This window comes from Rosistilla ulvae (assembly GCF_007741475.1).
GTDB lineage: Bacteria > Planctomycetota > Planctomycetia > Pirellulales > Pirellulaceae > Rosistilla > Rosistilla ulvae.
Genome location: NZ_CP036261.1, coordinates 115,344 through 173,014, shown reverse-complemented (window position 1 = coordinate 173,014; position 57,671 = coordinate 115,344). Strand labels below are relative to the sequence as shown.

Annotated in this window: 46 protein-coding genes (2 of these 46 cut by a window edge); 28 read left to right on the top strand and 18 right to left on the bottom strand. The window is 58.3% G+C overall.

Annotated elements, in window-relative coordinates; translation table 11 throughout:
* Positions 1-175: the 3' portion of a M20 family metallopeptidase gene (locus EC9_RS00670; protein WP_218934486.1), read on the top strand. 1,010 nt of this gene lie to the left of the window's left edge; 175 of the gene's 1,185 nt are visible here — the last part of the coding sequence; the start codon falls outside the window, past its left edge; the stop codon is at positions 173-175.
* Between the two features lie 21 nt (positions 176-196).
* Here EC9_RS00670 and EC9_RS00665 read toward each other — a convergent pair whose 3' ends face one another.
* Together EC9_RS00665 and EC9_RS00660 are read right to left on the bottom strand one after the other, a co-directional pair.
* A complete protein-coding gene (locus tag EC9_RS00665) occupies positions 197-1,387 on the bottom strand; it encodes a potassium channel protein (RefSeq protein WP_145341485.1) in 1,191 nt (396 codons plus the stop codon).
* 144 nt (positions 1,388-1,531) lie between these two features.
* Positions 1,532-3,415 (bottom strand): sulfatase-like hydrolase/transferase, encoded by a 1,884-nt coding sequence (locus tag EC9_RS00660; RefSeq protein ID WP_145341483.1) that lies wholly within the window; start codon positions 3,413-3,415, stop codon positions 1,532-1,534.
* Positions 3,416-3,644: 229 nt separating this feature from the next.
* On the opposite strand from EC9_RS00660, the gene EC9_RS00655 reads away from it, so the two are divergent.
* Entirely contained in the window at positions 3,645-5,054 is a 1,410-nt protein-coding gene (locus EC9_RS00655) for an arylsulfatase (protein WP_145341481.1), read from the top strand.
* A gap of 196 nt (positions 5,055-5,250) precedes the next feature.
* Positions 5,251-6,609: a hypothetical protein gene (locus tag EC9_RS00650; protein WP_145341479.1), complete on the top strand. Its 1,359-nt coding sequence runs from the start codon at positions 5,251-5,253 to the stop codon at positions 6,607-6,609.
* Here EC9_RS00650 and EC9_RS00645 read toward each other — a convergent pair.
* On the bottom strand, positions 6,606-8,789 hold the full coding sequence (locus EC9_RS00645; RefSeq protein WP_246106108.1) for an FdhF/YdeP family oxidoreductase: 2,184 nt from the start codon (positions 8,787-8,789) through the stop codon (positions 6,606-6,608). The two genes, EC9_RS00650 and EC9_RS00645, sit on opposite strands and share 4 nt — an antisense overlap.
* Positions 8,790-9,079: 290 nt before the next feature.
* Here EC9_RS00645 and EC9_RS00640 point away from each other — a divergent pair, with 290 nt between their 5' ends.
* The 4 genes from EC9_RS00640 to EC9_RS00625 all read left to right on the top strand — a co-directional run bounded on the left by EC9_RS00640 (position 9,080) and on the right by EC9_RS00625 (position 19,035).
* Positions 9,080-12,634, top strand: coding sequence for a PSD1 and planctomycete cytochrome C domain-containing protein (locus EC9_RS00640; RefSeq protein WP_145341477.1), 3,555 nt, complete (start codon positions 9,080-9,082; stop codon positions 12,632-12,634).
* Positions 12,631-14,106 (top strand): DUF1501 domain-containing protein, encoded by a 1,476-nt coding sequence (locus EC9_RS00635; protein ID WP_145341475.1) that lies wholly within the window; start codon positions 12,631-12,633, stop codon positions 14,104-14,106. The genes EC9_RS00640 and EC9_RS00635 overlap by 4 nt, the downstream gene beginning before the upstream one ends.
* 509 nt (positions 14,107-14,615) lie before the next feature.
* Positions 14,616-17,504 (top strand): PSD1 and planctomycete cytochrome C domain-containing protein, encoded by a 2,889-nt coding sequence (locus tag EC9_RS00630; RefSeq protein WP_145341473.1) that lies wholly within the window; start codon positions 14,616-14,618, stop codon positions 17,502-17,504.
* A gap of 91 nt (positions 17,505-17,595) precedes the next feature.
* Positions 17,596-19,035: a DUF1501 domain-containing protein gene (locus tag EC9_RS00625; RefSeq protein ID WP_145341471.1), complete on the top strand. Its 1,440-nt coding sequence runs from the start codon at positions 17,596-17,598 to the stop codon at positions 19,033-19,035.
* Between the two features lie 22 nt (positions 19,036-19,057).
* On the opposite strand, the gene EC9_RS00620 is transcribed toward EC9_RS00625, so the two are convergent.
* Positions 19,058-19,321 (bottom strand): DUF2442 domain-containing protein, encoded by a 264-nt coding sequence (locus EC9_RS00620; protein ID WP_145341469.1) that lies wholly within the window; start codon positions 19,319-19,321, stop codon positions 19,058-19,060.
* A 123-nt stretch (positions 19,322-19,444) separates the two neighbouring features.
* Complete coding sequence (locus EC9_RS00615; protein ID WP_145341467.1) at positions 19,445-20,440, bottom strand: bile acid:sodium symporter family protein; 996 nt, start codon at positions 20,438-20,440, stop codon at positions 19,445-19,447.
* 133 nt (positions 20,441-20,573) lie between these two features.
* On the opposite strand from EC9_RS00615, the gene EC9_RS00610 reads away from it, so the two are divergent.
* The 5 genes from EC9_RS00610 to EC9_RS26835 all read left to right on the top strand — a co-directional run bounded on the left by EC9_RS00610 (position 20,574) and on the right by EC9_RS26835 (position 26,201).
* On the top strand, positions 20,574-21,338 hold the full coding sequence (locus EC9_RS00610; protein ID WP_145341465.1) for a 3-keto-disaccharide hydrolase: 765 nt from the start codon (positions 20,574-20,576) through the stop codon (positions 21,336-21,338).
* Positions 21,339-21,500: 162 nt separating this feature from the next.
* Positions 21,501-22,211 (top strand): hypothetical protein, encoded by a 711-nt coding sequence (locus EC9_RS00605; protein WP_145341463.1) that lies wholly within the window; start codon positions 21,501-21,503, stop codon positions 22,209-22,211.
* A 357-nt stretch (positions 22,212-22,568) separates the two neighbouring features.
* Positions 22,569-25,136 carry an ATP-dependent Clp protease ATP-binding subunit gene (locus tag EC9_RS00600; RefSeq protein WP_145341461.1) on the top strand — a complete coding sequence of 856 codons (2,568 nt, stop codon included), beginning with the start codon at positions 22,569-22,571 and terminating at the stop codon, positions 25,134-25,136.
* Positions 25,137-25,276: 140 nt separating this feature from the next.
* Positions 25,277-25,720: a hypothetical protein gene (locus tag EC9_RS00595; protein ID WP_145341459.1), complete on the top strand. Its 444-nt coding sequence runs from the start codon at positions 25,277-25,279 to the stop codon at positions 25,718-25,720.
* Positions 25,692-26,201, top strand: coding sequence for a hypothetical protein (locus tag EC9_RS26835; protein WP_246105897.1), 510 nt, complete (start codon positions 25,692-25,694; stop codon positions 26,199-26,201). Before EC9_RS00595 ends, EC9_RS26835 begins: the two co-directional genes overlap by 29 nt.
* A gap of 135 nt (positions 26,202-26,336) precedes the next feature.
* On the opposite strand, the gene lexA is transcribed toward EC9_RS26835, so the two are convergent.
* Together lexA and EC9_RS00580 are read right to left on the bottom strand one after the other, a co-directional pair.
* Positions 26,337-26,939: a transcriptional repressor LexA gene (gene lexA, locus EC9_RS00585; RefSeq protein ID WP_145341457.1), complete on the bottom strand. Its 603-nt coding sequence runs from the start codon at positions 26,937-26,939 to the stop codon at positions 26,337-26,339.
* Between the two features lie 198 nt (positions 26,940-27,137).
* A complete protein-coding gene (locus EC9_RS00580; RefSeq protein ID WP_145341455.1) occupies positions 27,138-28,121 on the bottom strand; it encodes a DUF368 domain-containing protein in 984 nt (327 codons plus the stop codon).
* Positions 28,122-28,224: 103 nt separating this feature from the next.
* Here EC9_RS00580 and EC9_RS00575 point away from each other — a divergent pair, with 103 nt between their 5' ends.
* Positions 28,225-28,986: an undecaprenyl-diphosphate phosphatase gene (locus EC9_RS00575; protein ID WP_145117289.1), complete on the top strand. Its 762-nt coding sequence runs from the start codon at positions 28,225-28,227 to the stop codon at positions 28,984-28,986.
* Positions 28,987-29,022: 36 nt separating this feature from the next.
* Here the strand turns inward: EC9_RS00575 and EC9_RS00570 are convergent, their stop codons facing one another.
* Positions 29,023-29,631, bottom strand: coding sequence for an HNH endonuclease (locus EC9_RS00570; RefSeq protein ID WP_145102339.1), 609 nt, complete (start codon positions 29,629-29,631; stop codon positions 29,023-29,025).
* A gap of 370 nt (positions 29,632-30,001) precedes the next feature.
* Between EC9_RS00570 and EC9_RS00565 the strand changes: the two genes are divergently transcribed.
* Both EC9_RS00565 and EC9_RS00560 read left to right on the top strand, forming a co-directional pair.
* Positions 30,002-30,547, top strand: coding sequence for a DUF456 domain-containing protein (locus tag EC9_RS00565; RefSeq protein WP_145117288.1), 546 nt, complete (start codon positions 30,002-30,004; stop codon positions 30,545-30,547).
* A gap of 136 nt (positions 30,548-30,683) precedes the next feature.
* Complete coding sequence (locus EC9_RS00560; protein ID WP_145341453.1) at positions 30,684-30,992, top strand: hypothetical protein; 309 nt, start codon at positions 30,684-30,686, stop codon at positions 30,990-30,992.
* A 95-nt stretch (positions 30,993-31,087) separates the two neighbouring features.
* On the opposite strand, the gene EC9_RS00555 is transcribed toward EC9_RS00560, so the two are convergent.
* A complete protein-coding gene (locus tag EC9_RS00555) occupies positions 31,088-32,155 on the bottom strand; it encodes a hypothetical protein (RefSeq protein WP_145281782.1) in 1,068 nt (355 codons plus the stop codon).
* A gap of 344 nt (positions 32,156-32,499) precedes the next feature.
* Positions 32,500-33,075 (bottom strand): tRNA-(ms[2]io[6]A)-hydroxylase, encoded by a 576-nt coding sequence (miaE, locus tag EC9_RS00550; protein ID WP_145117285.1) that lies wholly within the window; start codon positions 33,073-33,075, stop codon positions 32,500-32,502.
* Between the two features lie 258 nt (positions 33,076-33,333).
* On the opposite strand from miaE, the gene ftsY reads away from it, so the two are divergent.
* The 3 genes from ftsY (at position 33,334) to EC9_RS00535 (ending at position 37,734) form a co-directional block, all read left to right on the top strand.
* Complete coding sequence (ftsY, locus tag EC9_RS00545; RefSeq protein ID WP_145341451.1) at positions 33,334-34,314, top strand: signal recognition particle-docking protein FtsY; 981 nt, start codon at positions 33,334-33,336, stop codon at positions 34,312-34,314.
* A 332-nt stretch (positions 34,315-34,646) separates the two neighbouring features.
* Positions 34,647-36,023 (top strand): porin, encoded by a 1,377-nt coding sequence (locus tag EC9_RS00540; RefSeq protein ID WP_145341449.1) that lies wholly within the window; start codon positions 34,647-34,649, stop codon positions 36,021-36,023.
* Between the two features lie 466 nt (positions 36,024-36,489).
* Complete coding sequence (locus EC9_RS00535; protein WP_145341447.1) at positions 36,490-37,734, top strand: outer membrane beta-barrel protein; 1,245 nt, start codon at positions 36,490-36,492, stop codon at positions 37,732-37,734.
* A 122-nt stretch (positions 37,735-37,856) separates the two neighbouring features.
* Here the strand turns inward: EC9_RS00535 and EC9_RS00530 are convergent, their stop codons facing one another.
* The 4 genes from EC9_RS00530 to EC9_RS00515 form a co-directional block, all read right to left on the bottom strand.
* A complete protein-coding gene (locus EC9_RS00530; RefSeq protein ID WP_145341445.1) occupies positions 37,857-38,918 on the bottom strand; it encodes an Mrp/NBP35 family ATP-binding protein in 1,062 nt (353 codons plus the stop codon).
* A gap of 120 nt (positions 38,919-39,038) precedes the next feature.
* Complete coding sequence (locus EC9_RS00525; RefSeq protein ID WP_145341443.1) at positions 39,039-39,515, bottom strand: hypothetical protein; 477 nt, start codon at positions 39,513-39,515, stop codon at positions 39,039-39,041.
* Between the two features lie 4 nt (positions 39,516-39,519).
* Positions 39,520-40,890: a helix-turn-helix domain-containing protein gene (locus EC9_RS00520; RefSeq protein WP_145341441.1), complete on the bottom strand. Its 1,371-nt coding sequence runs from the start codon at positions 40,888-40,890 to the stop codon at positions 39,520-39,522.
* Between the two features lie 61 nt (positions 40,891-40,951).
* Entirely contained in the window at positions 40,952-41,275 is a 324-nt protein-coding gene (locus EC9_RS00515; protein WP_145117278.1) for a calmodulin-binding protein, read from the bottom strand.
* Between the two features lie 235 nt (positions 41,276-41,510).
* Between EC9_RS00515 and EC9_RS00510 the strand changes: the two genes are divergently transcribed.
* The gene (locus EC9_RS00510) at positions 41,511-41,852 is read left to right on the top strand and encodes a carboxymuconolactone decarboxylase family protein (protein WP_218934485.1); all 342 of its coding nucleotides are present in this window, start codon (positions 41,511-41,513) and stop codon (positions 41,850-41,852) included.
* A gap of 72 nt (positions 41,853-41,924) precedes the next feature.
* On the opposite strand, the gene EC9_RS00505 is transcribed toward EC9_RS00510, so the two are convergent.
* A complete protein-coding gene (locus EC9_RS00505) occupies positions 41,925-42,953 on the bottom strand; it encodes an Rpn family recombination-promoting nuclease/putative transposase (RefSeq protein ID WP_145341439.1) in 1,029 nt (342 codons plus the stop codon).
* Positions 42,954-43,075: 122 nt separating this feature from the next.
* Between EC9_RS00505 and EC9_RS00500 the strand changes: the two genes are divergently transcribed.
* Complete coding sequence (locus EC9_RS00500; protein ID WP_145341437.1) at positions 43,076-43,714, top strand: molybdenum cofactor guanylyltransferase; 639 nt, start codon at positions 43,076-43,078, stop codon at positions 43,712-43,714.
* Positions 43,671-44,876: a molybdopterin molybdotransferase MoeA gene (locus EC9_RS00495; protein ID WP_145341434.1), complete on the top strand. Its 1,206-nt coding sequence runs from the start codon at positions 43,671-43,673 to the stop codon at positions 44,874-44,876. Before EC9_RS00500 ends, EC9_RS00495 begins: the two co-directional genes overlap by 44 nt.
* Before the next feature lie 64 nt (positions 44,877-44,940).
* Here the strand turns inward: EC9_RS00495 and EC9_RS00490 are convergent, their stop codons facing one another.
* Positions 44,941-45,852 (bottom strand): cation diffusion facilitator family transporter, encoded by a 912-nt coding sequence (locus EC9_RS00490; protein WP_218934484.1) that lies wholly within the window; start codon positions 45,850-45,852, stop codon positions 44,941-44,943.
* A 254-nt stretch (positions 45,853-46,106) separates the two neighbouring features.
* Here EC9_RS00490 and gcvT point away from each other — a divergent pair, with 254 nt between their 5' ends.
* The 4 genes from gcvT (at position 46,107) to EC9_RS00470 (ending at position 49,538) form a co-directional block, all read left to right on the top strand.
* The gene (gene gcvT / locus EC9_RS00485; protein ID WP_145341432.1) at positions 46,107-47,225 is read left to right on the top strand and encodes a glycine cleavage system aminomethyltransferase GcvT; all 1,119 of its coding nucleotides are present in this window, start codon (positions 46,107-46,109) and stop codon (positions 47,223-47,225) included.
* Between the two features lie 40 nt (positions 47,226-47,265).
* Positions 47,266-47,649 (top strand): glycine cleavage system protein GcvH, encoded by a 384-nt coding sequence (gene gcvH, locus EC9_RS00480; RefSeq protein ID WP_145341430.1) that lies wholly within the window; start codon positions 47,266-47,268, stop codon positions 47,647-47,649.
* A gap of 27 nt (positions 47,650-47,676) precedes the next feature.
* Positions 47,677-48,429, top strand: coding sequence for a lipoate--protein ligase family protein (locus EC9_RS00475; RefSeq protein ID WP_145341428.1), 753 nt, complete (start codon positions 47,677-47,679; stop codon positions 48,427-48,429).
* 419 nt (positions 48,430-48,848) lie between these two features.
* On the top strand, positions 48,849-49,538 hold the full coding sequence (locus EC9_RS00470) for an FHA domain-containing protein (RefSeq protein WP_145341426.1): 690 nt from the start codon (positions 48,849-48,851) through the stop codon (positions 49,536-49,538).
* A 114-nt stretch (positions 49,539-49,652) separates the two neighbouring features.
* On the opposite strand, the gene EC9_RS00465 is transcribed toward EC9_RS00470, so the two are convergent.
* Positions 49,653-49,832: a hypothetical protein gene (locus EC9_RS00465; RefSeq protein ID WP_145341424.1), complete on the bottom strand. Its 180-nt coding sequence runs from the start codon at positions 49,830-49,832 to the stop codon at positions 49,653-49,655.
* A 252-nt stretch (positions 49,833-50,084) separates the two neighbouring features.
* Here EC9_RS00465 and EC9_RS00460 point away from each other — a divergent pair, with 252 nt between their 5' ends.
* A complete protein-coding gene (locus EC9_RS00460) occupies positions 50,085-52,454 on the top strand; it encodes an alpha/beta fold hydrolase (RefSeq protein WP_145341422.1) in 2,370 nt (789 codons plus the stop codon).
* Between the two features lie 198 nt (positions 52,455-52,652).
* On the top strand, positions 52,653-53,990 hold the full coding sequence (locus EC9_RS00455; protein WP_145341420.1) for a methyl-accepting chemotaxis protein: 1,338 nt from the start codon (positions 52,653-52,655) through the stop codon (positions 53,988-53,990).
* A 155-nt stretch (positions 53,991-54,145) separates the two neighbouring features.
* On the opposite strand, the gene EC9_RS00450 is transcribed toward EC9_RS00455, so the two are convergent.
* Positions 54,146-56,518 (bottom strand): TolC family protein, encoded by a 2,373-nt coding sequence (locus EC9_RS00450; RefSeq protein ID WP_145341418.1) that lies wholly within the window; start codon positions 56,516-56,518, stop codon positions 54,146-54,148.
* A 392-nt stretch (positions 56,519-56,910) separates the two neighbouring features.
* Between EC9_RS00450 and EC9_RS00445 the strand changes: the two genes are divergently transcribed.
* Positions 56,911-57,671, top strand: partial view of an efflux RND transporter periplasmic adaptor subunit gene (locus EC9_RS00445; protein ID WP_218934483.1) — the 5' end (the start) only. Its footprint extends 1,660 nt past the window's final position; the window shows 761 of its 2,421 coding nt (coding positions 1-761); the start codon lies at positions 56,911-56,913; the stop codon falls past the right edge of the window.

Genomic DNA, 57,671 nt, shown 5'->3' with positions numbered 1-57,671 from the left:
GGCGATCGGAGTTCCCTTTGGAACGCACGCCCCGCGCGTCGCGGCCCTCGAAATTCCAACGGTTGTCTTCGGCCCCGGCTCGATCGCCCAAGCCCACACCAAAGACGAATGGATCGAGATCCAACAACTCGACGAAGCTGTCGAGATCTTCGTCCGCTTGCTGACGGCAACTTAGTCGCTGGCAAATCGCCCCGCGCTACACCGATTCGGTTGCGGGGCTGTCGGTTTTCGCTGCCGCTTCGGCGTCATCCCGATCGGCGTCGTCGCCCACATCGGCTTCCGAACCGATCGCGTTCGCCTCGACTTCCCGCTTCCGAATCGTTCGCTCCAAGCGGCCGATCTTGCGGCGCAACTGCTTCGCCTCCCCCTCCAACTCTTCCAACTGCAGCTGCAACTTCGCGACCGTCTTCTCGGGCGTTTGCAGCGTCAGACGCTGGAACAGATCCAACAGGATCAACGCCCGCAAGGCTCGCATCGCGGTGCCGCGCAGCCGGTAGGTGCGGACGACTTGGTTCAGCTGGGAGAGCCGAATCAACTTCGACGCCCCCGTCGCTCGCAACAGCCGCAGCGACCGCATGAACGACAGCAGCGGCAACAGGATGATCGCCAATTCGATCCAGTGCTCTTTCAGATATGTCAGCTTCTTCTCGGCAACCGACGCCATCAAGATGAACTCGGCGGCAAAGCTGAACCAGATCACGCCGGTGCTGACGTGCAGCGTGATCCGCAGCCAGCGATAGTCGGCCACCTGAGCCTTTAAAAACAACTCGACGACCAACACCGGCAGGATCATCAGCGCGATCCAGATCATCGGCATACTGAACGTTCGCTCCAATCGCCGCCGCAGACGATCGTCGGATCGCCGCCAGCCCCAACCGGGCAGCCACAACCGCTGCCCCATCTCCAAACTTTGCGCACACATCCGCAGCGAAGGGCAGAGGCAATACAACAGCGAGTAGAAATGGAACCGGCGAGTTTCCCGCGTCCACGGTCGCGTCCGCCAATGATAGACCGACTCGGCAATCACCAGCGGCCAGATCAGCCCCATCAAGAACAAGGTCGCCAGTTCGATCGGTTCCCACGACAACCCCGAGGCAACAGGCGTCGACGTCATTGCCAACGCGGCGACCTCCGGATCGATCGCTTCGGACGCTTGATCGGCTTCCGTTTCCGCCGCCGGATTGCTGGCCAGCGACTCGCGAAGATTGGGGACGTCGATGAAGATCACCACCGACACCGCTTGGCAGACCAGGAACAGCAACGATGCCCAAAACAGCACCGGCGCGGCCCGAGTCGCTAGCCAAATCGGAGGTTCTTCTTTCGTGCGGTGCGTCATTGCCCTGCGTGGATTGTCGATATAAAACGCGGCGACTTGCAACGCCGCCATCGCCGCGCGGCGTGCCTGCCGCGCGAGCCGTTACTAATGTAAGGCCCGACAGCGATCCTATCAGGGCGCTTCGAATCGATTCGAACGGGCAGACCAAACGGAAAACGCATGCCCTGACCTGCAAAAAACCAGCAAAACAACGGTTTATCGCGAAGCAGCGTTCGCCTTAAAGTCGTCCCGGATTTTTGTTAATACCCGCTCCGGATAACCACCGTAACGCTTGTCCGGCGACGCGATCTCGCCGACCGGCATCTTGTCGATCTCCGCTTTGGCGAAAGCTGCCTTTTCGTCCAGCTTGTCGATCGCGTTGAGCGCAGCGATCGCAGCAAAGACGTTGGTCTCCGGCTTCGACGGCGCGACATCAATCAAACACTCGATCCCTTGGCGTTGCAGTTCCTTGTCGCCAAACTTGCCCAACGCATAACCGGCAGCGACGCGAACGTACGGCGAATCGTCGCCGAGCGCCGCGAGCAACGCCTGCTTGGAAGCGTTCACCGCATCGCCACCGCGATTCAAAATTCCGACAGCTCCCCAGTAGCGAACCGCGCTGTCGCTGTCGGTCAGCAGCGACTTCAGCTGGCCCAGGTCTTCGGCGTTGCGACGGGTGGCGATGTCCGCCGCGGCAAAGATCTTTTCGAACGGGTACTTTGTCTCGTCGCGAGCCATCTCGTACGGCGTCGATCCTTCGCTGCGACTGTGGATCTCACCCTCGGGCAAAAAGCCCACGTCGCGGATGTCGTGGCACCATTGATAAAGCGCATCGCGTAGCTCGCCAAGCTTCTGCTGATGCGATGGCGAATCGGCCAAGTTGTTGACTTCGTCGGGATCGGCTTCCAGATCGTAAAGCTCCTCGGCCGGCTTGAGATTCCAAAAGTGCGACTGAGCCGCGTTGCAAAGCCCTGCATCAAAAGCCCGCTTCCACGCAGCGGTCGATGGCGTTTGGAAGTTGTACGAAACAAACTGGCCGTAGATGAAGTGCGGGTTGAAATTGCGGATGTATTGATATCGGCCGTCGGTGACGGTGCGGATGAAGTCGTAGCGTTCATCCATCCGGTCGCGGAAGCCGTACATATACTTTGGAGCTTCGGTTTCATATTCCCCGGCGATCGCCTGACCTTGCATCCACTCCGGCGGTTGGACGCCCGCCAGACTCAACAGCGTCGGCGCGAGATCGACAAATCCGACCAACCGATCGCTGACACCGCCGGTCTGATATTCCTTGGGAGCCAGGTGCCGCCATTTTTCGGGAAAGTAGACAACAAGAGGAACCGACAGGCCGGAGTTGTAGGTCCAGCGTTTGCCACGCGGCATCCCCGAACCGTGATCGCCGTAGTAGAAGACGATCGTCGAATCGGTCAATCCTTGCTCGTCGAGTTCCCGCAACAGCTTGCCCGCCGTGGCGTCCGCTTTGGTGACCACATCGTAATACTGCGCCCAGTCGCGGCGAGTGTCTTCGTTGTCGGGATGATAAGCGGGAACGCGAACCTTCGCCGGATCGTGGAGCTGTTTGTGCGGCCGCGTGCGGATTTTGCTCTCGTGACTGCACGTCTCATTGAAGATCGCAAAAAACGGTTGCTTCGGATCGCGATTCTTGTAGTGAGCCTTGCGCGACGAATCGGCCCAGCCGGTCGGTCCTGCCGAACGGACGTTGTAGTCCTGTTTGTTATTGTTCGTGCAATAGTAGCCGGCCTCGGAAAGCATCGCCGGATACAACGGAATCGAATCGGGCAACGGAACCATGCTGCGCATGTGCTGTCCGCCATTCGAAGGAGGATACAGACCGGTGATCAGCGTCGTTCGAGCCGGAGCGCAAACGGGAGCTGTCGACCAAGCCAATTTGTACCGCATCCCCTTTTTCGCCAACGCATCGACGTTGGGTGTCGTGGCGAATTCGTCGCCGTAACATCCCATCTCCGGACCATGATCCTCGCTGGTGATCCACAAAATGTTGGGCCGTTGGTCAGCCGAACCGACAGCAGCCCCACAAGCGGTGATTGCGCAAAGCAGAAGGGGAACAAAACGTTTCATGGGAAGTCCGCCATGGGATATTATGTGAAGCTGGCAACCGCTGACTAAACAACAGCGGCACCTTGAGATCCAATCCCTCATAGCGTAATACAAGCGTCACCGCGATGCACGCGTTGCCAGACGCCCCGTCGAGTTTGTTTGGCTCGGCGAGGATCGTTCCATTAGAATCGGCCGACAAAGAATCGCCCCCTCGTGCCGAATCGATTTGCCAAAGAGAAAGAAGCTCCTCATGAACCACCCTCCGACGACATCCACCCGCCCCACCACCGCACCTCGCCCGCGCGCAGGCCGGCTGGCATTCGCCTGCACTCTTTTGGCGATCTTGATCGGTCAAACGATTCAAGCGGCGTCGGTTCGTGCGGATCAAGATGCCCAGCCAAACCTGATCTATATCATGGTCGACGATCTCGGCTACGGTGACCTCGGCTGCTTTGGGCAAGAAACGATCAAGACGCCGAACATCGATCGTTTGGCCTCCGAAGGGATGAAGCTGACCAGCCACTACTCGGGCAACACAGTCTGCCGCCCCTCGCGACTGAGCCTCTGGACGGGGATGCACGCCGGGCACACGGCGATCGATTCCAACGCACCCTATGTGCTCAAGGAATCGGACGTGACCGTCGCCGAACTACTGCAGCAAGCGGGCTACACGACCGGCGGCATCGGAAAGTGGGCGTTGGGGAACACCGAGAATTCGGGACATCCAAACCGCCAAGGGTTCGATTTCTGGATGGGATATCTGGACCAAGGCGAAGCTCACAACTACTACCCTGTTAAACTGTGGCGGAACGATCAAAAGGTTCCGTTGCCAGGCAACGTGCTCAGCGACGCGACGCTGGCCCGCGGCCGCGTGTCGACCCAAAGAACCACCTATTCCCACGACGTGATGACCGAGGAGATGCTCGACTTCGTTCGCAGTCAGGGAGACAAGCCGTTCCTGATGCACATCCACTGGACGATCCCGCACGCCAATAACGAAGGGGGCCGCGTCAACAAGGACGGGATGGAGGTTCCCGACTACGGAATCTACGCCGATCGCGATTGGCCGAATCCCGAGAAGGGTTTTGCGGCGATGATCACGCGGATGGATGGCGACGTGGGACGTTTGATGGCGCTGCTGAAAGAGAAGGGGATCGACGACAACACGCTGGTCGTGTTCACGTCGGACAACGGCCCACACAGCGAAGGGAATCACAAACACGAGACCTTCGATTCCAACGGCCCGCTGCGAGGTTACAAACGCGATCTCTATGAAGGAGGGATCCGAATGCCAACGATCGCCCGCTGGCCCGGCAAGATCGCCGCCGGTTCGACAAGCGACGAACTGTTGGCGCACTACGACTGGCTGCCGACCGCATGCGAACTGGCGGGCATCGAATCGCCGACAACGACCGATGGAATCTCCTTCGCTCCCACGCTGCTTGGCCAAACGCAGCGTTCCCACGAATACTTGTTCTGGAGCTACGGTCCGAAAAAAGCGGTCCGGATCGGAGACTGGAAAGGCGTGATCCCGGGGAAAGACAAACCGCTGGAACTCTACGACCTCAGCAACGACATCGGCGAAACGAAGAACATCGCCGACCAACACCCCGACGTCGTCGAGAAGATGAAACAAGCGATCGCCGAATCGCTGGAGTAAAGGCTTTAGCCGACGACGCGCGCGCTGGAGTAGAGGCTTTAGCCGACGACGTGCGCGCTGGAGTCAAGGCTTTAGCCGATGACGCGCGACTTCTTTCCCAACGCAACATTCCAGCGTGATATGCTGATGGAGCGGGGAACCTCACGGCGTCGCGGGTTCGCGTCGCCACCGGTCTCACCAATCCGAAGGGCTCGTCATGCAAAAGCCACTCATTGTTGCGTCGATGACTCTGCTGGCCGCCTGCACCGGCTGCATCCAAACGGTTTACAAAATCGATCTGAAACCGGAGGGGAACGAGATCACGCGGACGCTTTCGGTGAAGGAGACGTCGCAAAACCCCTCCTCGCAGCAGCAGACGCAACAGACCGAAGAGCTGCGACGCATCGCAACGCTCTATCCCGAGGGACGCGCCGAGGATCGCGAGGGATTGCCGACGTTCGTCAGCCGATTCGCGGAACAGATGCCAACCGACGTCGGCGGCGCGGGCGGTTTCACTCAATTCGATAGCCCGTTGGGATCGGTATCGATCTACAGCGAACGGTTCCGCGGGAACGACGACCTCGCCGGTTCGTTGGCCGCACGCCAACGCGCCGCAGACGATCTGATCGACCTCGCGTTAGGTTGGATCGACTTTGAATTCTCCGCCGCTCAATCCGATCCGGTCGACGATCCGATCGATATCGCACCGATCAAATCGCTGATCGATGGGGAACTACGCCAAGACTTCAAGAACGCGAGCCTGCTGCTGTGGATGGCTGGACAGCGGCAGAGCGAACCGAGCAACAACAGCCCCTTCTTCCGCTTGGCACAATACCTCGCCGAACGCAACTATTTTTCACTGCAACAGATTCCAGCGATCGCGAGGCTGGCCCAACAACAGAATCCCGAGCTGTTCATTTCATTTGCTCACGGCCTGCTTGCGCAAAAACTGACCGCAACATCCCCCGACGCGGACACACGCTGCCTGGACATTCTGAAGGACCGGTCGAGGCTCGAAAAATCGATTCGAACCTACCTCAAGGGGACCGATGAATACAAGCAACTCGTCGCACAGCAGGAACAAGCGGCGGGTGCTGCCACACCAAGACATGTCGATGAGGCGCAGGTCATCGGCAACAAAGTGATGGCGGCGTTGGCTCCTGACTTGTTCAGCCGTCACGATCACGTGGAGGTTACGTTGCACCTTCCGCTGCCCCCCGAATCGACCAACGGCACCTGGGATGACGACACAAAATCGGTTCGCTGGTCGCAGTCGATCGGCGATTCCTCGACGCCAGGGTTCGTCTTCGCTACCTGGTGCGTACCCGATTCCGAACAGCAGACCACACGATTCGGAAGCGTCATCGTGCGCGGCGGTGAACTCTCCAACTACGTGATTTGGTACTGCGGGCTCACCCCAGCGGAATCGAAGCAATGGGATACGATGCTATCGACGATCGGCCCCGACGCCGATGCGGTCGCCACATTGCAGGCTTTCCGATTCGAAGGAAGTCCGAATCAAAAGCTGCCGATCGCCGCGACGTTGGCCCGTTTGATCCAGAACCCGAGCAACTAGGCCAGCGGTGAGACGGTGACCACGATCCCTTTGAACGCCGGGGTCTTGCTTTGCGGGTCGGCGTAGCGGGAGACGAGGCAGTTCGATTCGGGGTAATACATCAGCGAGTTTCCGGGGCGGATCGAATCAAAACCGCGAGCGAGATAGCCATCGATCTGGCCGGTGTCGCTGCGGATCGAAACCGGTTGATCGTGCCGCAGCCCCAACCGCTGCAGGTCGTCGGGATGCATCAAGATGATGTCGCGGCGGTCTTGGTTTCGGTAAAGGTCTTCCTCTTCGTAGACGACCGTGTTGAATTGCCCTTCGCTGCGGACCGTCATCAACCGCAACTCGTTGGAATCGGTCCCCTTCAGATCGGGCAAGGCATGCGTGTGCATGACAGCTTTGCCATCGGCGGTGGGAAAGCTTGGTTCATGAAACGTCCGCCCCTCGAGCTGGAACTCTTGTTTGGTCGCTTCGATCTTGTCGAGCTTCGTGTAGCCGGGGACCACTTCACTGATCCAGTTGCGGATCGTCGAGGTCTGCTGCAACTGGTCCCAGCAAATCAGATCGCTATCGCCGATCGCGCGGCGTCCTAGATCGGCGATCACGCGAACTTCGCTGCGCGGCCCCGGCACGCGTCGCGGCCCGCCGTCGCTCATCCGGATGAAGTTAAACATCGACTCCTGCGTCGTCGCTTCGGGCTCTTCATCGCGAGGCAGCACCGGCAGGATGATCGTTTCGTCCGCCAAACCGTTGACGTGTCCCGTGTTCAGCGTCGTGCTGAGCATGACCGACATCTCCAGCCGCGAGAGCGCTTCGGCCGCGTAACGCGAATCGGGATTCGAGCCGTAGAGGTTGCCGCCTAGGCAGAGCCCAAATTTCATCCGCCGATCGTGAGCAGCTTCCATGCAGGCGAGGGTGTCCAATCCCGTCGTTGTTGGCAGGTCCAAGTGGAACTTCGATTGCAGGTTCTCAAAAATCGCGTCCTTCAGTTTTGGCGTCACGCCAACCGAACCGATCCCCTGCACATTGCTGTGCCCGCGGATCGGCAGCAGCCCGCATCCGGGACGGCCAAGCATTCCGCGCGCCATCGCGAGGTTAGCGATCGCTTGCACGTTTTGCACTCCATGAGCGTGATGCGTGATCCCCATCGTCCACGCAAAAACCGTCCGCCGCGACTTGGCATAAACGCCCGCAACGGTGCGGATCTGATCGCGGTCGATCCCCGATTTTGCCACGATCTCGTCCCACGACATCGCGGCGACGGCGTCGATCCAAGCGGCCGAATCGGTGCAGTGGGCATCGAGGAACGAGCGGTCGAGCGTCTCATCTTCGAAGCACTGTTTGGCGATGCCCCACAGCAACGCCAGGTCGCCGCCGATGTGAGGTTGCACATAATGCGAAGCGATCTTGGTTCCAAACAACAGGCTGATCGGATCGCTGGGAATCCGAAAGTTGACCATCCCGGTCTCGCGAACCGGATTGATAACGATCACGTGACCGCCGCGACGGCGCACATGCATCAGACTTGTCATCATCCGCGGATGATTGCTGGCCGGGTTGCCGCCGATCACAAAAACAAGATCAGCCTGCTCCAGATCCTCCAACACAATCGTCGCCGTTCCGCTGCCGACCGACGACTGCAGCCCGACGCCACTCGCCTGGTGACAGTAGTAGCTGCAGTTATTAACGTTATTGGTTCCGTAGAGTCGAGCGAGCAACTGCAGCAAGAAGCCCGCTTCGTTGCTGCTGCGGCCACTGAAATACCAAAACGTTTCGTCGGGCGTTAGCGAGCGGAGCTTGGTGGCGATCCGCGATAGCGACTCCTCCCACGAGATCGTTTGGAAATGAGAGGCCCCGCGGCGGTAGATCACCGGCTGGACCAGCCGACCGCAATGCTCCAGTTCGCGCGGCGTCATCTGCGACAACTGCTCGACCGGATGCTGATCCCAGAAGGTGGGTAAAACGGCCGGCTGCAAATCGGCCGCCATCGCCTGCAAACTCTTCTTGCAGACCTCGGGAAACGCCCCGCGCTCGTTGACCATGCCACCCTTCTGGCCGCCCATACCCAAGGCGCACGTCTTACAAGCGTTCCGCGTTCGCATGGCGTTATACATCTTCAAGACGCCGCCGACCTCGCGTCCTTTCTTGAGCGTATAGAGGATCGCTCGGAAACCGCCACCGCTGCGAACTTTCATCTTCATTTCACTCAGCCATTGTGATCGTTGTGCAGAAACCCAGTCATTGCGAGGGGAACGCCTGGGCGCCGGGCCCTTAGCCATTATTATCGCAGGCCCCGACACAAGTCGAATATGCCGCGCGACCGACACAATCCACCGCCGCCCCCAGGCAGTCATCGACGTGAAATCCCGAACGAACCGTTCAATTCGTTGATATCCGGTTTCACGGACGTATAGAATAAGAAGGAACGCTGGAACGCGTCCCGCCGGCTCCCACCTATCACCTTCCATCCACTTTGCAGTCGCCCATGTTGCTACGCATTCTATCGTCGATGGGTCTGTGCCTGGTTTGGCATCTTTGTTGTTTTGCCGAACAATCGCAGGTCGATTTCAATCGCGACATTCGTCCCATCCTCTCCAACCATTGCTTTTCCTGCCACGGTCCCGATGCGGAACACCGTCAGGCGGGACTGCGATTGGATGAAGCCGAACCGGCTTTGGCGGAACTCGACAGCGGCGATCGAGCGATCGTCCCCGGCGACGTCGACGCCAGCACTCTGATCGCGCGGATCGCCAGCGACGACGAAGGCGATGTCATGCCGCCGGTCGATTTCCACAAACCGCTCACGGCCAAGCAGAAGCAATTGCTGACCGACTGGATCGCTCAAGGGGCTCCCTTCAGCGCCCACTGGTCGCTGCTGCCGCCCGTGAAAGCAGCCCCGCCGGCGATCTCCGATCCATCGATCCAAGCCGATGGTCCGATCGATCAATTCATCGCCCGCAAGGCGATCGACGCGGGACTGTCGATCAATCCGCCAGCCGATCGGCGGTCGCTGATCCGCCGCGCCACCTTCGACCTGACCGGGCTGCCGCCGACACTGCAAGAGGTTCGCGATTTCGTCGACGACAAGTCGCCCAACGCTTACGAAAAATTGATCGACCGATTGTTGGAGTCGAAGCGATTTGGCGAGCACCAAGCTCGCTACTGGTTGGACCTGGTCCGCTACGGCGACACGCACGGTCTGCACCTGGACAACTACCGCGAGATGTGGCCCTATCGCGATTGGGTGATCGCAGCGATCAACGACAATAAACCGCTGGACGAATTCATCACCGAACAACTCGCCGGCGACCTGATCCCCAACGCCACGCTGCAGCAACAGATCGCCAGCGGCTTCAATCGACTGAACGTCACGACAAGCGAAGGGGGATCGATCTACGACGAGGTCTACGTCCGTAACTGCGTCGATCGCGTCTCCGCGTTTGGCACTGTCTTCCTGGGCATGACCACCGGCTGCGCGGTCTGCCACGATCACAAGTTCGATCCGATCTCGGCTCGCGACTTCTATTCGCTGTTTGCCTATTTCAACAGTCTCGATGGCCGAGCGTTGGACGGCAACAAGAAGGATCACCCGCCAACGGTTCAAGTGCCGACGGCAGAGCACGAGAGCCAACTGAAACAACTGCGGGAAGAACTCGATTTGCTCGACATCGAGATGGAGGGTGACCTGACGGGGGTCGACGAAGCGCAGCACCGTTGGGAACAGCGACTGACCGGTGGCCAAGCGATCCAGTGGGTCCCGTTGATACCCGATAAAGTGACAACCGAAAGCGATTTGAAGCTGGAGCAATTAGAAGATGGTTCGGTCAAAGCGACCGGCACCCCAGCGGCGACCGACACGCTTGTGATCGAAGCTCCCGTGCCCGCTGGCGACAACTGGCAACTGCTGCAATTGGAAGTCCTGGCCGAAGAGAACAAGCCGGGCGGAATCAGCAGCAATGGCAATGCGGTCCTGACCGAGATGGAGGTCGAAATCGCATCGCCGATGTCGGGCAATCGCTGGCTGCCGGTGAAGTTGATCTATGGCGAAGCCGATTACGAACAGCCCGACGGCAAGTTTGCGATCGGGTATGCGTTCGACGGCAAGCAGGACAAAGACGCCGGCTGGGCGATCGGCGGCCACTTGAATCCCGGCACGCGATCGGCGTGGCTTGTCGCGTCGAGCTTCCTGACCGACGGTGCCGATTCGCGGTTGCGAATCAAATTGCACTTCAAATCGCAGTGGGCCGGACATCAATTCGGGCAGGTCCGTTTGAGTGTCAGCGATGCCGTTCCGCAACCGGCTGCCGACCAACAACTTGTCCTTGGCGACTGGGATCAAACGGGACCGTTTCCAGTGGAATACCCCACCGCGGGCTACTTCCGAACTTTCGCCTCCGAGGGGCGTAAATTTAACGCCGATGAAAAGTTCGGCAGCCACGAAGTGCCATGGACGAAACAACCGACCTACGCCGATGCCGCGGCGCACGATCTGCCGACCGTTGGCGACGAGCCTTCGGTCGTCTTATTGCATCGCACGATCGAGGCGAAGACACCTCAAAAGGTGACGCTGCTGTTAGGCACTCAAGACGGCCTCGTGTTGTTTGTTAATCAGAAGAAGCAGGGCGAGCTGCAGCAGCAGCGAGACTTCGCGTCGCTGCGAGACGAATACGAAATCGACCTGAAGCAGGGAGTGAATCACATCCTATTAAAGGTCGTCAGCCATGGCGGGCGACCGAGTCGGTTTGCCTTTGCCGTTCGATCCCCTTCGGCTCCAGTCCCCGCATCAATTGTGGAGATTGCCAAGTTGGATCCCGCCGCGCGGACCGACGACCAGGCGGATGCGATCCGCGCCTACTATCGCCGCGTCGCCAGCATCGATCCCGATTGGCTGGTGTTGCGAGCTCAAAAAGATGGGCTCTTGAACCAGATCACCGCCGTCGAAAAATCGTTCCCGACGACCTTGGTTTGGAAGGAATTGAAAGAGCCGCGGCCGAGCCACGTCCTGCTGCGTGGCGAATACGACCAGAAGGGCGAAGTGGTCCCGCGAGCGGTACCGGCCGCGCTGCCGCCGCTGCCCGAAGGCGTTCCAAACGATCGGATGGGGCTAGCGAAATGGTTGACCGATCCCAGCCATCCTCTAACAGCCCGCGTTGCGGTGAACCGCTATTGGCAGCAGCTGTTTGGCACCGGCATCGTCAAGACGAGCGAAGACTTTGGCGCTCAAGGCGAACCGCCAAGCCATCCGCAACTGCTCGATTGGCTGGCAATCGATTTCCGCGATTCGGGCTGGGATGTGAAGCGGATGGTCAAACAGATCATGATGTCGCAGACCTACCGCCGCGACCAACACGTCTCGCCACAGCAACGCGACAGCGACCCGAGCAATCGGCTGCTGGCCCGCGGGGCACGGTTCCGCTTGGATGCGGAGATGTTGCGAGACCAAGCGTTGATGGCCAGCGGACTGCTGGTCGAGAAACAGGGTGGCCCGAGCGTCAAGCCGCCGCAACCCGAAGGGCTTTGGGAAGCGGTTGGATATTCGGGTTCGGACACCGTCAATTTCAAACCCGACAGCGGCGAAAAGATCTACCGCCGCAGCCTCTACACATTCTGGAAACGGACGAGCGGCCCGCCGACGATGACGATGCTGGACGCGCCGAGCCGCGAATCGTGCACGGCGCGGCGAGAGCGAACCAACACGCCGCTGCAGGCATTGATGATGCTCAACGAATTGCAGTTCGTCGAATGCTCGCGGAACCTCGGCCAACGCGTGATCGCCGAAGGGGGCAGCGACGACGCCCAAAAGATCGCTTGGGCTTTTGAAACGCTGACCTCGAGAACTCCTTCGGAAACCGAAACGGCTGAACTGGTCGGACTGCTCAACGACGCCCGCGCGGCGTTTGCCAAAGACCCCGAAAATGCAAACCGCTTGATCAAGCTGGGGCAATCGCCCACGCCCGATTCGATCGACCCGATCGAACTTGCAGCTTGGACCGCCGTGGCGAGCACGTTAATCAACCTGGATGAAGTGGTGACAAAATGACAATCGACGCGCTGAACCAATACAGACAACTACTCACCCGCCGCCACTTCTTCCGCAACGCGTCGCTGGGTCTGGGAACCGCCGCATTGGCGTCGATGCCCGGCAGTCCATTGCATGCCGCCACCGCCGGTGCTGGGCTCCAGGGCACACCGGGACTGGCAAACCTGCCGCACCATCAACCGAAAGCCAAACGGGCGATCTATCTGTTCATGTCGGGCGCGCCGAGCCAGATGGACATGTGGGACTACAAGCCGAAGATGGCCGATTGGTTCGACAAAGATCTCCCCGAAACGATCCGCCAAGGGCAGCGTCTGACGACGATGACCAGCGGGCAATCGCGGTTCCCGATCGCTCCTTCGATCTACAAGTTCGCTCAGCATGGCAAGGCGGGCACGTGGGCCAGTGAATTGGTCCCGCACATGGCCAAGAAGGTCGACGAGATTTCGATGATCCGGTCGATGTGGACCGAAGCGATCAACCACGATCCGGCGATCACCTACATCTGCACCGGCGACCAATTGCCGGGCAAACCGAGCCTCGGATCATGGCTCAGTTACGGCCTGGGGAATGAAAACGAAAACCTACCGTCGTTCCTGGTCATGACAGCGTCATGGTCCGGACGCCAGCAAGCCCAAGCGCTCTACAACCGTCTATGGGGGAGCGGCTTTTTGCCAAGCAAATTCCAAGGCGTTTCGCTTCGCAGCGCCGGCGACCCGGTGCTGTACCTGTCGAATCCCAGCGGATTGGATGCGGGCGTCCGCCGGCGGATGCTCGACAGCCTCTCGCGACTGAATCAACAGACCTACGAAGCGATCGGCGATCCGGAGACCAACGCCCGGATCGCTCAGTACGAGATGGCGTTTCGAATGCAGACGTCGATCCCCGAACTGGCCGATCTAAGCGACGAACCGCAACATGTTTTGGACCTGTACGGTCCCGATGTCATGCGACCTGGATCTTATGCAAACTGCTGCATCCTGGCGCGGCGGATGGCCGAGCGCGGCGTACGGTTCACGCAGATCTTCCATCGCGGCTGGGATCAGCACGGCAACCTGCCGGGCGACCTACCAAAACAATGCAAGGACACCGACCAACCCAACGCGGGACTGCTGACCGATCTGAAACAGCGCGGCCTGCTGGACGACACGCTTGTCGTTTGGGGCGGTGAATTTGGACGCACGATCTACTGCCAAGGCAAGCTGACGCAAAAGACCTATGGCCGCGATCACCATCCCAAGTGTTTTACAGTCTGGATGGCGGGAGCGGGCATCAAGCAAGGCGTCGTGCACGGCGAGACGGACGAGTTCAGTTACAACGTGACAGCTGATCCGGTTCACATCCGCGATCTCAACGCCACGATCCTGAACCAACTGGGAATCGACCACAGCCGGTTCACCTACCCGTTCCAAGGCCTCGACCAACGCCTAACCGGCGTCACCGAAGCCAACGTGATCCGCCCGATCCTGGCATAAATCTCTCCCCCAGGCAGACGTTTCGCTGTCAGAGCCAAGCGTCTTTAAGCCGCGGTCGCGGCGATCACATAAAGCCTGCGGCGCGAGCCCTGACAGTTATAGACAAGTCAACCTACGCCGAAAGCGTTAAAGCCATTAGCCGGTGGTCGAGCGCAGCGAACACCACCGGATGACGAAAAGCGACGCGATATACGACCCCGAAGGTGGTCGCAGCCCGACCAGCCTGATTGCTGCGACACCCTTCGGCGTCGAAAACCTGTTTGTTTGCCATTAGCCGTAGGTGGCGCTTCGCTTACCTACGGCTAGTGGCTGCAATCCCTTCGGGGATAGAAACTGACTTACGCATAACTGACAGGGCTCGCGCCGCAGGCTATATGCGGCCGCCGCGGCCGCGGCTTCATGACGGCTTGCCCGGGGTTTGTTTCGCGGAAAGTGTTTAACCCCACGGCTGGATCGTGTAGCATACGGTTCCCCGCCTGCGTTTTCGCCCTCCAACCGCGATCCTGAAAATGCGTCTCCTACCTACCTTTGCGCTGCTTGCTGCCATTTCCATCCTCTCGGGTCGGACCTTTGCCGCCGATACGTCGACCTTCGAAAAGGATGTTCGCCCGATCCTGAAGGCGCACTGTTTTCATTGCCATGGCGAGAGTGGCGTCGTCGAGGGATCGCTCGATGTCCGACTAAAACGTTGGATTTTGTCTGGCGGCGATTCGGGCGAAGCGATCGTCCCGGGCAATGCTAGCGAATCGCTGCTGCTTGAACGGGTGGAGTCGGGAGACATGCCGCCCGGCGAAAAGAACCTCTCAGCCGAGGATATCGCTTCGATTCGCAAGTGGATCCTCGACGGTGCCAAGACCGCGCGAGAAGAACCGCTGACACTCGACGATGGCGACTACATCACCGAGGAGGAACGCAGCTTCTGGGCCTTCCAACCGATCGCGTCTCCCGAGCCGCCCGTTGTCAAAGCGAACGCCAGCGACAATCCAATCGACGCCTTCGTCCTCGATCGGCTGCACCGCGAAGGGCTCGCCTTTTCGGCCGCCGCAGATCGCCACACTCTGATCCGCCGAGCGACGTTCGATCTCTGGGGACTGCCGCCCGAACCGGAGATGGTCGACGATTTCGTCAACGATCCGAGCGACCACGCCTTCGCGGCGTTGATCGATCGCTTGCTCGCATCGCCCCGTTATGGTGAGCGATGGGGCCGGCATTGGCTGGACGTCGCTGGCTACGCCGATTCCGATGGCTACACAAATCAAGATACCGAACGCGAGTTCGCCTACTTCTATCGCGATTACGTCATCGACAGCTTTAACGATGACAAACCGTTGGACCAATTTATCTGCGAGCAATTGGCCGGGGACGAGATGGCGACCGGCGACGACGCATCGCAGCTAACGCCCGAGCGGATCGCTCAACTTACCGCCACCGGCTTTCTTCGCATGGCCCCCGACGGAACCGCATCGGGAGGCATCGATCGCGCCCTGGCAGCCAACGAAACGATATCCGACACGATCGAGATCGTATCGACATCGCTGCTGGGGTTAACGGTTGGATGTGCGAAGTGTCACGACCATCGATACGATCCGATCAGCCAAGCCGATTACTTTCGGTTCCGCGCGATTTTCGAACCGGCACTCGATCCAAAGCAATGGAAAGTCCCACGGCAGCGTCGCATGTCGTTGTACACCGAGGAAGATCGACAGGCTCGCAAGGCGGTCGATCAGAAAGCCAAAGAAGCGACCGCGAAACGCTCCAAACGCCAACAGGAACATCTCGACAGGACACTCTACGAAGAACTGTTGGTCGTTCCTGCCGACCGTCGCGAAGCAGTCGAGAGCGCTTTCAAGACGGAGAAATCGAAGCGGAGCGCCGAACAGGTTGCCCTGTTGGAGGAGTTCCCCAACGTCGGCAACATTTCGCCCGGCTCGCTCTATCTGTATGCCCAACAGCGTGCGCGACGGGCTTCGGATATCGAAAGAGCCGCCGATGCGTTGGAGCAGGAATTGATCGAACTGGCTCGGAACGAGCAACTCGCCAAGATTCCTGAGGAGCATCGCGAAGCCGTTGCCAAGCTGGCATCGATGCCGGCCGATAAATGGACGAGCGACCAACAGCAACTGGCAACGGAATTCCCAGGACCGTTGGTCGACGCCGCCTCGCTGGAAACGTTCTCACCCGACGGCTTTGCCGAGGTCCAACGCTATCGCGAGGCGGCCCAGATCTGCCGCAAAGTGGACGCGAAAACGGACCTCGCCAACATGCAGAACGAGATCAATGCGATCCGCGCGACCGCCCCGAAAGAGAAGTTCATTCGCGTCTTAACCGAACCGGCGAACCATGTGCCACCAACGCATCTGTTCATTCGTGGCGACCACGAACAGCCCGGTCAGGAACTGGGTCCCAGCGAACTGACCGTCCTGAAAGGCAACGATCCCACGGAGATCGAGGCAAACGATCCCGACCTCCCCACGACCGGTCGACGACTCGCCTACGCACGTCAACTGACCAACGGCAAACATCCACTGCTGGCTCGCGTTCTGATGAATCGCGTTTGGCTAAACCACTTCGGACGAGGCATCGTCGATTCGCCGGGCGACTTCGGTTTCCTAGGCTCCAAGCCGACGCATCCCGAACTACTCGACTGGCTTGCAACCGACCTGATGCGTGGCGGTTGGAACCTGAAACGCATGCATCGGATGATCATGCTGTCGCAAACGTACCAGCAGGTTTCCACGCGAACCGAGCAGCTGGACCGCGTCGATCCCGACAATCGGCTGTATGCACGGATGACGGTCCGGCGACTGGAATCCGAAGCGATCCGCGACGCGATGCTCGTCGCAAACGGCACGATCACAAATCGCTTGCACGGCCCACCGGTGCCGGTAAAAGAAGACGCTGTGGGGCAAGTCGTATTGGGCAAGGAGATGCTTGACGGAGAACGCAAGCCGACGGGCAAATCGCAGCTCGGCGAAGAGGCCAGTCGCCGCAGCGTCTACGTTCAAGTTCGCCGCAGCCGACCGCTGGGCGTCCTGGAAACATTCGACTTGGCCACCGTCGCCCCCAACTGCACCATCCGCAACTACTCAAACGTCGCCACGCAAGCATTGCTGCTGATGAACAGTGCGTTTGTCATCGATCAAGCGGACCAACTGGCGGCTCAGGCGATCCGAGCCGAGAGCGAAGTTCCGCAACAGATTTCCAACGCTTGGCAGCGGTGCTTCAATCGAGAGATCGAAAATGGCGTGCTGACCGAACTGACCAACTTCGTCGCGCGACAAACCTCCGCATTTAGGTCACGCGACGCCAAACTATCCGCCGAAGCGGCTCACCGACTGGCACTGGCCAGCGCCTGCCAAGCGATGTTCAGCTCCAACGAATTTCTCTATGTGGATTAACGGCGACCGCAGCTTCCCCCGCCGATACTAACGTCGGCGACAGCCCGCTCCCCTCCTGAAAAACCCCCGCCTGCGAAACGACGGAAAACCGATGACGAACAACAATTCCGACATTCAATCTTCGCGCCGACACTTCCTGGCCTCTTCGGCGATGCGTGGCGGGCCGCTGGCGTTGGCCTGTTTGATGGCCCAAAAAGCGAATGCCGAACCGAAGAAGCCGAACCTGGGGACCGAAGGATTCGATCTGAAGCCCAAGCAGCCGCCGCTGAAGCCGCGGGCGACCGCGATGATTTCGATGTTCATGCAAGGCGGCCCCAGCCAGATGGATCTACTGGATCCGAAGCCGATATTAAACGAACTGCACATGCAGAAGTTTCCCGGCAAGATCAAATACGACAACGCGGCTCAAGCCAGTTCGAAGGTCTTTGGATCACCTTGGAAATTCAAGAAGTACGGCGAACATGGGACCGACGTTTCCGAACTGCTTCCCGAATTCTCGACGATCGTCGACGATGCGCTTGTGATTCGTTCGATGCACACCGGCGTGAACAACCACGGCCAATCGATCTACGCGATGAACGGCGGTCGCCCCTTGGCGGGGCGACCCGCATTGGGCAGCTGGTTGACGTATGCGTTGGGGACAAAAAGCGAGAGTTTGCCGGCGTACATTGCGATGACCGACCCGAAGGGATTGCCGGTCGCAGGCGTCTTAAACTGGTCCAACGGTTGGTTGCCATCGCTGTTTCAAGGAACCGTCATCCGGCCCGTGAAGCCGAGGATCTTAAACCTGCAGCCGCCGCCCCATCTCGACGGCGAGATTCAATCCAATTACCTCGACCTACTGCAATCGCTGAACCGACGCCATGCGGAACAGCGGACGGGCGAACACGAACTGCAAGCGAGGATCGCCAATTTTGAACTCGCTGAACGGATGCAATTTGCGGCGGACGAAGCGACCGATTTGAGCCGCGAATCCAAGGCAACCCACGCGATGTATGGGCTGGACCAACCCGAGACGCGAGAGTTTGGCGAACGCTGCCTGATCGCGCGACGACTTGTCGAACGGGGCGTCCGGTTCGTGCAACTGTTCACGAAAAACCAATACTGGGACCACCATGGCGGCATCGTCAAAGCGTTGCCAGCATCGTGCAAGAAGATCGACAAACCGGCCGCTGCGCTCGTCAAAGATCTCAAGCAACGCGGACTCCTGGACAGCACCGTCGTCCACTGGGGCGGCGAGATGGGGCGGTTGCCCGTGATTCAAAACGAAGCGAACATCGGCCGGGATCACAACACCTACGGATTCACGATGTGGGTCGCCGGCGGCGGCTTCCGATCGGGGATGCATGGCGCGACCGACGAATTCGGCCACCACGCGGTGGAAGACCAAGTCAACCATTTCGACTACCACGCCACCCTGCTGCATCTGTTTGGGCTCGAAGCCGAAAACCTGACCTACGAACAGAACGGACGCGAGCAATCGCTGATCGACGGCCAACCGGCGAAGGTGATCGAAAAGCTGCTGGCTTGATCAGTTGTAACTTCCGGCGACGCTATCCGGCCGACTGAATATCCGCTGGCGACAGGGACGTCAGTGCTTCGGGAGCCAAGTCGACTCCACAAGGCCAACAGACAGTCTTTGACACCGGATCGATCGTTGCGGATGCAAACACATCGGGATCGTGAAGCGGCAGAAACGCTGGCCCGTTTAATAGCGGTCGCAGGTCGACGACGCGAGCATCGCCATCGGAAAATTTAAGTTCGAGATGAAACGGGCAAGGCACGTTCATCGCGACAACATGCAGCAATTCAGCCATCGTCAATCCAGTGGTGCAATTGGAATCAGAGTTTCGCCATTGGCAGCCCGACGCCAATCATCGAGCAGTTTCCACGAGTAGCTTCACAAGACGCCTAGCAGCAGGCGACCACAACAAATCGTACTACACGGCAGTTCCAGGGCGTGGGCGCCACAGCGAGACGAGGATCGTGCCGGTGAAGACACATCCGAACGTGTAGGCGGCTGTGGGGATGGCGGCTTCGGGAAACTGGTCGCCAAAGCTGCCGACGGCAAGCATCGTCCCAAGCCCCGCGTTCTGCATACCAACTTCTAATGTCAGCGCCCGACGCATCGGTTCATCCATCCGCGCGAGAGCTCCCGCGGTATAACCGCCGACGTAGCCGACAAGGTTCACAATTAACAGCGACGCCAACAGACTCAGCGGGATCATGGCCAAGCGGTCGCGGTTGAGTCCCACGACGACGGCGATGATCCAGAGAATTACAAGGTTCGCCAAGACCGGACCGACCGGTTCGGCGATCGCTTTGAACCGAGGGCTCCAACGCGCCAACGAGAAGCCGGCGATCACGGGCAACAAGACGGTCGAAGCGAGTGTCAGCATCATCGATAGCGGTTCGATACGAGCTTCCGATTCGCTGATCCCCGCCATCAAGACCAACAGCCAGGGGACGGTGATCGGCGAAGCCAAGGTGGCCATCGTCGTCAGGCTGACCGAATAGCTGACGTTGCCGCCAGCGGCCAGCGTCAACACGTTCGATGCCATCGCCCCGGGAACACATCCGACAAGGATCACTCCCAATCGGTAGCCCCCTTCGAGCCCGCCGAACCGGACGACCGCTAGCGCCGCCAGCGGCATGACCAGACACTGGGTCAACGTTCCTAAACAGACTTGCGGCAACTGGCGACGCAGCCGACGGACTTCATCCTCGGGCAACAGACTGCCCAATGCGAACATCGTCGCCGCGATCATCCAGGAGAGCCACGACTTGGAAGCAACAAACGGATCGATGCCGCCCGAAGGCCAGAAGTAGGCGATTAGCGAAAACCCACACAACATCGGAAACATCCAATGTCGCATCGAAGGGTTGCGTTGGGGACCTGGCGAGTCGGACGGCGGGAGATTCTGCGGATTTGACATCGCCAGAGTCTACCGTTCACCGCGGTGATTGGACAGCAAACCGGCTGGCGGATGATATACTTTGCCAGCAACACCTCCGCGATCGCGGTTACCGGATGAACAACAAGACACCTCCCGTAGAAGTCCCATAATAATGATGCGTGCTATTGCCCTCAGCCTGATCGGATTCGCCTTGCCTCTGGCGGCCGAAGAGTTTCACCCCGACCAATCGCAGCTGCCGGTCGAACCGCCAGCCGACGCGATCGTGCTGTTTGATGGCGAATCGGAGCCGAAGTTCCGCAGCACGCAGGGATCAGCGATCAACTGGCCGATCGAAAACGGCAGCTTGGTTTCGACGGTCTCCCAAGGCGAGCAAGCTGTCCGATCGAACCACCTAGTTTCGACGCTGCACTTCCGCGATGCCGACCTGCACGTGGAATTCCTGATCCCCGAAGGAGGAACAGGGAACAGCGGGATCTACATCCACGGCAACTACGAAGTCCAGATCATCGATTCCCACGGCAAACAGGAACTGAGTCAACAGGACGCCGGGTCGGTCTACGGATTTTCCAAGCCGCTTGCGAATGCTTGCGGTCCGCGCGACCAATGGCAGGTTTACGACATCCGCTACCGCGCCCCGCGACGGGACGACCAAGGCAAGATCACTAAAGAGGGCTCGATCACCGCATGGCTCAACGGGCAACAAGTGCAACGCGACTTGCAACTGGGCGAACCGCGATCGAGCTATCATCCGTACCGCTACGGCGCGACTCCCTATTTGAAAGCAATCTGGGAGCGTCAACTGAAAAGCTCGACGGGCCCCGTCTTCTTGCAAGATCACGACAACGCGGTTCGCTTCCGCAACGTCTGGGTTCGCCCGCTGGACGACAAAGCGTTTATCGACACCAGCGGATCGTGATCGTTCAGCCTGGCGGACTCGCGATCACCGCGGCGTGAAGCTCCGCAGCGGCCTGCGCGAAATGGAAATGCTGTCAAAATCCGCTCTAGGCCCCACGGCCGGTTTCTTCTTAGAATCGGCTCCGCGCAGAAGCATTTCCTCACCAAGCGAAATAATTGCACGATGCCGTTGTCTCACTATGTCTATTGTATGTGGCCAGGCCTCCCGGAGATCTGGTTTCGCGGACGGATGAGCGGCCTGCCGGCGGCGATCTGTTTTGCGATCGCTATCAATACATTGCTGGTGTCGCGGTTCATTTATCCCCAGTGGCTCGAACCGTTGATGGTTCGATCGGTCTGTTGGGCGTTTGTTGGAATCTGGGTGTTGCTGTTCGTGCGGGCGGTCCGGGGCCTGCCGATGTTGCTAGCACCGCGGCACGCCTCGGGCGAAGAAGACCGATACGACGCGGCGCGGACCGAATTTTTGAAGGGACGATGGTTTGAAGCCGAAGCTTTGTTAGTGCACTGCCTGGAGGTCGATCCACGCGACGCGCTGTCATTGCTTTTGCTAGCAAGTGTTTACCGCAAAACCGATCGCTTTGCCGCCGCCGCCCAGACGCTCGACGCGATGGCAGCACTCGAGACGGGGGACGCGTGGTGGCTCGAGCGAGACATTGAAGAGCGTCGACTGAAGCGAATGGTCGACGATTTGGTAGCCGATGAAGAGGATTCCGAAACCGAGGAGGAATCGGAGCAACCCGCCGAATCCGAGGGAAATGACGAGGGGGATGCTGCCAAAGCGTCCAGTTCAGCGAAAGAAAAACGATCCGACGGAATGACTGCCGATGTGGCAGAATCGCCTCAGCTGGAAACCTCTGCAGGGGAGGCGAGCTGAGTTGGCACGACAGAACTGGCAGATATGGCAAATCAGTGAATGACGTCCTATCCCCGCTGAGTCAGGAAAACGGTAGAATCGATTTAGCCGGTAACGGATGGCGGCCAGCCCCCCTGAAGTCGCCAGCTTGGGAGCGGGATCTCGCCCCCGAGCCGTCGCTGCGGCGTATTTTTTGCACAGCTACACGGTATTGCTAAGAAATCGCCAAATCGGCAGCATGCCCGACGCGGCTCATAATTTATTTAGGATCAATCGCCCGCTGCACGGCGGTCGATTGTTTCAGGAAACGCTTTCAGCAAACGCATCCATGCAACGGCTGATCGCACTAAGTGCGACCACGATCCAGAGGGTCCAAGAATGTACGAAAGATTTACTGACCGCGCCCGCAAAGTGATGCAACTGGCCAACCAAGAGGCCCAGCGATTCAATCACGAATACATCGGTACCGAACACATCCTGTTAGGCCTCGTGAAAGAGGGAAGCGGCGTTGCGGCCAATGTGCTGAAAAACCTGGAAGTCGATCTCCGCAAGATCCGCTTAGAGGTTGAAAAGCTTGTCCAAAGCGGCCCTGAAATGGTCACGATGGGCAAACTGCCTCAGACGCCTCGCGCCAAGAAGGTCATCGAGTACTCGATGGAAGAGGCTCGCAACCTGAACCACAACTACGTCGGCACCGAGCACATCCTGCTGGGACTGTTGCGTGAGCAAGAAGGCGTTGCCGCTCAGGTCCTTATGAATTTGGGACTGAAGCTGGAAGATGTCCGCGAAGAAGTCCTGAACCTACTGGGTCACGGACTCGAAGGTGCCGAAGTCGGCGACCGCGGCGGACGCGAAGGTGGCGGCGAAGGTGCCTCGTCCGGCAAAGGAAGCAAATCGAAGACCCCTGCTCTGGACAGCTTCGGCCGCGACCTGACCGAATTGGCTAAGAAGGGCGAACTGGATCCAGTGATCGGCCGCGAACGCGAGATCGAACGCTCGATTCAAGTCTTGTGTCGCCGCACAAAAAACAACCCCGTGCTGTTGGGTGAAGCGGGCGTCGGCAAGACCGCCATCGTCGAAGGCTTTGCACAGCGCGTGATCGAAGGTGAAGTGCCCGAGATCTTGGCTGATAAGCGGATCGTCGTCTTGGATCTGGCGATGATGGTCGCGGGAACGAAATACCGCGGTCAATTCGAAGAACGCATCAAAGCGGTCATGAACGAAGTGCGTCGTGCCAAGAACACGATCCTGTTCATCGACGAATTGCACACGCTCGTTGGTGCCGGTGGTGCCGAGGGCGCGATCGACGCGGCTAACGTGCTGAAGCCAGCATTGGCTCGTGGCGAGATCCAGTGCATTGGAGCGACGACGCTCGACGAGTACCGCAAGTACATTGAAAAGGACAGCGCTCTGGCGCGTCGTTTCCAGGAAATCATCGTCGAACCGACGGGCAAAAAGGAAACGATCGAGATCCTCAAGGGACTCCGCGAACGCTACGAAGAGCACCATCGCGTACAGATCACCGACGATGCGGTTGTCGCCGCTGTCGAGATGAGCGAACGCTACATCACCGCTCGCTGCCTGCCCGACAAGGCGATCGATGTGATCGACGAAGCGGGTGCTCGGGTGCGATTGCGCACGATGACTCGTCCACCAGACCTGAAAGAGATCGACGAAGAAGTCGATGCTCTGAACAAGAGCAAGGAAGACGCCGTCGCCAACCAAGACTTCGAGAAGGCCGCTTCGCTGCGAGACCAAGCTGAAAAGCTTCGCAAGAAGAAGGAACAGATCACCGTCGAATGGCGAGAGAAGAGCCAGCAGACCGACGGTGTTGTCGACGAAGAAGTAATCGCCGAAGTGGTCAGCAAAATGACCGGCATTCCATTGACCCGACTGTCGACCGAAGACAGCCTGCGGTTGATGAAAATGGAAGACGAACTGCACAAGCGAGTCGTCAGCCAAGATGCCGCTGTCAGCGCGATCGCCAAAGCGGTTCGCCGCAGCCGCAGTGGCCTGAAGGACCCCAAGCGACCTACCGGTTGCTTCGTGTTCGCTGGACCAACGGGTGTCGGTAAAACGTTGCTGGCCAAATCGTTGGCGGAATTCATGTTCGGCGATTCGGATGCGTTGATCCATATCGACATGAGCGAATACATGGAGAAGCACAACGTCAGCCGTCTGATCGGTGCCCCTCCCGGATACGTTGGTTACGAAGAAGGCGGTCAACTTACCGAGAAGATTCGTCGCCGTCCGTATGCCGTCGTCCTGTTGGACGAAATCGAAAAGGCTCACCCCGACGTCTTCAACATGTTGTTGCAGGTAATGGAAGAAGGCCGATTGACCGATTCGTTCGGTCGCCACGTCGATTTCCGAAACTGCATCTTGATCATGACGACCAATGCGGGTGCCGACGCGATCAAAAACGAATCGGCCTTCGGTTTCCAAAAGCCGGACGACGACGCGTCGTACGACAGCATGAAAGCTCGCGTGATGGATCAGATCGAACGCGTCTTCCGCCCCGAGTTCTTGAACCGGTTGGACGACACGATCATCTTCCGCCACCTGACCGAAGAAGACCTGAAACGCGTCATCGACTTCGAAATGTCGAAGGTTCGCGAACGACTGCAGGACCGTGGCTTCGACCTGGTCCTCAGCGACGATTCGAAGGAATTCTTGATCAAGATGGGTGCCAACCTCGATTACGGTGCTCGCCCACTGCGTCGTGCACTGGAGCAACGCATCGAAGATCCGTTGAGCGAAGAACTGCTGCAAGGTGCCTTCGAAGGCTCCGACACAATCGTTGTCGACGCCGTCAAAGACGACGAAGGCAAGACGCTGCGGTTGAAGTTCCACGGTGAAAAACGCCGCGAAGACATCGCCCCCGAAGAACCAGTGGGCGCTGCAGCGGGAACCGACGCCGACAAACCCGAGAGCACCGAAGAGTAAGCTCGGCTAGCCGGAAACGGCAAACCGCAGAACCTCTTGCCCGCTCGGGCCAATTGAAATGATTAACGGCTTGGAGATCAAAACCGATCTCCAAGCCGTTTGTTTTTTACCCCATCACCTTTTGCCACCAAGCCATCGTCATGAGCAATGCATCGCCGGCGACGCTGCGATCGTTCAACATCAACCTGCATGGCCCCCAGCGATCCGGCGAATCCGATCAGCCGGAAACCAACGCACCAACCACGGGCACGACCGCAACCACGGCCCCTCTAAGTCCGCTGGGCGGTTCCTTTGAGCAGCTCTGCGAGCGACTGGAACGCTTGCCGCGCACGCATCTGGAACTCGACGGATCGTTCGTCCACCGCGGCCCTGCACCGCCGCTGCATATCGACGGGATGATCTACGACGCCAACGGACAGGTGCAATACGTGCAACTACAAGGAACCTCCGACCACGCAACCTGGCAGGAATTGATCGACGTCCTGTCGAGCGACAAATCGAGATCGCCGAGCGTGCAGCTTTTACAGTCGGGGGAACTGCTCTCGTTACAGAGCTTTGAACGACAAGAATGGAAGATCGGGTAGCAGCTCGGTACTTTTTTCAACTCCGCCGATCGCCCGGCCGCGAAACAAGCTCGCCAAAAAACGCCCTAACTCCTGGGAGGAAAACAAACTACGTCGCCACCAGCGACTATTTCCTCACTTTTCCGCCAACTGGCACGCCACTTGCTTCAGTTGGCATCAGATAAAACGATTGATCGAGATTTGGCGCTCAGGCAACAAGTTCGCATCTTTCGGAAATTGCCAGCAGCCTCTGGCGTTTGAAAAGTTTACCATTCAGGAGGAATCATCCATGGCGACATCAACTTTGCTAAACAGCCGAAACTCGCGTATCACCGAGTCTCATTCCGATACAACTTTGTCTGATTTTGAGATTGCTGGCCGCGTTAGTGCTATCCGATCGAACTGGTCCGCGAAAGAGAGAGTCGAGCGACACGTTGAAGCGGCGCGTCGATTCGATGCCCTGCTAGAAGCGCTGAATCTCGATGCAGCTCCGGTTGGCTAATGGAAACCGACGTCGATCGCCGGGAAGAATCCGGTCTCAAAGTGGCTGCTGCGATTAGAAAGCGATCCAATCGAGTCGATTGTGGTCGCAGCAACGAGAGCAGTCCGGCGTCCCATAGCCTTTGCTGGAAATCGCTTAGACCGAACGGACCACGCCGACGACGATTCCGATCACGGTCGCTTCGCGAACGTAGATCGGTTCCATCTCCCGATTCCCCGGTTGCAAACGAATGCGTCCCTCCTCGGGATACCAATACTTCAGCGTGGCATCACCTTGTGGTGTCAACGCAACGACCATTTGGCCGGCCTGGGCGTGTTCTTGCTTTTGCACAACGACCATGTCGCCGTCGGTGATGTGGGCATCGACCATCGAATCGCCGGAAACTTCTAGCAGAAACCGGTCTTCACCGTAGAACATTTCGCTGAGGTCTTTGCGTTCCGCCCTTTCGAAGGCCAACGTGCCGTTGCCAGCGACGACCTGCCCAGCAAGTGGCATACTTTTGGCGGATCGATCGGCCTCATTGGTAAGTTCGATTGCACGCGACTTATTGGGACTCCGGCGGATCAGGCCTTTGCGTTCCAAAGCCTTCAAGTGGCACATCACACCGTTGGGCGACTTGATGTCAAAGTGCTCCCCAATCTCGCGGACGGTTGGCCCATACCCGCGCGACACAATTTTATCGCGAATCATGTCGTAAACAGTTTGTTGTCGCGTCGTCAGGCGGGTCGAAATAGCCATCGTTCCCCTCGCAAACACAAAGCACTGAGGCTAAGCATGGCGGCATCTTGTGTACACTGATAAAACCCCAGCTTATCCTATACGCCCGTATAGAAAGCCGCAATCTAAAAGCATGTGTTTATTAGTGATAATTGAAGAGTCATAGGAGTTATGACGCTTATTATCTAACCATACCAACCACTGAAAAGTGTACGCATGTCACTTACCATCAATTAAACTGGTGTTTGCATTATGGTTCGAATACATGCGCACAGAAACCATTTCGAGCACTAGTACAAATGAGGCTGCACCGATACACAACAATAACAATGGCCAAATAGGCTGCGACCATTGGTCGATGGGGACAAATTCGAACACTCGATGCGAAAATTTTTCCGCAGCCGTTTCGGCAGTCGGCTGCTGCAACGGCCAAACTCTTTTCAGACTTCCTACCATCAGTCCCAACAGGCAAGCAAAGGTTACATTCTGGTAATGTTCCAGCAACCACCGCAGCACCCGGGTGAAGGCGGCTAAACCAATCGCACAGCCGGAGACGAACACGAGGATCTGGACGAAGCCATCAACGCCCAACTCTCCTCGTGGCAACGCTTTGACCAATCCAATCACATGGTGGTACACGCCCAACAGGACGAGGACAAACGAACCGCTGATCCCCGGTAAGATCATGGCGGTAATCCCGAGCACGCCGGAAAAGAAGAGATACAGATACCCCGGATCTCCGACCAATGGCGAGAGCGAACTTACCAGATACCCGGCACAGGTCCCCAGAATGACTGCCATCCCGGCAGCCGCGTTCCACTGTTGCACCTGCCGTGCGACGATCCAGATACTTGCGACGATCAAACCCATAAAAACGGCGAGGGTTCCCGGCAGCCGGTTTTCCAACAGCCAATGCAACAGACTGGCCAGCGAAACGATGGCAATCCCAATGCCCAGGCCGAGCGCGACGAGAAATCGCAGGTCGATATGTTCTGCCAGTTGACGCCATTTCCTAGCCAATGCCAGCGAGAACGCCTCGCGATCGAAATGGCTGATCGCCGCGACAAGCCGGTGATAGTGCCCTAAAATCAGCGCGACCGTTCCCCCGCTGACCCCCGGCACACTGTCGGCGGCTCCCATGCAGAAACCTCTGGCAAAATTTAGTAGATCACCAGCAATCGTTCCTGGGTTACGCGGAATCATCGGTCGATAAGCCTTTTAGCTGAGTTGTTTAAGATATTTTCATATCTACAGATGCTTCACCGCGCCGACAACGCGAAACACGATCGAAACGGACGAGTTGACGATGTGGGAAATGGTTTTATTAGCGGTAATCCAAGGGATTGCCGAATTTCTGCCGATCAGTTCGTCGGGTCACTTGGTGATCTTCGGCGAATTATTGGGAATTACTGAAGAATCCGCTACCGTGAACATCGTACTTCACGCCGGTACACTTGCCTCGATTCTTGTCGTCTATTGGCGTCGAATCCTCGATATGCTGACCAGCGACCGACGCGTCATTCCTCTGCTAGTCATCGGCACGATCCCTGCCGGCATCGCGGGAGTGATAATCAAGACGCAATTCAAACACTTGCTGGAAAGCCCGTTGATCGCGGGCTGCATGCTGTTGGTAACCGGCGGCCTTTTATTGCTGCTGAAATATCTGCCGACGCGCGACGCAACCTACCAATCGTTGTCGTGGCGAAAGGCGTTCGAGATCGGCACCTTCCAGGCTTTCGCCTTGATGCCAGGGATCAGCCGCAGCGGGTCGACAATCGTCGGCGGTCGGATGCTGGGACTGAGCAACGAAGACGCCGTTACCTTTTCATTCCTGCTGGCGATCCCCGCGATCCTGGGCGCTACGGTGCTGGAGATGAAAGACCTCGCCCAATCCGATCTCACGATGGACCGCATGGCACCGCTGCTAGTCGGCGCCGTGGTCGCATTTTTGGTGGGGATCTTCGCGCTGCGATGGTTGATCGCGTGGAGCCGCCGCGGACGACTGCATCTCTTCGCTTGGTGGTGCATCCCGATGGGCATCGGAACGATCCTCTGGCAGCTGCGCTAAGATAGCTGCCAAGCAAGCCATCGATCTCGCCCAAGACTAACCCGCCGCGGGTAAAAACGTCTTCCAACATTCGTACCGCGGATCGACGATCGGCTGGGTCAACACCGGATTGAACTTCGGTTTGATCGGCGTTGTCAGCAGGTTCATGTTCGCCTGCGACGGCGTCCGCCCGCCCTTGCGAGAATTACACCGCAGACAACAACAGACGACATTCTCCCAAGTCGTCTTGCCGCCATGGCTGCGTGGCACCACATGGTCGACGCTCAACTGGTTCGACGGTTTGTCCTGGCCACAGTATTGGCAACGGTGACTATCGCGAGCAAATAAGTTTTTACGATTGAACCGCACCGATTGCACCGGCAAGCGATCGAATCGCGTCAAGCGACAAATCCGTGGGACGCGAAGATCGAAACCGACGGCTTTGATGTAGTCTTCGCCAGGTTGCTTTTCGAGCGAAGTCAATTGACTCAACTCACACCATGAAGTGAAATCGTAGCTGGTATATTGTTCATCTTCCAACGTGATGACTTCAGCACACTGGCGATATAACAACGTGAAGCCCCGTCGCACAGAGACGACACGGATCGCCATATAAAAGCGATTTAGAATCAGCACACTTGAATCAAGAACTGACGAAGTAGACATTCTTTGTATCGTCCTCCATGCAAACCTGATCCTAATGAAGGCAAGGTCCGCAAATTGTGGATGTCAGGAATGGTCAGCTTGCAGGGTATGATTAAATATGTCTATTGCAGCGCTGCGGTTCCAAACGTCCGGGGCCAATTGTCAAGCATCACTGCTCAAGGTCTGAACAATGACGGGTGTGTCTTCGCACCTATTCTAACCTTTGGTCGATTGTGCGACCACCAATTCACAGGCCCTGGCAGCCGCGCTGAACCGGTTTTCAACAAATCTTAAGAAAGCCGAAAACAAGGACCGCTCGCCCCGCAAAGGGTTCGCTGCCCCAACGGCACAACCGACAGAAACAACGCGAAAATTGGAAGAGAATCGACAAATGGAAGCTTGGTGGCACTTAATTTGGCCGATCGGTTTGATCCTGTTGACCACGGTGGCGTGGGGCAGCAACTTCGTCACGCTGCCGGGAAACTGGATCGCCGCAGCTCTGGTGGTCGTCTACTTCCTGGTCGCCCCCAGCGGCCAACGCATCTCGCTGGGAACGACCGAAGTTGTCGCGGCGATCGGTTTTGCCGTCCTGGGAGAGGTGCTGGAGTTTGCCGCCGCGGCGCTGGGAGCGAAGAAAGCCGGCGGCAGCAAAAGAGCGACGGTGATGGCAGTGGTGGGTTCGATGGTCGGCGCGATGGGTGGAGCGCTGCTGGGCTTGCCGATCCCGATCTTCGGCACCGTCATCGCCGCGTTGTTGTTCGGCGCTCTCGGCGCAACCGCCGGCGCGGTGCTGGGTGAATGGATGAGCGGCAAGCAGTGGAAGGAGACGATTCCCGTCGGTCACGCTGCGTTCTGGGGACGTCTGTTGGGAACGGTTGGGAAAATCTGCGCCGGAATAATGATTCTATTGGTCGTCATCGTTGGGGTTTGCGTTTGAATCGACTTTCGATCAAGGCAACCGCTTTTTGTATTGCCACGCGACAGCGACCGCCGGTAACATGCCTCACGCCTCAGGGACGACACGCTCGATCCCACACCTTGCTTCTCTCCTCGCGGTTAAGGACCTCTGTCGAATGATTCATTACACGTGCGATCGTTGCAATTGCGAGCTGACACCCAACGAAGATCTCCGGTACTCCGTTCAAGTCGAGATCAAAGCGGTCTTCGACACGCCAACCGATTTTGTCGAGGACGTCGACACCGATCACCTGCTCGAATTAAATGAGATCTTGGAACGACTGGGAGACGACGAAAGCGACGCGATCGGCGAAGATGTCTACCAGCGTCGACGCTACGATTTGTGCAGCGGATGTTTCCGCCAATATCAAAAGAATCCACTGGGCCGCGAGCACAGCCTGTCGTTTGGATTCAGCGCCAATTAGAAACGTGTTGCCAAGCGTCTCAAAAACGCCTTCTCTCTCAACACTCATGTCAGAGCATCCCTGCTCCGGGCAGCTGGAAAGATCCCTGCGGTCAACTATTTGACCGCCAGCCCCGAACGCGCCTCCTGGGAAAGCGATTGCGACCGAACCAGTCCCTGAAAGTTCGTCTTGGCATCGACATAGTCGAGCACTGCGACTTTCACCGCGACGGGCAACTGGCGGATCTGCTTATCAAAATAGGGATCGATCGATCCATACAACGCACGCTGCATCCAATCCTCCGAGATCCGCGGCTCGATCACATCGAGCGCTGCCGCCACGTGATGGAAGATCGTCGGCAGCGATCGCTCGCGAATCGAACTTGCGTACTGCTGCGAACTTTCACGCAACCGCTGCTCCGCCTCGGCTAGCTGCCATGCCCAACGACGAGCGATGTCATCGGACTGGTCGAACACAGCGACCTGAAAACGAGCGGGCGACGACTGCACTGTATCGCGATCCAACGCGCCGAAGCTGCGCTGCGATTCGGTCGCGCTCAGATGAACCGACAGCAGATCGCCGCGCCACTTATCGGGCACCTGCAGCGTGATCGTAAATGGCTTTTGCCCATCGAGCACTTGAGCCGGCGTGGCGCGAAGCTTGAAGTAGACGCCTTGGCCGCGAGCGATCGTGCCGCTGGCATACATAATTTCCTGCGGCGCGGCCTTCTCGAACGTCGTCTTGTTGCAGACCTTCGATCCCACGTCCGCTCCGCTGCTTCCATCGACCAAGTTCAGATACGAACCTTTCAGAGCCAGCCCGAGGCTTTTCGATTTCTCATCGGACTGTTCCACGCGGATTCCGCCGACCGTCGAAGCGGCCAATTGAGTCCGCGGCGAATAATCGACGACTCGGCTGTCGAGCGACGAGCACTGGATGCGGTAGACGAATTCGTGCGGCTTGGCTTGTTCGGCGGTATTTATCATCGACGAGATGTCCAATCGCACCCGGACCCAACGGTGCCCGGGAGGGACAAACGCGTCTTCGTCGGGAACAACGGGCTGCGCCGAAGCGACTGGCGAGAGATCGAATTGAATCGAAGCGGGGCGAGCAGCAACCGCAGGTTCGGTGACGCCAACGATCGCGGCAAACAAAAGCGCATTGAGCTTGAGTGTTGAATGCATAGCAGATTCTCCTTCCGGTGACCTAAAGACATCCGTTTCATGCCTGATCTCGCAGATCCTCCGATCCACAAAATCGAGGTGGGCATGCGAGGCGTGCTGACAATCCCGTCAACAGATCGTTGAACCGCCACAATCCTGCGGCGGCCATCGATCGCGCTTCCGTCCCGGAAGGGGCAAACGCACTGGGGCGTTGCAAGAAAAAGTATTCGGCGATGTCGCGCCGAAGGCAAGCGACGAATCGAGAAACCGGAGCGGCCCGGCGTTGCTAGCGGTTTTCAAGTTGTCGCCGAGCGAGTTCGCTTAACTCGCGTCGAGAGTAGGCCTTACGATCGGCCGCCCCACGTTCAGCTGTGCATGCGAGCCAACTCGCTGCCGACTTCGATAATCTTCGCTTCGGCTTCGGACAATTCGTTGAGTCGACGTTGAACCTCGGCCCGCGGTGCAAACTCCTCGGCTAACCGAACGTAGGTCGCGTGATGCCGCGCCTCGCTCTCGAACAAGCTGTCATAAAAATCGGCCAGCACTTTGTCCGGAGCATGCTTGCGCAGCAGATCGAACCGTTCGCAACTGCGGGCTTCGATCAACGATGCAACCAGCAGCTTGTCGACAGCTCGCTGCGGTTCGGTGCGAATGATCAAAGCATTTAATTGGCTGCCATACGGACTCGGCTTAAGCTGCCGAAACCGGATCCCGCGGCTGTCGAGCACATCGAGCACCATCCGGTAGTGCTCAAGTTCCTCGATCACGATGCTGGCCATTTCGTCGCACAACTCGCGCCGCTCGGCGTAGGAATTCATCAACCCCATCGCGGTCGATGCCGCCTTGCGTTCGCAGTGCGCGTGATCGATCAAGATCTCGTCGAGATTACTCTCCACCTGCGAAAGCCAGCGTTGGGACGAATTGGATTTGAGTCGCAACATGAAAAAACCATGGTCTGGGAAGTGGAGAGGAGACGCCCGGCAGCCAGTTGCGGACGATCCAAGCGACGTCGCATTCAAACTGTAGCGTTTGGCCGAATACTGCGGCGTCATTCTGAACCGGTCCCGCCAGTCATGGCAAGGGATGGTCGCACAAATGCCGGCGAGCGTTAAAATAAGTCGGCAGAGTTGCCACGCCCCACCTGCGGGCCGCAACCGACGACGCGTTCGCCCAACATCAGTTAGACAACGGTAAAGACAATGGCATTTTGGTCCAAAAAGAAAGCAGACGATCCGGATACCAGCCAAGCTGGCCTGTTCGATAAATTCCGCAAGAGCTTGACCAAGACCAGCCAAGTCTTGAACACCGATATCCGCGACCTCTTCAAAAACGATGGCCGCTTGGTGGAGGACGAGTTCCTGGGCGAGCTGTTCGCGCGGCTGGTCCGGACCGACATGGGTGCCGGCCCGGCAGGTCGCATTCGCGACGATGTGGCGACGAAGTTTCGCGGCCGCAAAGTCGAAATGGAAGATATCCTGGCAACCATTCGCGACCAAGTCGAAGCGATGCTGACGCAGGAATCGGCCGAACTGTCGATGGCTGACGAAGGGCCAACGGTGATCCTTGTTGTCGGCGTCAACGGTTCGGGCAAGACGACATCGATCGCCAAGCTGGCGAACCGGTTGACCCAAGAAGGGAACCGCGTGGTCCTAGGCGCAGGGGATACGTTCCGCGCCGCCGCGGTCGAGCAATTGACGATCTGGTCGCAACGCATCGGTTGCGAGATCGTCACTGGAAAACCGGAATCCGATCCCGCCAGCGTCGCCTTTGCCACGGTGCAGAAAGCCGTCGACGACAATTTCGATGTTGCGATCGTCGATACCGCAGGACGTTTGCAAACGCAGACACATCTGATGCAACAACTGGACAAGATCCGCCGAGTGATCGGCAAACCCGTCCCTTCAGCACCTCACGAAGTACTGTTAGTACTAGACGCTACCGCGGGACAAAACGCGATCAGCCAAGCGCGTGGGTTCAGCGAAGCGGCGGGCTGCACCGGCATCGTATTATCGAAGCTCGACGGCAGCGCCAAAGGTGGTGTCGTGATTCCCATTCGAGAGCAATTCGAACTGCCGGTGAAGTTCATCGGACTGGGCGAAGGGATCGACGACATGGCCGCCTTCGATGCCCCGATGTTCTCTCAAGCGCTCTTCAGTGACTCACTTGGAAAGCCTGAATAACCCTGTTCGAGGGAGGCAATAGGCCCTTGCGGGCCACCATTCGATACCTTCCGAAAAGCTTACCTCAGCGACAAGCTTTCATTGACCTGCAGCACCGCAACCGGGAATTCCGCAACGAATTCATAACCGGAACAAACGGACCTCAAACTTCAGTTCCATCGATGATTTCCGCGCTTCACCGTGCGGACAAGTCCTGCAGTGTCGATGAATCCCCCAGAATCAAACTGTTTTTCAATTGGTTCACTCTTGGTAGGCGGATTTGGTTCACGCTGAGAACCATTTCATGAGAAGTGGTTTTAAGCACATCACTCACGGATTGGGGAGAATATCGAATGAAAATTAGCAAACTTGCACTCTTGGCTGCGTTTGCATGCGGAATCCACGCGGGCTCGGCAACTGCACAACAGATCAATACGAATTACTTTGGCGACGTCGCACAGGTTGGTTGTTTCGACAGCGAACCCGATTGCGGTCTCGACGCATCGTGCTGCGAACCAGCATGTGGTTGCGAAGGCGACTGCGAAGTCGGTTGCGACAGCTTCGGCTGTGACAGCTGTGGCGGAGCCAGCGGCGGCGGCATCTTCTTCCAAGACGGCAGCCTGCCAAGCTTGGCTTGTGCCGGATGCGGAACTTGCGACCTGGGCGACCCTTGGCAACTGTGTGGAAATCACTGGGGCTGGGACAAGGGCGGATGGTTGCAATTGGGCTACACCACCGCTGGCCGCAACGGAATGAACTTCAATGATCATCCCGATCGCGTGAACCTGCAACAAGCATGGTTCTACATGGAGAAGGTTGCCGACGGATCCGACGGCCTCGATTGGGGTGGACGCGTCGACTACGTCTACGGTGTCGATGCTCAGAACACGCAAGCGTTCGGTAACCAAGGCAGCCACTGGGACAACGGCTGGGACAACGGCATCTACGGCCACGCGTTGCCACAAGCCTACGGCGAAGCTGCCTACGGCGATCTGTCGGTCAAGGTTGGTCACTTCTACACCATCATTGGTTACGAAGTAGTATCCGCTCCCGACAACTTCTTCTACAGCCACGCGTTCACCATGAACAACAGCGAGCCATTCACGCACACCGGTGCATTGGCTACGTACAACCTGAGCGACAGCACCACGATCTACGGTGGTTACACCGCGGGTTGGGACTCCGGTTTCGAAGACAACGGTGACAACTTCATCGGTGGTATCTCGCAACAGATCGACGACACCACGAACATCACCTTCGCCTACGTTGCAGGTCGCTTCGGCACCGTTTCGCAACCCGGATATGGCGGCGAGAAGGGCAACATGTTCAGCGTCGTCACTCAGAAGCAGCTGACGAACAAGCTGTCCTACATCAACCAGATCGATTACCTGAAGACATCGATCCAAGGTGCTACATCGTCGTTGAACGAACGCGATACGTTTGATATCAACAACTACCTGATCTACCAAGTCAACGACTGCTGGGCTCTGGGAGCTCGCTTCGAATGGTGGAATGTTGAAGGCAACCAGTTTGGCCTGGCCCCTGGCGACAACCACGACGTCTACGACCTGACGCTGGGCGTGAACTATCGCGGCAACGCCAACTGGATCGTTCGCCCCGAAGTTCGCTGGACCTGGGACAAGGATTCGGACCGCGCGGTCTTTGCAGTCAACGAGAACGGTGCTGCTAGCCAAACGACCTTCGGAATCGACGGCATCTACACCTTCTAAAGTCGAATTCGACTTCCCCTCTGAGGGCTGGTGTTAATTCAGAAGCCAGCGAGTTTGTTCATCAAACTCGCTGGCTTTTTTCGTTGAATCTCCCAACCACACCCAGCCGCTCACTATCGGCTGCACAGTGAAATCGATCGACGCCACACCTCCCACCGCTGGCTTCCCACAATTCCAGTCGGCACGCTCCGCGTCGCCCGCTAGCATTGACGCGTTTCCGCCCCAGCACTCATCGACACTCCCCTAAGGCCTCCCGCGGTCCGCTCAACCCGCAAAGTTTGCCACAACCCAAACAATCCCCCTCACCGGTTTGCAGCTTTTACGCCGGAAGACATTAATAGTCGTGGCGATTGTTTCGATAGTAAGAGTGATACCGCAGCCGCCAGAATCCCTTTTGGCGGTACTCGGGGGGGGGTTGTATTTCGCATGCCCCGACGCGAACGCATTGGCACGTGGAGTTACAAAGATGAATCTCATTAGTAGGTTCTTTGCGATTGCTTGCATCTGCAACGCAGGTCTGGCCGTCGGGCAACAGTTTGGGCACGAAGAATATCCCACCGAGAGTTACCCCATCTCAGGGGAAGGCTACGAATACCAGGGCGATGGCGGATACTACGGCGACGCAAGCTGCGAATCATGCGGCACTGCGGCAAAGCCGGGTTGCTTCGCTAGCTGCCTGGACGGCTTCACCTACGGGGGATGGGCCCAACTCGGCTACTACACCTACGGCTCGCCGATGCGATTCAACAATCACCCCGACCGAGTCAACCTATCGCAAATGTGGATGTTTGCCGAAAAACAGGCCAACGGTGCACAGGGGCTCGACCTCGGCGGACGTATCGATTACCTCTACGGCGTCGACGCGCAAGACACACAAGCCTTCGGCGTCGATAACGGCTCCTGGGACACCGGTTGGGACAATGGCATCTACGGCTACGCGATGCCACAATTGTATGGCGAAGCAGCCTACGGCAACACTTCGATCAAAATGGGACACTTCTTCACTTTGATTGGCTACGAGGTTGTCAGCGCACCGGACAACTTTTTCTTCAGCCATTCCTACACGATGGTTAACAGCGAACCTTTCACCCATACCGGTGCATTGGTCACTCACAAGGCGAACGAATTTGTGACAATCTGGGGTGGATACACGCTCGGATGGGACTCGGGCTACACGGACAATGGCGATAACTTCCTAGGCGGCTTAAGTGTTGTCCTGACCGATTACACAACCATCACTTACACCAACACAATCGGTCGTTTGAACGAGAACCTCGAACTGCGTGGACAGGACATGAAAGAGCGTGGCCAGATGCACAGCATTGTCGCCAGCACGACCGTCGAGAACTTTAACCACGTATTGCAAATCGATCGCCTGGACACAAAGAACCAATTCGACACATTCGCCCGCGACACATTTGCCATCAACAACTACTTCTTCTATGAATTGGCGGATGAAGTCGCAGCTGGCCTTCGCTTCGAATGGTGGAACAACCGCCGCGACACCAACGATCACACCGACGTCTACGCGTTGACCCTGGGGCTGAACCTGAAGCCCAAGGAGTTTGTCACCATCCGTCCCGAAGTGCGATGGGACTGGGATGTCGACGCGGACCCGCTGGGTATCAACGAGACCAACCCAAACTCGCCGACAAACAGCCCGAGAAGCAACCAAACGACGTTTGGCATCGACGCTATCGTGACGTTCTAAACGCGTCGCGGCATCGGCCATCGAGAACTCCACATCAGCCAACTCATTCAAATGAATGGGTTGGCTTTTTTTGTATTTCCCGCGTTCCCGAGGCTCGACCGGATCGGCAACGTGTTACCGAACTACAGCGTTGGCAACTGAGGTGTCGCGGGAGCGGCAGCGTTTTTCGCCGCCAGAGTCCGAACGACAGCGCGTGCGACTTGATCCATCGGTGCCCGAATTGCATCGTCGTCCAAGCATTCGGCCAGCTTCCCTTGATCCCCAGCGATTCGCAGCGGGATATTGATCGGCACCGCGCCTAAGAATGGCGTCTCCAGCTCTTCGGCCTTGTCGCGGGCGCCACCTTTGCCAAAGATGTCGTAATGCTTGTTGCAATCGGGGCACTGAAAACCGCTCATGTTTTCAACCATCCCCAAGATCGGTATGTGCACCTTGCCGAACATCGAGATCGCCTTGACCGCATCCAACAACGCGACCTCTTGTGGCGTACAAACGATCACAGCCCCCGACAGCGGCAAGATCTGCGACAACGTCAGCGCGACGTCTCCCGTTCCCGGCGGCATGTCGATGATCAGATAATCCAACAGCCCCCAGTCGGTATCGCGAAGGAACTGAGTGACCGAACTGTGCAGCATCGGCCCACGCCAAATCACGGCCTGATCGGGTTCGACCAAGAACCCCATCGACATCACCGGCATCGGGCCCTTTTTGATCGGGATGATCCGCTTGTTCTCATCGACCTCGGGGCGGCCCGAAATTCCCAGTAGATGCGGAACGCTCGGACCATAGACATCGGCATCCATCAGTCCGACCTTCGAACCGAAGCGTTGCAGACACTGCGCCAAACTGGCAGCAACGGTACTTTTACCGACACCACCCTTCCCCGAACCAACAGCGATCACGCTCTTGACTCGCAATCCAATCTGCCCCAGTCGAACTGGCGGACGGTCGTGGTCGACGATTTCGATCGCTGGACTCTGCCCCGCGAATCGGCTGACAATCCGCGACGCCAACTGTTCGACAACCTCTTCTTTGAGCGCGGCCGAATGGCTGGTCAAACCAACCTGCACCTGGATCCCAGAATCACAGCTGATGCTCTTGATTTGATCGGTCGAACCGATCGGACGACCAGTTTCGGGATCGGGAAAATCGGCGATCGCCGAACGAATATCATCGGGTGTCATGACGCGAACCCACGGTTGCAGATGTGAAGAAAACAGGGGAACCAACCCATGAGGTTAAATTCCTGAACGCCTGTTGGTCTACCGGGGTTGCCGAAATCGCCGCGCAATGCAGCGATTTGCTCACCGATCGCCGGCCCAAGGCAATCGATCCCAGATCTCACGCACCGCCGAAAGATTGTCGTCGCGCTGATTTTGCTGCCAATATCGCCGCACCATCGCAGCATGATTAGCCAAGGAAACCGGGCGATCGACGACGCCAGCGACGCCCAGTTCGCGCAAGTTCAGCTCAACTTCGTCAGCGATCCCGATGGGCACGACCGACTCCTGCGACAACGCGACGAACTGCAGCGGTCGGTTTGCCCCGCGAGCCGCAGCCCGCGAGATCGACTCCAGAACCGGGCCCGCCCCAGCCGCCGGAAGCTCCCATAACACAACCGCGGGCACCTGTTGGGCGAGCGCCGCCAGACACGCCTCGGGACTCGCGATGCTGCGGATCTCCAAGACGTCGTCGGCCGCCGGTAACATCTGCACAGCAAAATGATCGACCGCAGGACGCCAACGATTTCCCGATTCACAAAGCAGCCAAACGCATCGCATCGGCTCAGCCCTCCGCTTCGGTTGAATCGTCGCTGTCGTCGATCCGACGCAACAGTCGCGACCGGCTGATCCCCAATCGCCGAGCTGCTTCGGCCCGATTTCCGTCGCTACGTTCCAATGCGCGATCGATCAACTCGCGCTCGATTCGCGCCAACAAGCGATCCAAATCGATAGGCCGATCGTCGGCGGTCGCCGCCGGATCCGGGGGCGTATAGGACCGGATCGCCAACGGTAGATGTTGCGGCTGAATGACCGGCGAACCGCTCTCGCGCATGCTGTGTCGGATCGCAGCATCCAGTTCGTCGAAGTCGCCAGGCCAGGGATAGGTGCTCAACAAGTCGAGCGCCGGCCGCGAGATGCCGTCGATGATTTGATTCGGTTTGGCGCGGCGTTCAATCAAAAACTGAACGATCAACGGCAGGTCGACGATCCGCTGAGTCAACGAGGGAACAGCGATCTCAAGCGTTGCCAAGCGGTAGATCAGATCGCCATCCAGATGTTCGCTTCGCAGACATTCGGCGACCGACAACTCCGACAAACTAATGCATCGCAAACGCGATCCGAACTCGGCCAACCTTTGCCGCAACGGCGACTGAGCTTCGACGGCCAAGCGATCGAGATTGCGAAGCAGAACCGTTGCCCGCGCGGTCGAACTGCCGCCCAACCGAGCGATCACCGGCGAGAGCGCCGCTTCCAACAACTCCGCATCCATCAACGCACAATCGATTGGCGTCAACGAACTCCACGCCGACGGAGATTCGGTCGGGCGGCGATGAATCGCCAAAGCAAGCTGATCGCCCCCGCAACCCGATCGGCCGACGAGAAAGACGTTCGACGAGCACTCTGCAGCCAAAGAAGCTTGGCGGCGCAAGTGCTCCGCCGCCCCCGATGCTCCAACCAACGGACCAAGCTGATTCAGGCGGGGATACTGCTGGCGGATCGCGGCTAACTGACGGCTCAGCGAAACCAGATCGATCGACTCCGCACTCGCCTCACCCGCCCAGTGACAATCGCCGACCGCCACGACAAACTCGACGGCGGGCTCTCCCAACGGAATAAACAGCATCTCTCGGGACGCTGGTCCCTGAAGCGTGTCGACGCGGGGAGCGATCGGTTGCGAGATCGGTCGGCCGCGACGGAGGATCTTTGGCGGCTGCAGCGACAGCGCCAGCGCGTCGATTGCCGATGCGGGATCGCGATCGGGCGACGGTTTCCAGTCGAGCAACGGCTGCGATTCGCAGCCCAGCCATTCCAAAGCCGCACGGTTGAAGTACTCGAAGCGGCCGTCGCGAGTGACGACATAAACCGGCTCGCCGATCGCTTCAAGAATCTTTCCGAGTGGTCGGATACTGGTGCCGCGCGAGCCAGCGGACATGAGCCGCCTCCGTTAAGTGAGCGATGGAGTCCCACCGCCACGAGGCCACATGGCAGGCAGACTAAAAGACGTCCAGGATGAAGTGATGGCCGTAATGATAACGGCGACCGGCTGGATAGTAGTTGTGCCACTTCTTATTGTAGACCGGAATCCGCATTTCCTGAGGATAGCGATGATACAAATCGTCAGCACTCTGGAAGTACTGCGGCGCGTAAAAGTTCTGTGGGTAATAGACGTATGGGTAGTGGTAGAAGCGATTCCAGTCGCGCGAACCGTTGGCTCCACCCCAATTTTGCCCATAGGCTTGTTGCTGTGCGTCCGCTTGTTCAGTAACACAGCAAAATGCGACGGCAACAAACGCCGCGATCAGGCATCGACGAATCATTCCAAATCCCCCTCGGGTAGTGTGCGCAGAGCGTCTATGGCTTCTACTGACAAGAAACCCGCTGCCCCTCGTATCGGCACAAGCCGCACAACCGGTTCAACAAATCGGCCCCGAACGGCTCGAAGATCATGTGATATCAATCCCCAAGCGATGGCGAATACGCCAAACGCCCAATCGTCGATCGCCGCAACTGCAACGCGATTCCTTTCCAACCGCAGCCCAATGGACCGCACCGATGATCCCCAAGCCCTACCGACAGATGCACGACCAATTCCCCGAGTACATGCAGGCCTACGAAGCATTCGCAGCCGCAGCGGCTAAGTCGGGGCCGCTGGATGCCAAATCGGTCGCCCTGACAAAACTGGCGATCTCGATCGGCGCGGGGCTCGAAGGAGGAACCCATTCGCACGCCCGCAAGGCGCTCGAAGCGGGCTGCTTGCCCAACGAACTGCGACACGTCGCAATGCTCTCCGCTCCGACGATCGGCTTCCCCACGATGATGCGTGCTCGGATGTGGGTCGAAGACGTACTGACCAAAGCGGCTGCGAAAGAGAGCACCGAAACTCAGCAGCCATAAAAACAAATAGCACGGCGGAGAAGGTCAGCTCGCCTCACAGAACAACCCTCGGGCGGCCCGCGACAAAACTAGCTAGCGACCGGAGCCTCCGTTTCGCCGCGATAACTGCTCACGCAGCTCAGCTTCGACTCGGTTCAACTCCTCCTCGCTCATCGAACCCCAGCTCGCGGGCTCGGGCATGTCGAGCATCGAAGCGAGCAATTGCAGCCGCCCCAAAATCTTCCCTCGGGCAAGTCCCAAATCGCGCCCTTGCTGGATTCCTTGCTCGCGACCTTGCTCGATTCCGAGTTCGCGACCTAGCTCGATCCCCAGTTCACGACCTTTCTGGATCCCGAGTTCACGACCTTGCTCGATCCCCTGTTCGATGCCTCGCTCAAGCCCTTCGATCTGCGCAGCTTCCATTCGCGCCTGTTCATCACGCCACATTTTCAGCCGTGCTTCGTACAGATCGAGTTCTTCAGGTGACTTTGATATCATGTCCAAAACTCCCAAGGCTTCGCGATAGACCGGATCATCAAGCAACTCCGCCAACGCATCTAAGTCCATCGATCCGGCGTTCTGCAACAGATACAACCATTTTTGTTCCGCTGCAAACGCACTTACATTATGACACGCCAGCTGAAACTTGGGCAGTTCGAGCGTGTGAAATTCCAGATCGTTAACAAAAACCAAATCGCTCACCTGGTCGCTCCGCAAACGGAAACTCAAGTGGTAGCGTGGGTCCTCGCGAAACAACACTTTATCGAGCACACATATGCTGATCGCCGGAGCAAGCCCTCGATACCCCTCTCCCTCGGACAGCTGGCGAACATAATTAAGACAGTTGTAGTACAGCAAACGTTTGGGGAGTGCAAACGGAAGCGTGGTTTGCATTTCCACATTAAAACGACGCCCAAGGTGGTCGCAGGCCAAAACATCCAAGACTGCCAACTTATCCTCGGCACGCTGCTTGCCTTGGATAGGATTGAGTATCTCCACCTGCTGAATCGGCACCTGTGGCTGCAAGATCGCATTGAGAAAGTGAATCGTGACCGCTGGATGTCCGGGATGCCCCAACATCTGCTTAAATGCAAAATCGACTTTGGGATCGATCCTCAGCATGTCCGACGCCCATCACGCAATAACACACACGAACACTCGCCGCCACCAACCCAACAATACGCACACCGGACCTAAACAACAACCGGCTCTCTCAGCCGGGACCGCCCTCCCCCGTACACGCGATGACAATCCACTCCAGCCAAACGACACAACGCCTCTCGCTGCTGGGAGCGATCCTTGCCGGCGGCCGTTCGTCGCGAATGGGCTCTTCCAAAGCGATGCTGCCGATGCCCACGGGCACGACGCTGCTGGAACATGTCGCCGCCTGCCTGAATCCCTACTGCCGATCGATCGTCGTCTCGGTCGCCCCATCGCAACAGCTGACGACATCGCTCCCAACCGTTCCCGACACCGACGCCTCCCAAGGTCCAGCCAGCGGGATCGCCAGCGTTCTACAACTGGCGAACCAACAGGGATTTGCCGCCGCCATGATCGTGTCAGTCGATCTACCCGCGCTCACCTCTACCGACCTTGCTCCCTTGATCGCAGCCTGGGAAGCGGATCCCGACCGAATCGCCGCGGCGACTGCCGACGGCCAGTTCTCCGAACCCCTCGTCGCGATCTACCCCGCGACTTACCTTGAACAGTTGACAGCTGTCGCTTGCGGAACCGACCGCAGCATCATGCGCTGGCTGCGTCGCACACCACACCAAACGATTACGATCCGCCGCGAAGCGATCCAAGACGTCGACACCCCTGAACAATGGAACGCCTACCATGATCGAGAAGTCAGAAAAAACGCCCGACCAAGCGATCGCTGAACTCGCCGGGCGGATCGCCCCAGTCGCCAGTGAAACGATCTCGCTAGCCAACGCGTCGGGACGAATCCTCAGCCAACCGATACACGCCGATCGCGACAGCCCAGCCGCCGACGTTTCGGCAATGGACGGCTACGCGATCCGCCTGACCGACCTCGGCCGCAACGAACCGCTCCCCGTATTGGGAGAGAGTGTCCCCGGGCATCCTACACCAGACGTTCAACCGGGACACGTAATGCGAGTCTTCACTGGTGGGATCGTGCCACAAGATTACGACTTGGTTGTCAAACGCGAAGAGACGCAAGAGTCTCCCGATTCGATCCGCTTGCTTCCCGCGACCGCCAACTGTCGCAAGGGCGAGAACATTCGCCGGCAAGGTGAAAACGCCAGCCAGGGTTCGGCAATCCTACAGGCGGGAACGACGCTGCACGCTGGCGCGATCGCGGCGGCGACAAACTTTGGCGCTAGCCAGGTCGACGTCGCTCGCGTTTTGCAAATCACGATCCTGGTCACCGGCGATGAATTGCATGACGTCGATGCGGAGGTCCAACCATGGCAGCTGCGCGATTCAAACGGCCCCACGCTGAACGCTTTGCTTTCGGGAAAGAACTGGTTGCACGTGCGGTGCGTCGATCGCGTTGTCGACAATCAACAAGGGCTTGCCGAGCGATTGGCCGCGGCCATCGAAGACTCCGACGCCGTGATCCTGACCGGCGGCGTTTCGATGGGCGATTACGATTTCGTCCCCGACGCGATCGGGCAAAACGACGGCGAGGTGATCTTCCATCGACTGCCGATTCGACCCGGCAAGCCGATCTTGGGAGCGGTCACTGCCGCGGGCAAACCGATCATTGGACTGCCTGGCAATCCGGTAAGTGCAGCGGTTGGCTGCCGCCGGTTTGTCCTGCCGCTACTCAGCCGCCAAGCTGGGAAACGCGACTGGCTCCCTCCCGCGCCACGGGTGATGCTGGATGATCCCGGCACGCGGACGCTCCCACTGCACTGGTTCCGCCTGGTCCAGATAAACGAGCAAGGGAGTGTCAATCTCGTCCCGTCCAAGGGCTCCGGCGACCTGGTTTCGATGGCCGCCAGCGACGGCTTCACCGAACAGCCCCCCAACTCAACCGGCTCGGGTCCTTGGCCGTTCTGGCGTTGGCAGGACTAGCGCGAGAAAACGCTGCATTCGGATGAAGCACGCGTGGCAGGAAAAGCTTGCGACCGACCAAGGCTCAGTCGTCCGGTTCGACATGAACCAGGACATCGCGGACACGGGGGAAGCTGCGCAGCAATTCATCTTTTACGAGATGTCCGATCCGATGCCCTTCGCCGACCGTCAGCTGCGCATCGACCTCGACGTGGATATCGACGAAGAACTCCAAGCCACTTTTGCGGACCCGCAGCTTTTCGATCCGCGTGACTTCGCCGATCTCCTCGGCGCGATGGCGGATCGAATCGGTAAGCTCTGGATCGGCTTGCTGGTCCATCAATTCGAGTGCCGTCTGCCAGAACAACCGCACTCCGATCCCGATCAACAACGCACAAACCAGGATCGCCGCGACGGGATCGGCAAACCGGCCCAACGGTCCCAGGTAGGGAGCGGCAAAAAGTGCGACGGCGATCGCCGCGCTGCAGATCGCATCGCTGCGATGATCCCATGCCGCGGCTTGCAGCGATCGCGAATCGATCCGGCTGCTGACCCGCCGCGTCTGCCAATAGATCGCCTCTTTCAACACCGCACACAACGCCGCGATGATCGCCGCGGTCTGCGGCGGCACCGACACGACCTCGCGCAGATGGCGAATGTTTTCGATCGCCAACATGCCGGCTGAAAACGCGATCAAAATCGCAATGCTCAGCGCCCCGATCGACTCCGCTTTTGTGTGCCCATACGGATGATCATCATCTTCATCCTGCTGGGCCATCCAGAGCGCACCGTGCACGACCAGCGAACTGGCGACGTCGCCGACCGAATTGATCGCATCGGCAATCAGCGCCGCCGAACCGGTAATCGTCCCGCCGACCAGTTTCAAGATCACCAAAAAGACGTTAACGCCCAGCCCCAACGAAGCGGTCCGCGAGGCTTCGCGATAGACACCCTCGCGTTGGATGATCGATGCTTCGGGACGAGCCTGACGATTCAATGGAATGCTCTGCCTGAATCCAACGCGGGCGAAAACGGTATGCTTGATCCCAATCCAGGGTGCACGCCGCCACCGCGTTTGCACGATACCCTAGCAGCCCACAAGGGCATCGTTACAATAAGCGATGCAATGTATCGACGCCAGTTCCTTGCAAGTTACCCGATGTACAAGGCGTCTCCATCATCTGCCGGAGACGTCCCGCTGGTGTTGGCAAATCGAATGACGCCCACCCCACTGGCCTCGTTATCAAACCCATGACTGACAGCATCGCAACCACTCCGTTGACCTCCTGGCACCGCGCCGCCGGCGCGACGATGAGCCCATTTGCCGGGTTCGACATGCCAATCCATTACGGGTCGATCGTCACCGAACACAACGCCTGCCGCAACGCCGCGACGCTGTTCGATGTCTCGCACATGGGACGCATCCGCTTCGACGGCGACCGCTCCGCCGAACTGCTCGATCGCCTGCTGACCCGCCGCGTCAGTGACCTCGCCCCCGGCGGCATCCGATACAGCCTGATGTGCAACGAAGAAGGGGGCATCCTGGACGATGTGTTGGTCTACCACATCGAAAAACCTTCCGGCGGCCGCTTCCACATGCTGGTCGTCAACGCGTCGAACCGCCAGAAAATCATCGAGTGGCTGACGCCGCGGATGGCAGAATACCCCGACGTGATCTGCACCGACCGCACCGAATTGACATCGATGATCGCGCTGCAGGGCCCGCTGGCCATGGCGACGGTCGAAGGTCTGTTCAAACACCCCGCCGACAAGCTGGGATATTACCACAGCTACGTGACCGAACAGTTCAACAAACCGGTGATCGTCAGCCGCACCGGCTACACCGGCGAAGACGGTTTGGAATTGATCACCCGCGCCGACGAAGCCGCTCGAATCTGGGAAAACCTGATGCTCGCCGGACGCAAGCATGGCATTCAAGCCGCCGGGCTGGGATGCCGCGACACGCTGCGACTGGAAGCCGGCATGCCGTTGTACGGGCATGAGCTGAGCGAATCGATCGACCCGATTTCCGCCGGCCTCGGATTCGCCTGCAACTTCAAAGACCGCACCTTTATCGGTTCCGAAGCGTTGGCAAAAATCAAAGCCGCCCCACCGCAAAGCGTCCGCGTGGGGATTCGCGTCGAAGGCGTTCGGCCAGCCCGCGAAGGCTGCCAAATCCTCGACGCCAACGAGCAAAACATCGGCGCGATCACCAGCGGCACCGTCTCGCCGACACTGCAATATCCGATCGCGATGGGTTACGTCGCGGCAGAGCACTCGCAAATCGGATCGCCGCTAACGATCGACATCCGCGGCAAACGCGCCGCGGCCACCGTCGCCGCCTTACCGTTCTACAAACGAAACCGTTGATCAACGTCGCTGCCTTGGCCTGAAACTGGGATATCAAAAGATGAATCAAGAAGAATTGCTGTACGCGGAAACTCACGAATGGGTGCACGTTGAATCGGGCGTCGCCACGATCGGGATCACCACCTTTGCCGCCGAACAATTGACCGACCTGGTCTACATGGAACTGCCCGAAGTCGGCCGCCAGTTGAACGTGGGCGAAGAGTTTGGCGAAGTCGAATCGGTCAAAGCTGTCAGCCCGCTGTACAGCCCCGTCGCCGGCGAAGTGATCGAGATCAACACCGAACTGCCGAGCAAACTGGACCTGCTGGGAAGTGATGCTTTTGGTGCCGGTTGGATGATCAAAGTACGGGTCAGCGGCGAACCCGACGCGTCGAAGCTGTTGAACCACGAGGCCTATCAGAAGCAGTGCGCCGAAGGCAACTGATCCGCCGGCCCGAGACAAAGGACTCTCATGGACGCTCGCTTGATCCGACACATCGACGACCCGTTTGACGGCGCGATGAACATGGCGATCGATCAAGCGCTAGCCGAATCGGTCGACCAGGGAGCCGCAGCCTGCCTGCGGCTGTACCGCTGGAAATCGCCGACGCTCAGCCTGGGATATTTCCAGCAGTACGACGATCGCCAACAGCACCCCTGGAGCGCCGACTTGCCCGTCGTCCGCCGCAGCTCCGGCGGAGGAGCGATTGTGCACGATGCGGAACTCACCTACAGCCTTAGCATCGCGACACCCAAATCGCGGCACGGCGCCGATCTGACGATCTACGCAACTGTCCACAACGCGATCATGGAGACGATTGCGGCGATCGCGCTGCAAACCGCCCGCCGGTTTGCCGACAGCGGTTGGCTGCCGCTAGCCGCCGACGACGCCTTCTTGTGCTTCGAGCGTCGGACCGATGAAGACCTCGTCGTCTCGGGCTACAAGATCGCCGGCAGCGCACAACGACGCGTTGGCAGAGCGATACTACAGCACGGCAGCATCCTGCTTCAGACCAGTCCCGCGGCTCCAATGCTACCCGGACTGCAATGCGTTTCGGGTAAGTCGTGCGATCCGGCACAGTTCGCTGATCACCTGACAGCAACCCTATCCAAAGCACTCGATGCCGATACCTCGCCGGCCGAACTCTCCGCCGCCGAGACTCTTCGAGCCAACGAAGTCGCCAAATCGCGTTTTGCCAGCTCGGCTTGGACCCACCGCCGCTAGCCCCCCCCCAAGAAGAAACACCGGCCACACCACACCTACTTGGCAAGAAATCTGCGTCCCAAGTTACTGGCCCGTTTAGGACAATTTGGTACAATTTGTGCGGATGCGATGTTTAAGCAAACCTGGAATTCAGGTACGTTGTCCGCCATTACGGCTGTTTCAACGATGCGGATCAAGCCATTTTCTTTTTGAGCCGCATTTTTTTCCTGGCAGCACAGAGCAAATTCTACGCGTCCTGATTATGCTTCCTCACTGGCCTTGATTTTATTTCGATCAAACCAGCCAATTGTTGACTGCCTTTTATAATTTACTTTCGATTCGCCGATATCTCTTTATTATCCCAAATCCATTCCCACCAACTGCTGAGTAGCGCACGTAAAACCAAGAGCCAAACTGTCGATTAAGAAACTAGGTGCAAGATGCAGGTAAAACTAAAAGTTCTCTCGGGAAGCCATGCCGGTCGCGAGATACCGGTGAGCCAGGAGAAGTTTTTGATTGGTCGGAACGATCAGTGCCAGCTTCGCCCAAAGAGCGAATCGGTGAGTCGTAAGCATTGCATTCTCGTCCAACGGGACGGGAAATTGCTGATCCAAGATCTTAAAAGCCGCAATGGAACCTTTGTCAACGGCAACCGCTTGCCACCAGATCGCGCCAAGGCGCTCAAGCCTGGCGACGCGCTGACCGTCGGCAAACTGGAATTTGAAGTGCTCGTCGAATACGGCTTGGGAGGCCCCAAAAAGTCGCAGGTCGTCGACGTCAAAGACGCCGCCCAGCGAACCGTCAATGCTTCCGGTGACGACAGCAAGTTCGAAGAAGTCGACATCAATTCCTGGCTCGACGAAGCGGACAACATCGAACGTGTCCGCAAACTGGGCGAGCCCGAGACGCGGCAGATGAGCTTCGAAGCCTCGAAAACCATCGAAGGGGACGAGGAACTCAGCGGTGAACTGTCCGTCGGCGATGGGGATTCCAAAGAGGAGTCGGGCAAACGCAAGCCCCCCGAGAAGAAGCCGCCGCAAAAGCTCCCTCAAAGCATGAAGAAACAGATGTCGGACAATTCTCGCGATGCGGCGGGCGAAGCGCTTAAGAAGTTCTTCAGCGGACGATAACAAAAGACGTTTGACCAACGTCTGAATCGGGCCTGGCGGCCGGCTGATGCAGAAATGCGTTGCGCCGCCAGAGCTTGCGGTTGGACAAAGCGACGAGGACTCTTTACACCGGGACTATTGGCGTCGCTGCGACAGCGCGATCACCAAAACAACCAACATCGCGATCCGAATCGTGCCAAAAAAGGACGCAAAAGCCGGATCTCCCGACCACGCCGACAGCAGCTCGATTGCTGTCACCATGAACAACAGTGGTCCAGTCACAGCGATCGTGCCGGTCAGTCGTGACACCTGCATTGCACTTGGTTCCTAGTTCGCGGAATGATTTGACTGGGCACAAAGCCCCCCGAACAATACAGCAGATGCTGGGGGGTTCTACACTGTATCTAAGATCGGATGCATCCCAAACAGGGATGCGGACGTCGGAGACCACAGCCCCACACATCGCTCATCTTGTGGCGCTCGGCAGCCAGGGCTTCAGTGTATCGAAAATCCGGCGAATGTCTGCCCAACCGTATCGAACGATTTATTTGGAGAACCTCCAGCTCGATGTTGGCAACACGCACTCGTACGATTCTGTTGTTCGCCCTGCTACCATTGGGTGCGATCGATGCGGCGGAGCGGATCATTCAGCTCCGCAATGGCTTGCAACTGCAAGGCTCGGTGGTTGAACTCGCCTCGATCGACCAAAACGCTTTTCAAGCGGCCGCTGAGGGAGGGGTGGAAGCGAAACCGATCTGGATGATCGACGATGGTCTGCGGCGGATCTATCTGAACCAACGCGCGATGGTGGTCCCCCCCACGATCATCGCTCCGGCCGACACTGGCCAACCGATCCTGTTGGACCAACGCACGCCGGTCGCCGGCGGCCGCGTCGTCAGCGCGGTCGGTTCGATTTTTGGTATCTCCCCCTTCGATCCCTATGGCCGCCGCACCTTCAGCATGCAGGGTCCCAAAGGACCACTGACGATCCACCAAGGGATCACCGAACTCAACTCACGCTACGTCAAAGTCGAAGGATTGTTGTCGACGCGATCGTACGTCTGGGACATGCGGATCGCCACTTCCGCCTTCCCGTCAAATCAACTCAATACGATCCTCTCCAACTGGATCGACCAGTCCGAACTCGATGGCCGCCTGCAGCTGTTCCGCTTTTACATCGAAGCGGGCCGCTACGCCGCCGCTCGGGAAACATTGAAACAAGCGATCAAAGACTTCCCCGAAGCCAAGGGGCTGAAGCGGCAACTGCGGACGCTGATCCAACAGGAAGCGAGCCAGATCTTCGACGAAGCGATCCTCCGGCGCGATGCCGGCCAGCCTCAGTTTGCCAAGCAAATGCTGCACAGCTTTCCGATCGACGACGTTGCCATCGAAACCCGAATCAAGGTCCAAGATGCACTCCGCAAGTTTCGCGAGGACGATCAATTAGCGAGCAATCTAGTCGACCGGCTGACTAAACAGGTCGAACAACTCGCCCCCGAAACGGCCCAACCGATATTGCCTTTACTGGAAGAGATCCGACGCGATCTGAAGCCGCAAACAATGGCCCGGTTGAGCGATTACCAACGGCTTGGCGAAGTCCAAAACATCACCCTCGAGAACCGAATCGCCCTGGCGATCGGCGGCTGGCTGCTGGGGTCGGGAACAGGCGAACAAAACCTCGCGGTCGCCCGATCGTTGATCCGAGTCCGGGAGCTTGTCGATGAGTATCTGGCCAGCAGCGATCCGGCGCGGCGCGAACAGATCCTGGCCGAACTGGCCAACCAGGAAGGAGCGACCCCCGAAAACGTTTCGCGAATCATTCGCACCACGCGTCCGCCGCTGTCGCTGCCCGAAGAGTCGGCCGATCCGGAGACACCCGGTCTATATCGCATCGCGATGCCAGGTAGAGGCGAGGTCGCTGCCCACGAATACCTAATTCAACTGCCTCCCGAATACGATCCGCTCCGCAGCTACCCTTGCATCGTCACCTTGCACCAACCGGGCCGCAGCCTGGACCAACAGATCGCATGGTGGACGGGGACCTACAACGCGGAATTAAATCAACGGCTGGGCCCCGCGTCGCGACATGGATTTGTTGTGATCGCTCCTCAATGGCAAAACGAAGACCTCACCGGATATCGCTTCACGCCCCGCGAACACTACCGCGTGTTGAGCTCTCTTCGCGACGCGTTGCGACGGACGTCGATCGACCCCGATCGCGTCTTCCTTGCCGGACACAGCTCCGGTGGATCGGCCGCCTGGGATATCTCGCTGTCGCATCCCGATCTGTGGGCGGGGCTCGTGACAATCTCCGCCGACGCCGACAAACACATCCGACACTACTCCGACAACGGCAAATACTTTCCACAGTATTTCGTGCTCGGCGAACTGGCCGGCTACCCAGCTCCGATGATCCGCAACGGAGCGGTCTTGCAACGCTACCTGCGGCCTCAATACGACACCATGTTGGTCAGCTATCGCGGCCGTGGCGAAGAGGATTTCCACGAGGAGATCGATGACATCCTGAAATGGATGCAGCTCCGCAGCCACCGCCGTCAACCGATTCCCGAACGGATCGAAGTCTCGACGATGCGGGCGGGCGATCAATTTTTTTGGTGGCTGGAACTGAACGACCTCAAACCATCGATCAGCATCAGCCCATTTCTTTGGGAACACGCCGACCGGCTGCGCCCCGGCGACATCAAGGCCCAGATCACGGCCAACGGCGATGTACAGATCACCAGCATCCCGGCTGATTCTTGCAGCATCTTGCTCTCCCCAGAAATGGGAGTCAAGCTCGACCAACCGATCCGCGTCTCGTGGCGCTCCAAATCGACTCGGCTCGCCTACGACGGCGACCTGCGCGTGATGCTGGAAGATGTCCGCACCCGAGCCGATCGCCAACGGTTCTTCTGGACGCGAATCCAGTTCCCCTAATCGATCTGCGGCCGCTCGGTCTGCCCCATTCGAGACAGGCACAATCGATCGGCGATCGATCGATCGAAACAAAGGTTTATCCCCCCTTATAGCTTGACACATCACCGAGCTAACCTAGGCTTCGATATCAAAGTGTTTTATCCGCGGCAACATGTTCACGACTGTGACCAGCCAAATCGACGCAAGGGGCGAATTAAAATGTGGAACAATAAAATCTTCGCAGCACACGAAGCCAATGATATTAGTGTCGCAGTGCTCGACCAGGCAACGGAGGCCTTAGACAGCGAATCATCAAACCACTCACAAATTTTCAACGCCCTCAACTGCTCCCAAGCGATCATCGAGTTCGACCTGACGGGCAAAGTTCTTACAGCCAACCAAAATTTCTTGAGCTGTCTCGGCTATTCGCTCGAGGAAATCCGCGGCCAACATCACCGCATCTTTGTCGACCCCCATTACGCGCAATCGCCCGAATACACGAGCTTCTGGAACGCGCTTGCCAACGGGGAATTCCAATCTTCGGAATACCAACGATTTGGCAAAAACAACAAAGAGATCTGGATTCAAGCCACCTACAATCCAGTGCGCGATCCAGACGGCAAGGTCTACAAAGTTGTCAAATTTGCGGTCGATATCAGCGCCAAGAAATTGGCAGCGATCGATGCGGTGAACAAGACTCAGGCTTGTATCGACTTCCGTCCCGACGGCACGATCCTCACCGCAAATCAAAAATTCTGCGAGGCGATGGGTTATTCGGTGGATGAAATTCGCGGACACCACCACCGCATGTTCTGCGATCCCGAGTGGGCTAACAGCAGCGACTACGTCGCCTTCTGGAACGCCTTGGCGCGTGGTCAATTCCAACAAGACGAATACAAACGCTTCGCCAAAGGGAACCGGGAAATCTGGTTGCAAGCCACCTACAACCCGGTCTTTGACGCGAAGGGGAAAGTCGAAAAGGTCGTGAAATACGCGACCGATATCTCGCACCAGATGGAAACGAAACGGCAAGCCAGCGAAGTGGGCTCTTCAATCGCGGCCAGCGTCACCGAGATGGCCCAAGCGATCGACGAGATCTCGCAAAATATCGCGCAAACCGCCAGCCTGGCTCAGACCGCGACAGTCGATGCTAACGCCGCAACCCAGTGTGTCGAGGAACTAAACTCCAACAGCAAATCGATTGGCAAAGTTGTCGGAGTGATCCAAGACCTTGCCGAGCAAACCAACTTGCTGGCGCTGAACGCCACGATCGAAGCGGCGCGTGCGGGCGAGGCAGGTCGTGGATTTGCAGTCGTCGCGACCGAAGTGAAGCAATTGGCGACGCAAACAGCCAAAGCGACCAACAGCATCGAGACCAACGTCGCCGACATTCAATCGAACATCGAACAGGTCGTCCTTTCGATCAAGGGAATCGCCGATGGCGTCTCCGAAGTTAGCACCAACACGACCACCGCCGCGGCGGCTGTCGAAGAGCAGTCGGTGTTGATGTCGGGACTCAGTTCCACAGCGCAAAAACTGCTGTCGATTAGCCATTAAAAGGCACAACGGAAACGCAGGCTCATTTGCGTGACCTGCAGACGGCTGTCGCGACGAACTTCGCTCCATCGGGACGTCTCTCCCCGACGGGGCGAAGTTTTGTCGTTAGCAGACGGTCGCACCTTCTCTCCCGTCGTAAACCGATCGATGGCGTCCTATCGCCCCAGCACCGTCGGCGACTGCAGCGTCGCTTGGTGCTGCCAACGTCGCTGGACGCCCGGCTGGATCACGGACCGGTCGATATCCGACCGCAATTCCCCCTTGCCTCGCAACTGCTTCTTCAGTGCCTGTGGGATCGTGGGGACCGGGACAAACGCGTCACCGGGCACATCGCTGCTGTGGATCAACATCCCCTTGGCCCGCTGCAGATCGGCGAGTGCCCGCTGCTGATTGCCGACCGCCAGCAAATAGCCCTGCTGCGATGCGACCAATCGGGACAACGCCTGGAAAAACTGCTCCATCAACAGGCTCACCGAGGCGTCGGCCTGCGGGATCACATCCCGACGCAACCTCAAATAGTCCAACTCGGTTCGCCGCGCCTGCAACGTTCGGCTGCGCAGATCCAACACGTCGGCCGATGCGTTTAATGTGCGGATCGATTCGGAAACATCCAGCCGCACCTGTTCGATCGTGTCTTCGTATTCCAGCTGCAACCGACGCAGCGCTAACTGAGTCTGCCGGTTTGTCGCTCGAGCGGCGCGATTGCTCAGAAAGAACTCCAAGTTGAAGTTCGCTTCGATCGTCGGCGACGTATCGACACTGTTCGCTTTGGCAGCAAACATATTCCGCTGCCCCTCGATCCCGTTCAGCGATGATTCCAACGAAACCGTCAATCGCGGCAACAATTGGTTCAACGACACATGATGTTGCACCGCCGCCTCGCTGATCGCCGCGATCCGTTCGTAGATCTCGCCGCGGTTCTGTAGCGCCGCCGACAGCTCGCTGCGTGGCTCAAACAAGACGCTTCCAATCAGCGGCGGATGTGTCGTGATGATCTCCACGTGCTCGGGATCCAACGCCGGATCGTTGACCAACCGGAACAACTTATCCTGAGCGATCCGGACCTGCACCTCCGCGTCGACCAGATCCGCCTTGGCTTCCAGCAACAGTGCTCGCGCCTGCTCGATCGAATTCTCCTGAGCGTCGATCCGACGCCGCGATTCCAGCTGCATCAGCGTCTCGTGAGCCCAGCGGGTCAGAGCCAGTTGCACAAAATAGTTGCCGCGGTTTTCGAACAGCGTCCAGTACTGGTTCAACACCTCCTGCAATCGGCTGCTGATCAACGCCACCGACTCCGCCTGCGATTGATCGGCCTGGTAACTGGCAACCAACGCTTGACTCAACACCACATCGCGTCCCCCGTCGCGCAACAGCTCCTGCGAATAGACAAGACTCAGCGCCGAGATCGCTTGGTCCGACGGTTGCAATCGCCCCGAATTGTCATCCAAAAACCGGATCGATTCGCGGACTTCGAACTGCCCACCGGTCGTCGTCTGCTTTCGCATTCCGGTTTGGAATTGCAGATCATCCCCTTGAACAAGCAACTGACCGGCACCCGCTTGATTCAATTGGTTTACAGGCGTGTTGTTGTGCAACAACCGATTCTCAAAAAACGCGGCCCAATCGAACTGACCAAATTCCTGATCGACCACCTGTCGGTCTTCCACCGGTTGAATCCGCAAGATCTTGACGGTCTTCGAATGGAACAACGTCCTCGCCAATAGATCGTTGACCGACAACATCACCGCCGGTCGGTCGGTCAAGATCGATGTCGATTTGGCACTTTCGATAATCTGAGTGATCGAGAACCGCTGAGCGTCGAAGTTCGGATCGACTAGCACCGGATCTTTTGCCAACGGAATCGGCGCCGCGGGCTCAAGCGCTGGAGCACTCAACTGCAACGTCGGATCCAACGATAGCGATCGAGGCACCGAACGCGCCGCTGGCGATTCGCCAGCCTGGTCCTCAACCGAAACAGGCAACGCTGCGGCAGCGACCCGGCGCTGCCGCACGGGAAAATACAACGTCGAGATCTGCGGCAATGCCTCGACCCGCCCAATCGATGATTCCGGCGATTCGTGCAACCCGCGGCTTGGCGACCGTTCTCCCATCGACGGCAACGCAGGGGCTGGCTCTGCCGGCTGCGCGACTTCCCGATGCGATCCCTGCGGTTCGCGAACGACCGGCGGGGCCGATTCAACGCGCATCGCGGCGGAAGATTCACTCGGGCGAGCCAGCTGCTTTGGCGCTACCGACGGCAAGGGCTCCGCGCCCCTCGGCTCGCTCACCGCCGCGGCGTTTCCTCGAGGCACCTTCACCAATCCCGATTCGACAGTGAATCGGTGGTCTCTCGGCCGCGGCGCTCCTTTGTCGACGGAGCGCGATGGATTGTTGCGATACAGGCTGCGAGGTGTGATCAGCGGCTCGTCGATCCCCAGATCGTCACCCCAGACCGCAGCGCAGCAGACAACCAAGACGCAACACAGCGAAATGCTAGCGATTCGAATTGGTGGGCGGGGTGAGTCCATCGCCTCGTCAAATGTGCGGAAAGCATAACCATCGGGCAGCCTGCGCCGAATATAACGATTAGATCGGTCGCACCGATCCTCGACAGCCAATCGAAATCGACCGATTCCCTCCTCTGGCAGCGGATGCGCCCAACGCCTGCCAAAAGGTGGCACATTCGACACAAACCACCTATCTTGAAACACATCGACATCCGAAACCTGCACAACGGGTGCGGTCAAATTAGACTGTTGCTAGCGTCCCACCGCGTCCAGCCGGGGGAGAGGCACGATTTCCATCGCCGATGCGATCGTTTCTCAACCGCTGCTCGCCGCCCAATACGCCGCTTCGTAAACGCCATCTCCGCGCGAACTTGCCCGCAGACGCACCACTTAACCGATGCCTTGCAAGACCGATGTCCGCCGACACGACCACTCATTCCGATCCCCGAACCGACTTGTCGCGACTACTGTCGGCGATCGTTGCGGCACCGGTCCATCCCGACGACCCGCTGACGTCGATCGCCCAGCGATTGCCCGAGCTGTGCGACGCTTGCGGTGCGTCGGCCGGAATTCTCTGGAGTCCCGATGGTGGTGGGTTTCGCTGGCAGGCTAGCCATGGCGTCGAAATGGCCGACGCCGCACCCGACTCGGATTTTACCGCCGATATCGTCGCCAACGCCGAGCAAGTCTGCGAAACAGGACGCGCCGACATCTTCGTCACTCCCGAATCGTCCCAAGCCTTCGACCAGCACGCTAATCCCGACGACGACCAGGAGGTTGACGATACTGCGATTCGCGAACTGGTTCTGTTCCACCGCCAACTCGTCTTTCCAATCCGCCGCGACCAGCAGACGCTAGCGGTCGTCGAATTGTTCCAACCCAGCCGCCTTCCCGAAGCAAGCCACTGGACCCTGGCCGACTTGCAACAAGTTCAGACCCAGCTCGAACGTTCGATCGCGCCAGCCGCCCCCGACGCCGAACCCTCCACAGAAATTCTCGATACCGCCGCACCGCTAGCCGCCATCGCGGCGACGGCAACTCAAGGGAACCAGTCGCCCGACGAAGCAACGGAACAGGAGAGTGCTTCGCAGGAAGTCGCTGCCCCGGAGGAAACCGTCGATGAACCCGACGCGGCCACGCCAGTCGATCCGATCGCGGCTCCGATTCCCGCGAC

Bases quoted from the DNA above. Each gene is read 5' to 3' on its own strand.
- EC9_RS00665 (WP_145341485.1), bottom strand. From the start codon at position 1,387: ATGGCGGCGTTGCAAGTCGCCGCGTTTTATATCGACAATCCACGCAGG.
- EC9_RS00660 (WP_145341483.1), bottom strand. From the start codon at position 3,415: ATGAAACGTTTTGTTCCCCTTCTGCTTTGCGCAATCACCGCTTGTGGG.
- EC9_RS00655 (WP_145341481.1), top strand. From the start codon at position 3,645: ATGAACCACCCTCCGACGACATCCACCCGCCCCACCACCGCACCTCGC.
- EC9_RS00650 (WP_145341479.1), top strand. From the start codon at position 5,251: ATGCAAAAGCCACTCATTGTTGCGTCGATGACTCTGCTGGCCGCCTGC.
- EC9_RS00645 (WP_246106108.1), bottom strand. From the start codon at position 8,789: ATGAAAGTTCGCAGCGGTGGCGGTTTCCGAGCGATCCTCTATACGCTC.
- EC9_RS00640 (WP_145341477.1), top strand. From the start codon at position 9,080: ATGTTGCTACGCATTCTATCGTCGATGGGTCTGTGCCTGGTTTGGCAT.
- EC9_RS00635 (WP_145341475.1), top strand. From the start codon at position 12,631: ATGACAATCGACGCGCTGAACCAATACAGACAACTACTCACCCGCCGC.
- EC9_RS00630 (WP_145341473.1), top strand. From the start codon at position 14,616: ATGCGTCTCCTACCTACCTTTGCGCTGCTTGCTGCCATTTCCATCCTC.
- EC9_RS00625 (WP_145341471.1), top strand. From the start codon at position 17,596: ATGACGAACAACAATTCCGACATTCAATCTTCGCGCCGACACTTCCTG.
- EC9_RS00620 (WP_145341469.1), bottom strand. From the start codon at position 19,321: ATGGCTGAATTGCTGCATGTTGTCGCGATGAACGTGCCTTGCCCGTTT.
- EC9_RS00615 (WP_145341467.1), bottom strand. From the start codon at position 20,440: ATGTCAAATCCGCAGAATCTCCCGCCGTCCGACTCGCCAGGTCCCCAA.
- EC9_RS00610 (WP_145341465.1), top strand. From the start codon at position 20,574: ATGATGCGTGCTATTGCCCTCAGCCTGATCGGATTCGCCTTGCCTCTG.
- EC9_RS00605 (WP_145341463.1), top strand. From the start codon at position 21,501: ATGCCGTTGTCTCACTATGTCTATTGTATGTGGCCAGGCCTCCCGGAG.
- EC9_RS00600 (WP_145341461.1), top strand. From the start codon at position 22,569: ATGTACGAAAGATTTACTGACCGCGCCCGCAAAGTGATGCAACTGGCC.
- EC9_RS00595 (WP_145341459.1), top strand. From the start codon at position 25,277: ATGAGCAATGCATCGCCGGCGACGCTGCGATCGTTCAACATCAACCTG.
- lexA (WP_145341457.1), bottom strand. From the start codon at position 26,939: ATGGCTATTTCGACCCGCCTGACGACGCGACAACAAACTGTTTACGAC.
- EC9_RS00580 (WP_145341455.1), bottom strand. From the start codon at position 28,121: ATGATTCCGCGTAACCCAGGAACGATTGCTGGTGATCTACTAAATTTT.
- EC9_RS00575 (WP_145117289.1), top strand. From the start codon at position 28,225: ATGTGGGAAATGGTTTTATTAGCGGTAATCCAAGGGATTGCCGAATTT.
- EC9_RS00570 (WP_145102339.1), bottom strand. From the start codon at position 29,631: ATGTCTACTTCGTCAGTTCTTGATTCAAGTGTGCTGATTCTAAATCGC.
- EC9_RS00565 (WP_145117288.1), top strand. From the start codon at position 30,002: ATGGAAGCTTGGTGGCACTTAATTTGGCCGATCGGTTTGATCCTGTTG.
- EC9_RS00560 (WP_145341453.1), top strand. From the start codon at position 30,684: ATGATTCATTACACGTGCGATCGTTGCAATTGCGAGCTGACACCCAAC.
- EC9_RS00555 (WP_145281782.1), bottom strand. From the start codon at position 32,155: ATGCATTCAACACTCAAGCTCAATGCGCTTTTGTTTGCCGCGATCGTT.
- miaE (WP_145117285.1), bottom strand. From the start codon at position 33,075: ATGTTGCGACTCAAATCCAATTCGTCCCAACGCTGGCTTTCGCAGGTG.
- ftsY (WP_145341451.1), top strand. From the start codon at position 33,334: ATGGCATTTTGGTCCAAAAAGAAAGCAGACGATCCGGATACCAGCCAA.
- EC9_RS00540 (WP_145341449.1), top strand. From the start codon at position 34,647: ATGAAAATTAGCAAACTTGCACTCTTGGCTGCGTTTGCATGCGGAATC.
- EC9_RS00535 (WP_145341447.1), top strand. From the start codon at position 36,490: ATGAATCTCATTAGTAGGTTCTTTGCGATTGCTTGCATCTGCAACGCA.
- EC9_RS00530 (WP_145341445.1), bottom strand. From the start codon at position 38,918: ATGACACCCGATGATATTCGTTCGGCGATCGCCGATTTTCCCGATCCC.
- EC9_RS00525 (WP_145341443.1), bottom strand. From the start codon at position 39,515: ATGCGATGCGTTTGGCTGCTTTGTGAATCGGGAAATCGTTGGCGTCCT.
- EC9_RS00520 (WP_145341441.1), bottom strand. From the start codon at position 40,890: ATGTCCGCTGGCTCGCGCGGCACCAGTATCCGACCACTCGGAAAGATT.
- EC9_RS00515 (WP_145117278.1), bottom strand. From the start codon at position 41,275: ATGATTCGTCGATGCCTGATCGCGGCGTTTGTTGCCGTCGCATTTTGC.
- EC9_RS00510 (WP_218934485.1), top strand. From the start codon at position 41,511: ATGATCCCCAAGCCCTACCGACAGATGCACGACCAATTCCCCGAGTAC.
- EC9_RS00505 (WP_145341439.1), bottom strand. From the start codon at position 42,953: ATGCTGAGGATCGATCCCAAAGTCGATTTTGCATTTAAGCAGATGTTG.
- EC9_RS00500 (WP_145341437.1), top strand. From the start codon at position 43,076: ATGACAATCCACTCCAGCCAAACGACACAACGCCTCTCGCTGCTGGGA.
- EC9_RS00495 (WP_145341434.1), top strand. From the start codon at position 43,671: ATGATCGAGAAGTCAGAAAAAACGCCCGACCAAGCGATCGCTGAACTC.
- gcvT (WP_145341432.1), top strand. From the start codon at position 46,107: ATGACTGACAGCATCGCAACCACTCCGTTGACCTCCTGGCACCGCGCC.
- gcvH (WP_145341430.1), top strand. From the start codon at position 47,266: ATGAATCAAGAAGAATTGCTGTACGCGGAAACTCACGAATGGGTGCAC.
- EC9_RS00475 (WP_145341428.1), top strand. From the start codon at position 47,677: ATGGACGCTCGCTTGATCCGACACATCGACGACCCGTTTGACGGCGCG.
- EC9_RS00470 (WP_145341426.1), top strand. From the start codon at position 48,849: ATGCAGGTAAAACTAAAAGTTCTCTCGGGAAGCCATGCCGGTCGCGAG.
- EC9_RS00465 (WP_145341424.1), bottom strand. From the start codon at position 49,832: ATGCAGGTGTCACGACTGACCGGCACGATCGCTGTGACTGGACCACTG.
- EC9_RS00460 (WP_145341422.1), top strand. From the start codon at position 50,085: ATGTTGGCAACACGCACTCGTACGATTCTGTTGTTCGCCCTGCTACCA.
- EC9_RS00455 (WP_145341420.1), top strand. From the start codon at position 52,653: ATGTGGAACAATAAAATCTTCGCAGCACACGAAGCCAATGATATTAGT.
- EC9_RS00450 (WP_145341418.1), bottom strand. From the start codon at position 56,518: ATGGACTCACCCCGCCCACCAATTCGAATCGCTAGCATTTCGCTGTGT.